This is a genomic window from Nocardia arthritidis (assembly GCF_011801145.1).
In the GTDB taxonomy this organism is placed as follows: Bacteria; Actinomycetota; Actinomycetes; order Mycobacteriales; family Mycobacteriaceae; genus Nocardia; species Nocardia arthritidis_A.
Genome location: NZ_CP046172.1, coordinates 1,152,238 through 1,209,908 on the forward strand (window position 1 = coordinate 1,152,238; position 57,671 = coordinate 1,209,908).

Here is a 57,671-nt window from a genome sequence, read left to right on the forward strand (position 1 = left end):
CGACTTCGGTGGCCTTTACTCGGGAACGCGGCTGGCGGATAAATTCAACTCCCAGAACTCGGATCTGAACGATAAGCTGGACGGCCACATCCGGACGCTGACCGATCTCAGTGAGATGTTCCAGATCGCGGGCAAGGCATATGACACGACCGATACGGGCTCCGGGTCGACCTTCGACAAACTCAGTAAATTGGAGCCGACCAATGTCGGCGCCGCCGATATCACGTTCAACCCCGGCAAATTCGATGATAGCGACGACGATATGCCGTCGTATCCGGGCAGTTTGAGCAGCGTCGGTGGGAAGGGTGGCATCCCGCTCGAGAGTGCGGACGATCTGAATTTCTCGGACTTCAATCATCTCGGCAACAAGCTCCAATCGAAAACGGCGGGAAACGCCGGAAAAATCTGGGAACTCATGGCCTCCCAGCTCTCCCAGGCCGGCACCGATCTCGGCGGAAAGATGAAGAGCTTGACCGTCGACAAGTGGGAGGGTGACGGCGCCGACCAGGCCATCGGGGCGATCCAGAAATACGGTGACAATGTCAACCAGTTGACCGACCAAATGATGGTGGTCGCGCAGAATTACCACTACACGGCCAGGTGGCAGAACACGGTCGCGAACGAGATGCCGACCAACGACAGCAACGACTGGACCGATCACTGGAAGACATTGTGCGATTACCGGGATCGCTTCAACAACGACTATGTGAAGGGGTTTCAGAACTCCGACAAGTCCTTCCCGGTATTGCCGGACCCGCCGACCCCGGCCAAGCCCACCGCCCCGACCGACGGCAAAGACAACGGCAACGACGGTAAGAACAACGACGGCAAGAACAATAACGACGGCAAGAACAACAACGACGGCAAGACGACCACGGCGGGCCCGGGTCCGGGCGGTCCGGGACCGGGCGGACCCGGCCCCGGTGGTCCCGGACCCGGCGCAATCCCCAAGGGCGGTCCCGGCCCCGGCGCGGTACCGAATCTCGATACCTCGGCCCTCACCGCCACCAGGCGCGACAGCGCGGGCAACCCGATCGGAAAGGCCGGTATACCGAACGGCGGCCTGCCAGGTACCAACCCCGACTCCGGAACGCCGAATACCGGCGTACCCAACTCCGGGACGCCGAACACCGGAATTCCGAATACGGCGCCGGCTTCGGCGAATCAGGACATGATCAGCCCGCTGGTCAATGCGCTCTCACAAGGCGCCCAGTCGATTCCCGGTCTGGTACAGGCGCTTTCGCAGTTCGCCGCGCAGCATCCACCGACCGGACCCATTGATTTCGACAGCTTCTTCCAGCAGTTCCCGCAGGTCAAGGATCTGATCGCGAGCAATCCGCAGCTGAAACCGCTGGCCGATCTGCTGCATATTCCGGTGCACGACAACCCATCCGGCCAGCCGGTACCCGGTCAGCCCAGGCCGGTGACCGCGCAGGATCCGATACAGCAGGCGGCGGCGCGGTTGTTCCCGCGCGCATCCATACCCGGTGGCATTCAAAACATTCCGGATATCCGTACGCTCACCGACGGCCCGGCGATACCGACGCTGGATCAGTTGGTGCGTGCGGCGGTCAACGGGACGCCGGCCGATGTCGACTTCCGGATTCCCGGAATCGATTCGGGGGCAGGTATTTCCGATGCGGCCCCGGACTTGGCGCTGAATCTGCCTGGTATCCAGGCGGCGGCGTCCGATTCGGCCGCGCGGACGCAGCGTGATCTGCAGTCCGCGTTCAACGACGCGGTCGCGCACGCGGAACCGGTGGGCGACGCGTGAATCGGCAGTGGGATTTCACCGACCTGGAGTTGCGGGTGCTCTGGGAGCGGTACGTCGGCGGGCAGCTGCCGGAGCCGCTTTCGTTCACCAGCCGGATCAGATTTCTCGACGAGTACGAGCGGGTGAAGTTCCAGACCTGGGAGCGGCTGCGCGACACCGTGGACGGTTCGATCCGCGAGGTGCTCGAAGCGCTCGCGCGGCCGGAGGTGTTGCTGAAGGTAATGGGTTGGTACGACAAGGATCTCATGGATTCGCAGAGCTGGATCCGGGCCCGCATCGTCCGCTCCGGCCCACGCGGCTATGTCCTGACGCAGACTCCCGGTGAAACCGTGCTGCACAGCGGGGGCTACACGATCACCGAATGCGGCCCACACGGTATCTCGGAGGCGGCGGTCGGGCTGCTGCCGCCGGTCGAGGCGGGCCACGGTGGGAGCATTCCGATCACCCTCGATCACGAGGATGTGCTGGAGCAGCTGCACGGCGGGGGATCCCTGGTGCTGGAGGAACGTTCGGAATCCGCGATGAGCCGCGGCGAACGCTTCCTCAATACCCCGGCCGAGCGGACCGGCGCGCTCATCCTGCATCAGGGCAATTCGAAATTCGGTCCCCGCGGCATACTCGAGCGGGTCCTGGTGTGGCGCGATCTCCCCGGTGACGGCCGATACGTCATCGAGGCGGGCAGCGGCGCGCCGGTCGCGGTCGGCGTCGGTGCCGCGGAGCTCGCCGGGTGGCTCGACCGCATCATCGACGACATCATGGAGCGGCTCGAAAACCACTGGGAAATAAGGGATTAGCTCCTGTGGGCCGCGCGGTGCGCGGGGGTCGGCCGGTCCGTATCGAACTCGATCGGACCGATGCCCGGAAAAATGGGGTGGTTGCTGAACTTTACGCACATCCGACCTGCGGATACGTGGCATGACCAGGGCGGTTTCCGTTGTCCGTTGACGTCGTCATGATCGAAATATGATCTAAAGCAGAGACTTCCGCGCCGCGTACCTAAACTTGCGTTCGGGTATGCCTTGGCGAAGGCAGCCGGGTTTGTGGGCGCTGGAGGAGAATCAACGTGGGTAGTGACAGCGGGCCGTGGTCCGGGCTGGTGCGGGCGGCGAAGGACAAGCGCTTCAGCATCAAATTGAGTGTGGCTTACGACTGCGCGCAGGCCTGTCGGGACGCTATAGCCGATATCAAGCAATTCCAGAGTCACACGGACCATGAGCTGACAATCGCCACAGCGGATGATTTCGGTGGTTGGCGCTCCGGGAACGAGCTGGCATCGAAATTCAAGGGAAAGGCGAGTCAGCTCCACGACAAGTTCGCCGACCACATCCAAGCCCTGACCGATCTGGGGGAGATGTTCAAGGCTGCGGGGAAGGCATACGACGGTACCGATTCGGATTCCGCGGATAAATTGCACCAGCTGGATATCACCGGCGGCAAGAGCGGCCTGGACTTCAAACCCCCGAAGTATGTGTCGGACGTAAGCGACGGCCACGGTACGCCGAATAGGACTGGGAGGACCGACAAGAACAGCAGGAGTTGGCACCGACCGAGCCTGCCGGACCAGCCGGACTCGCTGAAATCGGCGTCGGGGAGCATGGATAAGGCGGACATCGGCGTCGAGAACCCGGACCATAAGAGCTGGAAGGAATTTTTCGACTTCGGTCAGCGAATCAAACCGGATACCGCTGGGCAGGCGGGGGAGGCATGGAATCTGCTTGCCGATCAGGCGAGTAAGACCGGGCTGGCGCTCAAGGATAAATTTTCGAGCCTGACCACCGACGCCTGGGACGGCGACGGCGCGACGCAAGCGACGACCGCCATCAAGAACTACAGCGACAATTTGCGTCAGCTGAGTGAAAGCATGAGGGTCGTCGGCGAGAACCTGAAGTACACCGCGGACTGGTTGAAGGTAACGAAGGCCAACATGCCGCAGACCGAGACGGAAGGCTGTGGTTATGACAATCAATGGGATATCAGTGATGTCCGGAACGCTTTCAAAAAAGACTATGTCGTAGGTTTGCACAACACCGACAAGGATTTTCCGGTGTTGCCGGAGGCGCCGGTGCCCGCGAAGGCGAATCCTCCGTCTACTCCTGGTACTCCTGGTACTCCGGGTACTCCTGGTACTCCGGGTACCCCTGGTGTTCCGGGGACTCCCGGTGTTCCGGGCACTCCTGGCACTCCTGGTGTTCCGGGCGCCCCCGGCCCCGGTGTTCCTGGCACTCCGGGCGCCCCTCGTGTTCCGAGTACCCCTGGTGTTCCTGGCACTCCCGGTGTTCCGAGTATCCCTGGCGGGGTTCCGAACAGCGGGTTGCCGAATAGCGGGTTGCCGAGCGGTGGTTTGCCGAGTGCCGGCCTGCCCGGCACTCCGCCCGGAACCGCGACGCCGGTATCGCAGGGCCAGGACATGATGAGTCCACTGGTGAACGCGTTGTCGCAGGGAATTCAGGCGGTTCCCGGTTTGATGCAAGGACTTTCGCAGTTCGTGGCCCAACATCCGCTCGGCGCGCCGATCGATTTCGACGCGTTCTTCAACCAGTTCCCACAGATCAAGGACCTGGTCGCCAGCACACCGGAGCTGAAGCCGCTGGCCGATCTGCTGCATATTCCGGTCAAGGCGCAAGCGCCGGAGCTGTCCATTCCGGGCACCGATCCGGCGCGTGCCGCCGATCCGATTCAGGAGGCCGCGGCGCGGCTTTTCCCGCGTGCATCGATTCCGGGCGGTATCCAGAATATTCCGGATATACGCACCGCGTCGGCGCAGTCTCCGATTCCCAGCCTCGAGCAGTTGGTACGGTCCGTGGTTGGCGACGCGTCGGCCGATCTGAAGATTCCGGGCGTCGAAGCGGGGGCGGGTGTTGCGGACGCGAGTGCCGGCTGGGGCCTGGATATACCGGGTATCGAGGCTGCGGCGCGCTCTGATATCGCCGGTGCGCAGACGAAAATACAGCGGGATCTGCAGGACGCGTTCGCGGATCAGATCGGGCAGGCACCGGTGGCGGACGCATGAATCGGACCTGGGAGTTCACCGACCTGGAATTCGTGGTGCTCTGGGAGCGGTACATCGACGACCACATTCCCAAGCCGCTCACCTTCACCAGCCGCACCCCGCTGCTCGACGATTACGAGCGGGAGAAATTCGAGGCCTGGGAGCGGCTACAGGCAACCGCGCCGACGTGGCTGCGCACGGCGTTGGAGGTCCTGGCCCGCCCTCAGATCTTGGTGAAGGTGCTCGGCTGGTATGACCGGAATACCGAGGATCCGCAGCGTTGGATCCGGGCGCGGGTGGCCTGCTCCGGCAACCACGGCTATATCCTGACCCAGCGTCCGGGCGAAACCATAAGGCACAGTGGCGGTTACAAGATCACCGAATGCGGGCCGCGCAGTCTCGGCGAAGCGATCGTCAAGACGCTGCCCAAGGTCGAGGCGGGCAGATTCGGCGACATCCCGATCGTCACCAGCGCCGCGGACGTGCTGGAGCAGATCCACAGCAGCGGTTCGATGGTATTGGAGAGCGGCGGGGAATCCGCGGTCCACCGCAGTAACCGGTTCTTCGACACCGCGGCTACCAGGACCGGTGTGATCATCCTGCATCAGGGCCAGTCGAAGTTCGGTCCACGCGGCATCCTCGAACAGATCCTGATCTGGCGGGATCTACCCGACGACGGCCGGTATGTGATCGAGCTGGGCAGCGCGCCGACGGCGATCGGCATCGGTACCCGCCGACTCGCCGCCAAGCTCGACATGATGATCGAAGATATGCTCGAGCGGGTCGAAAACCATTGGGAGAGCTCCGCCTAGGGTCCTCGGCTAAGGCGCGGTCTTGCCGAGGAACAGTACGTGGTGTCCGTGGTCGAGGCCGTTGGCCCCGGCCTGCCGCAGGCCGCTGTCGGGCAGCCCGCTGAGCTTGGTGAACATCTGCGTATTGCCGAAGGCCGCACGGAGTTTGGGTTCGGTCGCATGATCCGCGCCGTACTCGGCCAGCCGCGCGAAGTCCAGCGGGCGCAGCGGAGTATCGAGCGGCGCTTGGCCGCTCGGCCTGCCGAGGCCGGCGTACTGTACGGGCGCGCCCCGCTCGTACAGGCACAGCTCGTAGGCGACGTCGGCGGTCTGGGTGACCGTGATAACCGGCCAATCCGCGGAAAGGCGCAGTGCCAGTGGGTGCTTGCCGAGCGGGGTGAGCTCCCAGTTCATGCTCATCACGGTGACCCAGCCGCCGGCCATCGGATCGATCAGCACCACGTCGTCACCGAGCGTTTCGGCCGTGTTCAACTCGGGATCCGGTATCCGCCAAAGGCTTTCATCCATACCGAGGTAGGCCGTGCGGGAGACCGGGTATACGTCGTCGACGGCGTATGCCGCGATGATCGCGGCGCGAATCTGCAGTACCGCGTCGCGATCCTTGCAGCGAACGCTCAACGCGCCGAAGGTCGTCGCGACATCGACCGGATGGGTCGGCGGATCCTCGTCGGCGCCGGCCACCAGCGGGCGCAGGCCGACCAGGTTCAGCCGCCAGTTGATCTCCTCGACGGTGGACAGATCGCCCGAGGTCTTGTAGAGGATCTGCTGCTGGGTGAGCTGTCCGGCCTGCTCCAGCGTGCGGCAATTCAGCTCGGTGAGTGCGGCATACGCCTTCGGGGTGAGGTCGAGATCGCGAATGCCGCAGGCGCGCAAGCGAATCGCCATGCCTGTCGAGGTCATCGCCTGGTAGCGCTCGCGATACATGGTGATGGCCTGCTTGCGGGAGCGGCCGATCATCAGCGTGCGCAGCAGGGTGCTGAGGCTCTGCAGGTATTTGCCGGACAGCTCCGGATTTTCCGCGGCCAGCGCACTGCGGATGCGCGCGGCGTCCTCGGTGGCGGCGACGGCGGCGGACTGATCGAGGCGGCCGAGCCAGACACCGCACTTGGACAGGCCGTCCGCGCACAGCCCCGCGGCTTGCGAATATGTATGTGCCACTTGACGATACGTGTCACAAGTGCGCCGGATGACGCCCACGGCCTGCTCGCGCCTGCCCGCCTGCCTGGTGGCCTGTTCGAACAGGCGCAGCGCCTCGTTGAGCTCACCGGCGTAGCGCGCCTCCACCATTCCGGCCGCCAGCCAGCGCAACCGGATCAGCACCGCCTCCTCGGCGGGCGCCACCGCGTCGCGCGTGCGATCCCGGCCGCCGCCGCGGGCGGTGGCCAGCATGGCCTTGGCGAGTTCGACGAGCGTGGTCGCCAGCCGCAGCTCGTGCTCGGCCGAACGGTCCGCCGCCGCGAACCGCTCGGTGGCGATCCGGCGCTCGATCGCGTTCAGGTCCATCGCGATCCTCGATTCCCGCATGATCCTCCGCGTCCCGGGGCGGCATCACGTCACCGCAACCGTTGAGCATCGAGTCTGTCACGGTTGGCGGCGCGGCGCAGCCGGATCGGCGCGGCTACCGACGGGATCCGAGTGACCGCTTGTTGTCGTCCTCCGCGGCCTCGAACGCGGCCGCGGAATTGCGTAACTCCTTGGCCTGCGACTGGATCCGCTCGACGTTGTTCTTCAGCGAGGCGTACAGGTTGTCCCTGCCTTTGAGATAGCCCTTCTCACCGTTGGCGAATTCGTCACCGGTCTTGTCGTGCCCCCAGCATGCGCCTCGGCCGTCGGCGTGCGACCGCAGCCGCTTCAGGACACCATCGATTATGTTCGCCGCACCTTCGAAATCGTCTGCCGCCGAGCGTAATCCCTTGGGCTCGAGGCGTACTTGTCCAGCCATGATGTCTCCTTGGATCAATGGTGTCGGGTCCGCTGACCGGACGTCAGCGCGGGTCGAGCTCTGCTAGGGAGGCGAGGTTCGGGGAAGTACGTAGTTCGGCGCGTCGGTCGACCATCCCGGCAAACGAATCCTCTTGGTACGTACGGCAATGTCGTATCGCGTCGGTCGCGGACAAACCGGCGGTATGGGCGTCGCCGAGTCGCATTCGCCATAATCCGGCGGCGAGCTTGCCGGCGTCACCAGCTGCGGACCGGGGAAGATAGTCCGCCGCATCGCCCGTGACCGATGCCCACAGGTAGCCGAGCACGGAACCGTTCTTGACGACCGGAAGAAAGCGCACGGCGGCGCTCGTCACCGTTGCGTACGTCGGCGGTGGCGACGCGCTGACCAGCGGACCCCAGCCCTGTGCGCGATCGACCGGAGTGCTGTCCGGGAGCAGACCATCCTGGACGAGTGGACCCGGCCCCAGCGGTGGGCCATCCGGGTTGAGCTCGTTCCACATCGTTTCCTGATCAGCCGCCTCGACGAGCTCGGTCCCCGCGGCGATACCGCCTGCTTCTGGGCTCTCAGGCGCACCGATCCAGCGTTGAACGGCCGCGATCGGGGGCAGGCCTTGGGCGGCGGCCTCGCTCAGTCGGCGCTCCCAGGTGAACAGGTGAGTCAGGTCGCCACCGTCGGCGTCGAGTCGGCGTTCGAAGCCGGCGGCGTTTCCGGTCTTCGCCGCCCAGAGGTATCCGATCAGCGTGCCGGACAGGGTGACCGGAAGGTAGACGACCGGTTGCCTTGTCCATTTGTGATAGTTGCCGGATACGGGCCTGTTGTTCATCGGGCTCGATTCTTTCATCTGGACACGACCCGTGCCCTGAGCAGATATTCCACTCCGGCGTAGCGTGGGCCGTTGGGATTTTCGATGACCTCGGTAATGAGATAGCGGGTGCCGCGGGGCAGGATCAGCTCGCGCTGATCCGGGTAGGCGCTACGGATGCCCATCCAGAGTCCGGTGGATCCGGCGGGGACCACGATCTCCATTCGTATTCTGCCGTTGAAGTGGCCGGGCGGGGCCGAGCCCAGACTTGTCGACATATAACCTGCTTCGATCTGGACGGTACCTCGTAGCGTACGGGGGTCGCCGGTTGTTCCCAGTGCCTCCGAGCCGACGCGCAAGAAGGAGACGCTGTGCATGCCGCGAATTACTTCGACGGAGTGCGGCAGAGTACGGCCGACTGCGTTGTCCAGCAAACTTATGTGGGTCAACAGATTTGCGGCGGTGGGTGGCTGGCCACCGAGCCACTGTGTCATGTTGCTGTAGGTCGCGTAGTTGGTCGCAACCTCCTCCAGCCGGCGGTGCGGCGAGCCGCTGGCCATGATGGCGCCGATGGCCAGTTGTTGGTCAGGGGTCAGATAGATCCGCCCGGAAAAGGCAGCGTTCCACAGGTTGTACAGGTGCTCCGCTGAAGGATTGCCATTGGTCAGCGCATACAACGTGTTGTAGTAATACGCGTCGGTAGTCAGGTTGTTCACCCAATGTTGGAGATTACCTTCGCGCAGGGGGTAATTGATCCAAGAATTCACCGTATAGCGGTGAGCTTCGATGAACTCCGCGGGCAACAGGCCGTCGCGGATCGGACCGAGGAAGGTCTCTCCATAGACCGACCCCAAGTCATCGGTATCGAAGCGAAGGGTCCCGTCGTCGTGCGCCGAAGTCGTGTCTGCGGAGGCGACAGAGTGCGACGGTGTGTTGCCGCCGCCGGCGAGTTCGTCGTGGGAACTGGTTGCCGATGTGTGGATCGGGTGGTCACGGTTGACGGTTGCCGGTGTGTCGTCAGGGTGGATAGCGACGTGATAGTGGCCGCCGTTGGTGTTTTCGCGGTAGAGAACCCCGACGGGCTGGTCCGGGAATCCATGATGCAGCTTGGTTACCGTGCCATCAGGATGCAGGATCGAGAGGTTGAGCTCGAGAACGCGGGCGGCAACCGGCAGCAGAAAATTCGCGGCGTGATCCCGGTATGTGCCTGTCAGCAATAGGTTTTCGATCTGGCGGTCGTATTCCTGCTGGACTTCTTCCTCGGTTCGCCGGCCCGAGCCGTCGGCCTCGAGCCGGCGCCGGAAATCCTCGAGGTAATGCTCGCGGTTGAGGTTCAGCTCGATGGCGAGGCGGCCGCGGAGATCGGTGTGTCCGTCATCGCCCAGGCCCATGACTTCGGAGAGGGCGTGGAAGAGGCAGTCGCCCTCGCCCGGCATGGACTTCCAATGACCCTCGGGTGGATGAATCCCGTTGAGCTGCTCGGAAATCGAGGGCCGATGCGGCGCTGAGCCACCACCGGGGTCGTGGACGGAGTCGAAGCCGCGCGAATCGCCGGTTACCGGTTCGGCGTGCGGTACCAGTTCGGGGTCGAAGGTTCGGATACGGAGCTTGCCGCTGCTCCAGTCGGCCGTGTCGGTGCCGAGCAGTTCGGTCGTGCGATCTGCGAAATGCGGTGTGGTCTGCGGTATTTCGTGTCCGCTGAGCCAGTGTCCGCCGGGTTCGAGCAGACCCGATATCGCGTCCGCCACCTCGCGGGGTGTGGATTTCCAATCGTTGAACCGGGAATCCTTGTCCATGACGAAATCGAATTTCTGGTGGTTGTCGTTGATGAATTCGTCATAGGTCTTGGCTACGAAGGTAATGACTTGGACGTCGGTTCCGTTGTGCTGGACAGTGAATCGGACGCTGTGGTTGTCGTTGTCGATCTCTCTGGTGACGGTGTGTTGTGGGTCGCGGTACTTGTCGATCTTCCGTCGCAAGTCCGCGTCGACCGCGCTCAGGTGCGCCTGGCGTTCCGAGTACGGGTCGAACGAGACAAGGGTCACCTCTTTGGCTTTCGTGCTGAACAGCGGATGCTCGATATCCGAGTCGCCGCCGAGGTAGAGCAGTCGATCCCCAGACCAGTTCTCGGAGTTGAGCTTTTCGAGCGCTGGGATCCGGGTGGCGGCGTCCTGGCTGTCGGCCGTCGGATTCCGCAGCCACGTCCGCAATTTTTCGGGATCGGTCCAGGACGGCGTTTCCGTCGGCGGGTGGCCCGGTGCGAATGTGTCGGCCGACGGGTTCCGATGGTCGGCGTCGTGCCCGGTGTGGCTGGATTCCGTTGTGCCACTGTGCATATCGGGTAGGCCGGGGTGAGGTGCATTGACCGGCGTCGTGTTGCCATGTGTGCCTGTATTGTGCGACCACGCGGGTCCGTAGAGACCTTGTGTTCCGGCACCGCTCATCCCCAGGCCATCGAACTTGGGTAGGTGCGCGAGGTCGATCGCGACAATGCCACCGCGGTGCGGGGGGATGGTCGGATCCGCGATGTCCACGATGGGGCCGGGGTCCGAAATGGGCTGCGGATCGTTCGACTTCTGGGCATCGGGGTGTATCCAGTGGTCGGTGCCGTCCGCGGTTCGCCGGAGGACATAACCGTTCGGGTATGTCCAATGCTCGGTCCCGTCGAGCTCCTTTCGGAGTCTCCTTCCGTCCGGGAAGGTGAAGTCCGTTGTGCGGTCCGGATTTTGACGGTACCAAGTACCGTCCGGATAGGTTCCGTAGGCGGTGCCGTCCGGGTGGTTGCGGTACCAGGTGCCGTCGGGGCGGGCGCCGCGGACCATGCCGTCCGGATCGGTGCGGACCCAGGTGCCGTTCGAATGGGATTCGTAGACGGTGCCGTCCGGATCATTGCGATACCGGGTGCCGTCCGGGCGGGTTCCGTATACGGTGCCGTCCGGCTCGGTGCGGACCCACGTGCCGTCGGGTTCGACGTGGATACGGCCGCCGGGTTCGGGATGACGGTATTCGATCCCGGAATTCGGTCGCGGATACGTTCCGTTGGTGTCCCACGGATTCTCGAGGAGGATCCGCACCGGACGGTCCCCTACCTTCTCGACGCCGACGACCGAATAGGCGTGACCGCCGACGAGCCCCGGTACCGCGAACGGATCCTCTCGATTCGAACCGAAAGGATGTGTCCACAGCGATACGACGGTGCCGCGTTGCAGCGCGTAGTCGATCCGATGGCCGACAGCCTCCAGCAGTACCGAATTGTCGAGGCTACGGTTCTCGGCGCCGCCGCCGTAGATGGCGTCCATATAGTCGACGAGTGCGGTCTTGGACCTGGCGATCTCCGTTTCGACCTCCGTCCGCTTGGCCGCGTACGCGGCGTCGTCGGGGAAGTCGTCGCGGGTGAAATGCCGCTCGAAGTGGTCGGAGATCCAGTTGCCGTCGAACCGCCTGTCCAGGAACTCGCGCATGCCCTGCGCGGTGGCCTCCACCTGCCTGTCCTGAAAATACAGGAAATTCTGATCGCGTCCGCCGAGTAACTCATCACGCGCTGCGATGAGCTCCTTGGTGAATTCGATACTGCCGCCGATCTGTTCGTGCAACGTATCCGGATCGAAGCGCAGCGGATGCAGGAAGGTCACGTCGTCGAGGGCACGCACCGGCTGTTTCGGACGGTTATCCGCATTGATCCAGTCGTGGTGGATGTAGGAGTCGTCGGTGAGTGTCCGCACATCCTCGAAGAATGTCTTGCCCAGTGCCTTGGCGGCGATCCCCGGGAAATTGCCGTCGATGCCATGGAATCCATTCGCGCCACCGAAGTGCTGTGCGTATGCCTTCTCGATGAGCGCCGCCCACAATGGTTCTCCGGGTTTGTGCCGGATGAAGTGGCCGGTATCGGTGCCTGGACTGAGATGGATCTGCTTATCCACTCGAACCCATTCGGGCCGGTTGTCGGCGAGGAAGCGGATACTGACCGTGCCGTCGCCGTGGTCGCGCACGATCTCGGTGATGGCGGACGGATTGTGTTCGGCGAGGTTCTTGAGATCGGCCAGGAGATAGCAGTCGCCGATATTGCCCTGGCGGACGTCCTCGGGTTTCGGGCCGTGATCGCCGAATACCGGGCTCTGGCTGCGGTCGGCGAGTCGCGGAATCGGCAGGGCGCTGTCGTTGGCATCCATCAGATGCCACCAGGTATCGGCCGGCTGTTTGATCCAGGTCTGAGATCCTTTGTGCGGCAGGACAACCATCTGCGAGCCGTTCGCCAGGTGTACCAGGGTCCCTTGATTGGCGTCCTTGAATCGGATCGCGCCACCGGGAACATCCCAGCTGACCCTGCCGCCCGCCTCCGAGAAACCATTGATCAGCACTTCGGGCACACGGATCCAGTGACCCTGCGGGGTGCCGTCCGGGACGTGTAGGAGCACATGCCCCGGGTCCTTCGGGTCGCGGTGGGTGTAGGTCGACGAATTGCTCGGCAGGTGGTGCGGTTGGCCATTCGTATCGATAAGGGTGAGCCGATCGCCCGAGGGCAGTCGGACGGGCACGGGAATGTCGCGGAACAGCTGTGCCCGGTCCTGCTGCGAAAGATTGTGCAGGAGTTGCTGTTCCGTGAGGACGGGTGGTTCGAAGCCCGTTTCGTCGAACCGGTGGCGCTCCGGATTCGTTGTGCCATCGTGTTCGAACCCGAGCTTGTCCAACAGGTCCGCGCCGAAATAGGTTTCGCCGTGCTCCGGCTCGAAAGGGGACGTCTTGCTCCGCGGCTCGGCGAAAAGCCTGGAAAGCTCGTGGTTTTCGAGATGGTCGAGTGGGCCGCCCTGGTGGGGTTGGGCGAACAGGTGGCGGAGTTGGGCGTCGGTGTTGGTGTCGAGTAGGCCGTCTTTGGGTTGGCTGAAGAGGTGGCGGAGTTGGGCGTCGGCGTTGGTGTTGAGCAGGCTGTCTTTGGGTTGGGCGAAGAGGTGGCGGAGTTGGGCGTCGGTGTTGGTGTCGAGTAGTGGGGTGTTGGGTTTTTTGTGTTCGTTGAAGAGCCGGTCGAGGATGTGGTTTTCCGGTCCGTCGAGTAGTGGGGTGTTGGGTTTTTCGTGTTCGTCGAGGAGCCGGTCGAGGATGTGGTTTTCCGGTCCGTCGAGTAGTGGGGTGTTGGGTTTTTCGTGTTCGTTGAAGAGCCGGTCGAGGATGTGGTTTTCCGGTCCGTCGAGTAGTGGGGTGTTGGGTTTTTCGTGCTCGTCGAACAGTCGGTCGAGGATGTGATCTTCCGGTCCATCGAGCGGGTTGAGCGGGCGTTCTCGGTCCGGACTCGATTGTTCCTGTGTGGAATGTGTTGATTCAGAGGTAGTTTCGTGGTTCGGGACATCCGGTGGCGGCAATGGAGTGCTTTGCGCTGTGGAGTCCTGGTGGTCGGCCGGGATCGGGCGGGGCCGGGTTCCGTCGTTCGAACCGAGTCGCGTCGAACGGCGGCGCGGTGCGGTGGATGGCGTGCTGGATTCCGGGGTGTGCTGCGGCGCGACGGGCATTGCGCCGCCGGTCGACGTCCCGGCGGTCTTGGTGTTGTCCGTCTGCTGTTTCGAGCCAATGGATTCCACCGCGGTGCCGGTCGATTCGGCCTTGATGTGGTTGGGCGCGCGGGTGATGTTCGGACCGCGTTCGTCACCGATGCCGGCTCGCGTTGACGTGCCGACGGGTTTGGTGGATTCCGTTGGAGCCGAGGACGTTACGGTTTGCGACGGGTTCGTGGCTTTGTTTTCGGCGACGGTGGACGGTTTGATATCCGGCGTGGTGCGTTGGGTCTCGGTGCCGCCGATGGACTGGCTGCTGCCGTGATTGGTGGTGTTCGACGGGTTCTGCGCGGTCTCGCTTGCCGGGCTCGTCACCGCTCCGTTCGTCGCCGGGCCCTGGTTACTTCGGTCGACGGTGGTATCCGCCGAATGCGGCCCGCCAGCGGTGGTGTTGTGTTCTGTGGAACCGCTGTTGCCGATATGAGACTGGGGCTCGGTGTGCTGCGTGGCTTCGGTCGGGTGCGACGGGTCGACGCTGTGCTGCTGGTTGCTCTCGGTATGTGTCGGCGATTCGGTGACGGTGTGGTGGACCTGGTTGCCTTCGGAGTTCGACGTCGCTGTGGTGTGCGGTGTTTCACCGGTCGAGCTCGCGTTGATCGGTGTGGTGTTGTTGGCGGAGTGTTCCGTCGAGCCGAAGCTGTTCGGCGAGCTTCTGATCTCGGGGTTGGTCTGATGCTCGACAGGCGTTGTCTGCGAGCCATGTTCGGCTCCGACGCCGGTATTCGATGAAACCGGGTTGTCCGCGGGTTTGGGGGTGATCGACGAAGATGACTGCGCCGTAGTGGTTTCGGTGTTCGTGTGGTCGCCGATCCCCCTGGGACTACTCGGCCTCTCGCCGAGTGACAACGGGCGCGGTGCGCTGCCGCTGTGCACGCCGGCCGTGCGCGAGGCTTTGATGTGCTGGGTCGCGCCGGATACACCGCCGGAGATCGCGCCACCGAGTGCGCCGCCGAGCATCCGCGGATCGAATTCCCAGCTGCCGGTGAGGATTCCGTTCATAAGCCAGCCGCCGCCGACACCAGCGATACCGGCCGGGACGGCGCCGCCGATGGCGTGCAGCACCGACTTGCCCACCGTATTGGCCGGACCGAATTTCTTGGTGAGCAGCGAGCCCACGCCGTGGCCGACGGGGAATGCGACCGCGGCACCCGCGCCCGCCACCGCCCCGCTGATGCCGACCTGCTTCCAGTCGATATCGTCGCGATGTCCGACGACGACCTGATATGCCTGGATGCCGAGATCCGTCGCGGCGCCGATGGCGGCCTGCTTGATCACCTCGACGCCGAGCTTCTTGGCGAACTGCTTGAGGGTCATCTTGGTGGCGTTGGACGCGATGGCCCGCAGCAGCCGCTGCGCGATGGTGCGCGTGACGACTTGGGCTGTCGCTTCGATCACGGGCACCTCGGCCGCGCCGAACAGCGTGGCCAGTGCCTGGGCGATCTCCGCCGCGGTGATCGCCAGGGTGATGATGATCTGTAGCTTCGCGTATTCGATTTGCGCGCCGGTGTTCTTGACGGAGCTGCCGAGTTCGGTGAGGTTCTTCGCGAGCTCCTCGATGGAACCGTCACCCTCGAAAAGGGTTCTGAAATCCTTCTCGATGACCTCGACGCCGTCACCGCTGTACGAGTCGAGGGTCATTCGGGTGCCGCTGTGCAGTTCGGGCAGGGCGGCGAGCAGTTCGTGCCCGGCGCTCTTCCAGTCCTCGGCGAGTCCGAACATCTGGTCCTCGTCGCCCTGCGGCCATTCCGAGCCCGCCAGGTAGCTCAGCCATTGCAGCCACGAGGGCATGGTGATGGTCATCGGTCAGCCTCGTCGTCCGGCGGTCACCAGTTGTCGTCCTCGGCGATCATTGATCCGCTACTGTCGGGCCGGTATTCGACATTTTCGAATGTCATTGCGGTCGTGGCCGATTCGGAGCTCTGCGCGGGCGGCGGGGTAAGCGCCGCCGGTTGCGCCTTGGGCAGTTCCTTGCGCAGATCCGGCATGCCCTCCACCATCTCGGACAGGCTGGGCAGCCGAGCGTGCGCCTTTTGCAACGGCTCGTAAAGCTTTTCGGCCTTCGTCCGCACTTCGGTGGCCGCCGCCTGCGCGGCCTCCACTGTCGCGGCGGCGATTTCATCGTATTCGAGGTCGGAGACGTCCTCGGCGAAGGTGATCTGGACGGGTATTCCGTCCGCGTTGACCGTCACCCGGATCCGTCGGTCACCGGCGGTCGCCGTCGCGGTGAGCAGGGTGCGCTGCCGGTGCGCGCCGGCCAGCGAGCGGATGTGCCGTTGGACGGTTTCCAACAGGTCCGCGACCTCAGCCTTTGCCGCCGCGTTCGTCATTCGATGAGTCCTTTCCACGACGAGGGGGTGCCACGGATACGGTGGAACCCCATTGATATCGCGAAAGCGTCGGCCAGGAGGCGCGCCGAAGCGCCGGCTGATCGAATCATGATGTCTTGGTGACAGCGGATCGCTGCGCCGATGATGTGGATAAGTCCGGTGGTACCGAAGCCGCGCACGTCGCGATGACAACGTGATGACCCGATGATGATCTGCCTGGCACTCGTATTCCCTTGGGAGACACCGGATATTCACCGGACGCTGGTGTCCTGGCTCGATCGGCGGAGCGAGTGAGCGGACGGTGCGCATGCGTGGCGGTGGGGCGCGATGAGCCTGTATCTGCCCGAGGGGCTGCGCTGGCTGGGGTGGGTGGCCGGTGCGGCGTGGCCGGATGGCGACGAGGACAAGATGTTCGAGCTCGCCGCGGCCTGGGAGGCGGCGGCCGAAGAGCTCGACGGTGTGCCCGATGATATTCGCGCAGCGCGGAATTCGATCGGCGTCGCATATCACGGGGGCAAGGCGGGTGAGGCCATGCAGGCGAAGTTCGATCCGCTGCTCAGCGGCCCGCAATCGGTGCAGGAGCTGGCGACCAGCTACCGAGCACTGTCCGAGACCGCGTTCAACGCGGGCACCGATATGGAGGCGGCCAAGCTGACGGTCATCGTCTCGCTGGCCATGCTTGCCGCGGAAATCCTGTGGGCCTGGGTATTTCCGGTGACCGCCGCGGCCGCGGAGACAGCGGCGATCAATGCGACCAGATCCTGGATGCGGCAGGTCGAGGACAAGCTGACCAAGCTGATCGAGAAGGGCGCCGAGTGGCTCTTCCGAAACGCCAAGGTGGCCAAATTCGTTGGTACCTACTCGGTGAAAATCCTGGAGAGCGTGGCGATTTCCGGACTGCTCGATATCACCGTTCAGCAGATCCAGGTTTGGAAAGGACATCGGCACGGAATCAACTGGGGCCAGGTCGGCCTCTCGATGGCGGCGTCGGCCGCGGGCACGATTCCGGGCCGCGAGGTGGCCGGATTCGTCGGCACCAAATTCGACAAGTTCTTCGCGAAGTCGTTCCAGCTGAACGGCCGTGAAGGCCGGTGGATGTCGATGATCAAGCCCAGCGTGGGCGACTCGTTGAAGGGGATCGCGACGGGCGCGACATCCGGCGCGGTCGGAACGTTCGCCGGGAACCTGGTGATGATCGGCGCCATGGGCGGTTTCGGTCCCGCGATGTCCTCGGCGGAAGGCTGGGTCGGTGGTATCTCGCGCAGCGCCATCGTCGGCGGGGCGCGCGGGATGCTCGGGGTGAAGATGCCCTCGTCCACGGGGCGGATGGGGCTGAAGATGAATACGTTCGATCCGACGCTGCGGCCGAGCCTCGGCCCGCGCGGGGATGGGACCATGCCGTTGCCGCCGCGCGCGGGAGCAACGGGCAGCGGTGTGAATGCCGCTGTGCGCGAGATAGTTCCGGCTCAGGCCGGACATGATCAGCCGGTTGTTCAGCAGCGTGTGGTGGAGCCTTCCGGGACGGGGTCGTCTGCTTCGGTGGGCGAGCATCAGCCTGCCGTGCATGAGCGGCCGGTTGCGGCAGTGGATACGCATCCGCAGCAGGCAAGTGGCAGCGTGCACTCGAATGTTGTTGAGCAGGTCGGTAATTCGTCGGGCAGCTCGACATCCGCGTCGACAGATCAGCAGCACCATGGTGGCCAGGTCGGTGCGGGTGCGCAGGCGAGTACCGTTGCGCCGCAGCCGAAGGCCTCGGTCGAGACGCAAACCGCTGCCGCCCAACCCGGCTCCAGTGGACAAACATCCGCTGCTGGCGGATCGTCGACCGGTCAGGTGTCCTCTACGAATACGGAGACGTCGCTCGGCCAGCGGGGCCAAACGCCCGTCACCCCTGCGCAGCCTGGCGCTGGTGCGCCGCAATCGCATACGAGCGGATCGGCACAGAGCGGGAACGCATCGGGTCCGGCACCGGCACGGGGTGGCGCCTCGGCGTCCGCCGCCACTCCCGGCGGCTCTGATGGGACACGCAGCCCTGTGGTCGCACAGGCAAATACCAATGAGTTGCCGAGCAATCCGGCGCGTACGACGTCACAACGGTCGGTCGATGTGACGCAATCGGCTGAGCCGCACCAGGTATCGCAACCGATGCGGGATCAGGCCGCAGGGGCGGCGCAACGCCAGCAGAGCGGGCGTGATGTGCCGGATCGGTCCGGTGCCGGAACGCCATCGGACGAGTCGCGTCTGCGGGCGAATGATGGTGCGGCGCACAATCAGCGAGCTCGATCGGGCAGTCCGCGCGATGACGACTTCCTACCACCGCGCGAGGACGATGATGCGCATCGGCCACCGGTGCCGGACGAGCCGCCGCACGTCGGTCCCACACCCGAACCACAGGGCAATCGCGATCCGCTGGTTCGGGACCAGACGACGCGGTCGAACAGCGCTGCGGCCCAGGATCTCCGAGGTGAACCGCGCTCGCGGGTCGCCGAGCAACAGTCGGCCAGGAGCGGACCGCAATCGGATGCGGTGACCGAAACTCCTCGCGATTCGACTGTTTCGACGCCGATCGAGCACCAGCAAGTGCCGCCAGTTGGTCAGCGTGGGGCCGAAACGTCGACGCCACAGGTAGATTCCGCCGGGCAGCAGTCCCGAGGACAGGCGGTGGTTTCGTCAGGCGATCAGGGTGCGGGCACGTCGACGCACTCGGCGGGGCCGACCGCAACCGAGCCGACTTCCCGTCCTGCCACGGGTCCGTCCCCGGCAGCATCGTCCGAAGCACCGGAGCGCACCGGCTCGCAGAATCCCGAAATGACCGAGCCACAGCCTAATTCGGAGCATCCGCTGACCACGACGTCGGGTGCGAACGAGCAGGCTCCGGCTGTCCGACCGCAAGAAGCGGCCCGAGCGGCTGCCGAAAGCCCGCGGCCCGGCATTCGAGATAGTCAGGGGACGCCGACAGCCGATTCCGGTGCACTGCGGCACGAGGGTGGTCAGCCGCGTTCGTCACCTGGTCAGGAGGTGGAGCCGACTGCTGCGACACCCGGAGCTTCTGGGACCGAGGGGGTTTCGCGCGTGCGATCCTCGGAGGAGGTTCAATCGTCGACTTCTACGTCGGGAGCAGTTGGGACTGCGGAGGTTTCGGGCGCGCGATCACCGGGAGGAGCTGAACCGACAGCTGTTATGTCGGGATCGGGTGGCGCTGAGGAGGTTTCGGGCGTACGGCAGTCGGAGGCAGGTGCACCGCATGCCGATACATCGGCGCGGCGTGAGACCACCGAGAATGCGGGTTCGACGCGGCAGCACGCTGAAGCGCCTGCGGTGCAGGGTGATAACGGTGCCCGGCGCGGCGGGCCGGATATGCACGAAGGGACGGCGCGACAACGAGTCGAGCAGGGGCGGCGCGGGGTGGGGCAGCCGAACGAGGTCGATCCGGATCGAATCGACGTGCTCGATGACGGCACCGCAGCTCATCCGGAACACGCTGCGGCACACGGCGACGCCGCGACCGCGCCGAGCGGGCGGGAGGTGGTCCGGCCGCCGGATGATCCGCGTTGGTCCAGGGCCGACGATGCGGTCTCGGTAACTCATGCGGATGGCCGCATCGGGCGGATCGACGCGGACCGGAATTCGAGTGTGCGGTTGGGCAATGGTGATGAGCTGCGGGTGAATTCGGATGGAACCCACGTCATCAAGCCGGACGGTGCCACGGCCCGCACTCCTGCGGAGCGGGCCGTGCCGAATGCCGAGTCCGGTGACAGAGCGCCGACCGATGCGAATCGAGAACAGGGTCCGACGCAGCAGACCGTGATCACCCATCCGGAAGGTACGACGCAAACCGTCCGCACCGACAAGACAATCGAGGTGCGGACGCCGAGCGATACGACCGTGCATATCGATGCGAAACGCAATGTCACAGTCCATGTTTCGAATGAAACGACGATCGCGGTCGAGCGCAAGCCGGTGACCGTGCGGTCACTGAACGGTGACAGCTACGTCGTCGAGCGCAAGACCGTGACCGTACACACGCCCGATGGCACCAGTTACGTCGTCGAACCGCGACGCAACACGATCACCCGTACGGTGGCGGATCCCTCGGCTGGTAGCCCCAATTCCGGTGCGGCACAAGGCCACGGGCATCCGGATGCCACCCACACAACGGGCCCGGACGGCACCGTCCGGGTGCGGTTGGGCGATGGCAGCACCATTTCCATCGGCCGGGACGGTTCGGTGCGGGTGGGTCTGGAGAACGGCGGCGCGACATCGGTGCGCGCGGATGGTGTTGTCCGGGTGACCGCTCCGGATCGCAATTCGACGGTGGTGCGGTCGGACGGCATGGTCTGGCAGGTGGATCCGGATGGAATCACCGTGCGCCGCACCAGCCCCGACGGTTCGACATGGACCGTCGACGTGGACGGCACCATCCACCAGAACAAGCCGGATGGCACCGAGAAGGTGCACGGCACCGAGCTTTCGGGCACGGATCTCAAGAGCAAGACCCGGCCGAAGCGGGTGCCTGGCGCGAGACCGAAACCGTCCTGGGTCGGCATTCCCGACGTGCCGACCGCCGCCGACTGGATCGCGGGCGCATCGCTGCCGGGCTCGGATGGTTCCAGCAAGCCGCCGGAATGACTTGGCGATGATTCGCGAATGACGCATCCCGTCCGCGAATTCGATTGTGGGTCACCGCGGATTCACTCATGGCTGGTGATCTGTGTGGACCACGGACACGAGCGGACGGGGAGATTTCGATGGCGAACGAGCGGTTGAAAGCCGATGCGGTGATGGCGCTGGAGGCGCTGGAGGACCAGCTATCCGGCATCGCCGAACTGCAGCGGCGGCGAATGGCGTTGACCGGCACCGCATTCGCCTGCGACAAGCGCATCCGGGTGACGGTGAACGCGGCCGGCGTGCTCGTCGACACCCAATTCGCCGACGATATCGACGAATTGAGCTACGAGGAGATCGCCGCGGCGATGACTTCGGCGGTGCAGTCCGCGGCCGCGGATGTGGAGCGGCAAGCCGATGAATTGATGCGCCCGCTGCTGGAGACGCGGGCGAAGCTGCCCAAACTGTCCGACATCTTCGACGGGGCACCCGATTTCGGCGCTCCGGCCCCATTGGCACCGCACGACGGTTCGAAGCCGCCGTCCCCGGTGCCGTTCGCGGATCCGCGGTGGTCGGGTTCGCTTGTGACGGAATCGGATTGACAGACAACCCAGCAGGAAGGAGCTCGTCGTGGCGGACAGGATGCATGTCGATACCGACGCGATGAAGCGGGATGTCGCGCCGGAGATCGAAAAGGCGGGCACCAGGCTGAAATCGGTAGTCGAGCGGTTGGAGACGAAATTGCAGTCCCTTGGTTCGCCATGGGGTAACGACAAATTCGGGAAGCAATTCGCCGACGGCGCAACCGGCTATCTCGCGTACAGCAACAATATGCGGGACGGCGCGCGGAAGATGCATGACGCGTTGCACGGCTACGCCGAGGGTATCCGCCAAGCGGCCGAGTCGATGCGGCGGCAGGACGCCGCGCAAGCCGCCAGTACTCCGGGCGTCGACTGAGTGGTCAACTCCTGTACAGTTTTTCAACAGGGGTGCGGCTCTTCTCAACGCGATCCATATGCCGGAGCGGTAATCATTTGCCGATGATCGGTCGATGACCTTCCGGTGATCCGCCGATGATCGATGGTGCGGTTGAATTCTTTTGCGCGACATCCGACTCGAGCCGATGGGCGTGCCGGATCCGGGATCGATAGCGATATATGAGGAGCAGCGGTGGGTTCGGAGACGCCGTCATGGTCGACATGGAAGAACGGTTCGCTCAAGCTGGATGCCAGTATTGCGGTCGACTGCGCCAACGCCTGTAAGGAACTGATCCAAACGTTCGACACCCTGAGCAGGTACCTGAAGTCGGCCGAGAAGCTGAAAGGGCACGATCTCGGGGGGCTGGATTCGAGCGAGCGGCTGGCCACCAGGTTCAACGACAAGATGCAGAGTCTGCTCGATACGGTGGATCAGCACATCAAGCTGGTCACCGATATGGGCGATACGTTCATCAACGCGGGCAAGAGGTATGCCGACACGGATTCGGGCTCGGCGGAGTGGTTCAAGCAGTTGAGCGACTTTTCGTTGAAACCGGACTCGTCGAAGAACACCACACTCTATCCGTCCTCGGGTACCCCGGCGAACCCGGGTGATGTGAAGGTTCCCGACAACTTGGTGCCGAAAAATCAGGTCGGCATGGACAAAGTGGATCTGGGTGTCGAGAATTACCAGAGCATGTTGTGGGATCAGCTGATCAAGATGCGCGATTCGATAAATGTGAATCCACTGCGAACCGTGGCCTTCGTTTGGAAATGTATCGACGATACGGCCGTGCCGAGCGCGACGAAAATTCGCGACTTGATGGATAGAACCAAGAAAGAAGATACCTGGCGCGGTGTCGGTGCGGACGCGGCTCGCGGTGCCGTTACCCGGTACTTCGGCGAATTACAGGACCTGGCCAAGCAGTCGATGATGGTCAGCCGAAACGCCTCGTACACCGCCGATTATCTCGCCGCACTGTATTATGCGCTGGCTCCGATGCCGACCCAGGAGGTCGAGGGAGATCTCGCAAAATACCAGGGTTATTTCAATAGCATCTACGTCACGGGTATTCACAATACGGAGAAATTGTTTCCGAAGCTGCCGCAGCCGTCCGGAATCCCGGGACCGAACGCGCAGGGCAGTAATGACGACAATCCGGGGAAGAACAACAAGGGGAACGGTTCCGATACGGACAAGGGCGGAAAGTCCGGTGGGAACGGCAAGGATGACACCGACGACGGCGGCAAGAACGACGCCAAGGGTGGCGGTGACGATAAAAAGCACGGCGGCGGTGGCGGCGGTTCCGAAGGGGGCGGCTCCGATGCCGAGAAGAAGGGCAAGGGTACCGGCCACGACGGTAAGAACGGTGCGGGCGGGCCGGGGCCGGGATCGGGCATCCATCCACCCGAGAAGTCGAAACCCGGTGCGCCCAAGACCGATCCCGCGAAATCGGACCCCGCGAAATCCGATCCGGCCATAACGGATCCGGCGAAGGGCGACCCGAACGCACCCGGCCCGATCGGCACGCAACCGCGCATTGCGGCGAGCGATCCCTCGTCGGGCATGAATATGCTGACCCCGTTGATCTCCGCGGTCACACAGGGCATACAGGCGGTCGGCCAGACGGTGCAGGGCGTCATTCAGGCCGAGTCCGCCAGGATCGCGGCGGGCCTGCCGGGTGACCATCAGCTCGACGGAAAGCCGGACACCGATGAGATCAGGAAGGCGGGCGGTCCCGGCGGGCCGGGTAAGGCGGGCGCGCCGAACATTCCGCCGCCGCCCCGGCCGGTCGGCCCGGAAGCATCGAAACTCTTTCCGCGAGCGGCGCTTCCGAGTATCGACGGAAAGCTGCTCACCCCTCCCGGCAACTGGGGACCCGGATTGCCCGGCGGCATACCGGGTGTGCCCGTCACCGGCTCCGCGGCGAACCATTCCACCACGCACCAGGATGACACGAAGCTCAAGATTCCGGGCGAGGAGTTCCTGGAGGACTTCGGTATCGAACCCAGCGCGGTGAGGCCGGTGTTGGACGCATGAACGTCACCCGGACGTTCACCGATCTGGAGTTCGCGACGCTGTGGCGGCGCTACGCCGATGCGCCGCTGCCGTATCCGCTCATCTACGTGTCCAGGATTGCGGTGCTGTCGGACTACGAGGCGGCCCTCGCGCAGACCTGGGAACGGCTGTGCGGCACCGTCGAGGGCGAAACCGTCGGAGCCATCGAAACTTTGGGTAACCCAGACGTTTTCGTCTCGGTGCGCGGCTGGTGCGACCACGATATGGACAATCCGGCGAAACGCATCCGGATCTGTGCCGTACGCAGCGGTGTGCGGGGCTATCTGATTACCCAGCTGCCCGGCGAAAGCATCTGGTACAGCGGCGGTTACACGATCGCCGAATGCGATCCGAACGGGTTGGCCGCCGCGGTGGTCGCGGCGCTGCCCGCCGCCGAGGCGGGCAGGCGCGGGAACATACCGGTGTATACGGCCACGTCGGGTGATGAGTACCGAGCGTTGATCTACGACAACGAAATTGTCGAAGGTATGCGGCAGAGCCGCGAATTCCTCGGCGCGCCCGCGACCATGATGGGCGAGATCATTATCCGGCAGGGCCGGTCCATGTACGGGCCCCGCGGCATCATCGAGCGGATGTTGCGATGGCGCGATCTGCCCGGCGACGGGCGGTACGTGATCGGAGCGGATGATCCGCCGGTCGCCATCGGCACCGGTGCGCGCCGGTTGACCGGACTCATCGGTGATGCGGTCGACATGATGATGTGCCGGGTCGAATCACATTGGGAGTCCGAAGAACCGAGTGGTGGCTGGACGAATCGAATGCGAGGTTCGACATGGTGAATCAGCACACCGAGTTGATGCGCGAGCCGGGCGGTCCGTCGCCCGATGTCGCGTTCACGCTCGGTTTCGGCGAATCGCCGATGAGCGTTGCCGAACCGCGAACAGATCCGGTCGCCGCGGCTGATGTTCCGGTACCGGTCGAGGCTCGCGTGGCAGGCGACCATCCTGCGACCGATGCCGCCGCCCAACCGCTCGAGTCGGACCTTCGCACGGAGCCCGAACAGCCTGCGGTGGAAGAACTTTCCGAACCGAACTCGCCCGCCGCGTCCGACTCGGAAACCGAGCGACGGGCAGCCGAGCTGCTGCACGGCATCGTCACCGCCTTCGCGGCCGAGGCTCCACCCGGCTGGCGACGGCTCGATATCGTGCTTGCCCTTACCGTCGCGGGCGGCACCGGGCTCGCCTATTTCACCGACGCCGACGGTGATTCGGCTCCGATCCAGCCACCCGCCGCGGTGATCGAACTCGCACACGAGCACCGCGAGGTGACGGCGCGGCTTGCCGGTCGTCCGTGGCTACGAATGATGGTGCGCCGCACTGACTCCGGCGAGCAAGAGATCGAATACGACTACGGCGACGATCCCATCCCGGATGCGGACCGGCTGCCGCCGGACGCGTATCAGGCCGACCTGACGGCCTTTCCGCGCGCCCGGCTGCCGATCTGGTTGGCCGCGTACGTCAGTGAGTCGCACCGCCGGCTGCGCTCGCCGCAGCGGGCCATCAACTCATCCGACAGCGGAAAGTCCTCGCGGGCAGTCGAATTGCCGCCGCTCGCGGATATGTGGGCGCGCTGGGCGACGATTTCGGCCGCCTTCGTGGCGGTCGGTTCGCCGTGGGGGCCGCGAATGCTGGTGTCCGGCGGCTGGTTCGAGGGCAGTAAGTACGGCGGCAGCACCCTGTTCGTGCTGCCCGGTGGACGGGCGATACTGTCCGGCGGCACCGCGGACTCGGCGGCCTTGGACGCGGCATACAACGACGGCGCCGAGTTCCCGGAATTCTTTGTGGGGGCACCTGATTGGGTCGCCGACCCGGTGTTGAACGTGCGGGCCGAGCAGGGACTGCTCTCGTTCTGCTACTGGTGGGACGGCGACGGCTGGTATCACGGCGAGTCGCCGGACGCTGCGCGAATCAGCGATGCCGTTCCCGGCATGTGGACCGAGGAGACCACGATAGATGTGGTGTCCGTTGTGCTTTCGGCGCAGCGATCGACCGTTGCCGCGCTGGTGCGCGCGGCCGCATCGGATGGCGTCACCCGCGAAATGCTGCGCGAACTGCTCGACGGCAGCACCGCGCCGGAGGAAGGCGTCGAACTCGACTTCGCCGAAGCCTGGTACCAGCTTTCGCTGGCGGGCGTGATCCGGGACAAGGCAACAGATCCCGCGGCGGCAATGGAATGATCCGGCTACCCCTCGAGCATCAGTGTGACCGGCCCGTCGTTCACGAGTTCGACATGCATATGCGCACCGAACCGGCCGGTGGCCACCGTCGCGCCCAGTTCGCGCAGCGCCTGTGCGAAGGCGTCCACGAGCGGTTCGGCGACCGGACCCGGCGCCGCCGCGGACCAGGATGGCCTGCGGCCCTTGCGGGTATCGGCGTAGAGGGTGAACTGGCTGACCACCAGGATCGGTGCGTCGAGATCGGCGGCGGACCGTTCTTCGTCCAGGATGCGCAGCCGCCAGAGCTTGTCCGCCAACGTCTTCGCGGTGGTTTCGGTATCGGTGTGGGTGACGCCGACGAGGGCGACGAGGCCCTGCGTCGCCGGGTTGATCCGGCCGACGGTCTCGCCGTCGACGGTCACCCGCGCCGCCGTCACCCGCTGCACCAGTACTCGCATGCCGCGAGTTTTTCATCCGGGGTGTCGTATCGGTCGCGCGGGGGCCGGGGCGCGCGATTTTCGAAGGAGTGTCGACGTGGTTGATAATCCGCCCAAGGGCCAGAATCCGCCGGACAAGCAGCCTCCGCCGGCAACGGATCCGCAGCCGAGCGATCTCGCGAAGGCGATCAAGGACAGATTGCTGAGCATTGATCCGTCCGTGGCGCTCGATTGTGCGAACGCGTGCGATGTGGCGATCGGCAAATTGTTGTTCGTCAAACAGAAATTCGCGGATTCGGCGCCCCTGCCCGTGCTCGGCGCACCGGGATCGGGTAAGGATCTGCGGGACGAGGTGAACAAGCGGACCGCCGCGATCATCGAGGTACTCGATGGATACGTAAAAGGGACAACCACGCTCGGCGAGAATTTCCTGGCTGCCGGAAAGGCGTTCACCACCACCGACAACTCCAACGCGGATGTCCTGAAGCAACTCGACGTCAAGAAGATGACTACGGTTCCCAAGGATTTCGGATACGATCCGATCGCGTACAACAAGCCGGACACGAAGGTTCCGGACGACAAACCCAGCGGCGGCAGCGACCCATCGGTGCGCATCGCGCTGGAGGCAGCCAGCCATATGGACTGGAATCAGCTCTTCGAGGTGCGGCAGATACTCGGCGGGTCGCCCAGCGCTTCGCAGAAGGTTTGGGATACGTATGCGCTGTGGGAATGGGGCAAGAGAAGTGTCGATACCATGCGCCGAGATCTGAGCCAAACTCTGGCGACCGCGATAGCCAGCAAATGGAAGGGTGATGCGGCGGATGCCGCCGCAAAATTCTCCAAAAAGTATGCGGATAACTTCGGTGGAGTCGCCGAGAGTATGGAGAACTACTCGAAGACGCTGAAATACGTATCGGAGTACCTGTACACCACCCATGAGGCGATGCCGCCGGTGGATGAGGCAACGGCGCGGACCGGGACCGGTTCTACTTACAGTTATACTGCCGCGTCGGCGGCGGGCGGCCCAGGCGTCACCACTTATACCAATAGATACAACGTCGAATGTGACTTGCCCAAGTTTCAAAAGAATTTCCAGGAACACTACCTCGACGGTCTGACGAATACGAAACCAGGGCTTGTCCAATTCACTCCTCCGTCGAACACCGGTCCCGGTCCCGGTCCCGGAAACACCACCGATGCCCCGCCACCGAACGACGGCACCCAGACGGGTCCCGGCCCTGGCACGAGCGATCTCGACAAGTACAAGGACGATCTGCAGAAATTGCTCAGCGGGCCCGGGCCGGGACTCGGCGAGCTCGGTGGGCCCGGCGGCCCCGGCGGTCTTTCGGCGCCGAATGTCGATGTGCCGCCACCGCCGTCATTCGGATCGTCCGATGCGGCCGGTCCGGGCGGGTCCTCGGTGCCGGATATCGGAGTCCCGGATGGGCCCGGAATCGGTGGGGATCGTCGGTGCCGGATGTGTCGGTCCCCAATATGCCTGGCCTGGACGGAAATTCGCCGGACGCGACATTGCCCGGCGGTCCGGGCCCCGGTCCCGATGGCCGGGGAGCGCCCGGTGGATCGGATATGGCGAGCCGCGCGGCGCAGGCGGCGGCACAGGGAGCGCAGGCGTTCGGTGCGCTGTCGCAGGCGGACAAGATGCGCGCCGCGGAGCTGGCCGCGCGGAACAATATGGCGAAAGCCCTTGGGGGACTACCTGGTAAGTCGCTGAGCGGTGGCCCCGGCGGTCGGCCGGGCGGGCTCGGGGGAGTGCCGGGTAGCCCGTTGAGCGCGTCGCAGAACGCGAAACTCTTTCCGCGAGTGGCACTTCCGGGCGTCGGCCTGCCCGGCGGTGCGGCATCCAGTGGTGCGGGCTTGGCGGGGTCCGGTATGGGCGCGCCGGGCGCGCCCGGTGGCGCCAACGCCGGACAGAAGGATTCGAAACAGCACAAGCGGGCGAAATACCTTGATTCCAAGGCGCATTTGGATGAGGCGTTCGGCCCGACGCCTACCGGTATGAAGCCGGTGATCGAGCCGGGCCCGGCGCAATGACCGAGACGGTGAAACTGACCGACCACGAATTCGTCGCGCTGTGGGACCGCTATACCGGTCGGTACCTGCCCGAGCCGTTGACTTTTCTCGGCCGGATTCCGCTCCAGGAGGATTACGAGCGGCACGCGCGGGATATATGGGAGCGACTCGGCGGGGACAGCTTCCTGGCCAAGGTGATTCGGACCATCGAGGTGCCGGACGTATATCTGGTCGTGCAGGGCTGGTATGACAAGGAAATGGACAATCCGGACAAGCGGATCCGGATACACGCGGTGCGCGCCGGCGCGAGCGCATTCCTGATCACCCAGCTGCCCGGCGAAACCATTTTTCACAGCGGCGGTTTCGTGATCACCGAATGTCAGCCGCGCGGGCTGGCCGCCGAGGTGGTCGCCGCGCTGCCCGAGGTGGGCGCCGGTCAGCGCGGCCCCATTCCGATCGTCGTCGAAACGACCAGGGCCGCGGACAGCTACTGGCAATCGAGGTCGTTGGTGGAGGATGACGCCGATGCCACCGAGGAGCGCAGTAAGGAATTCCTCGACGCGCCCGCCGCCCGCACCGGTTCGATCACTATCCATCAGGGCAAGTCGAAGTTCGGACGGCGCGGTATTCTCGAACGAGTGTTGATTTGGCGGGATATGCCGGATGACGGTCGTTACGTGATTCCGGTCGGGGATAATCCGGTCGCCGTCGGCGTGAGCGCGAAACGTTTCGTGCTGATGATCGACGAGGTGATCGACGAGATCGTCAAACGGCTCGAAACTCATTGGGAAACCGGGGATTCCGAGCCGCTCATGTATCGGCACCGGACCTTCGGGTGACAGCCGTGGGCCGGGCGGCTTTCCCGCTCACCACCGCGCAGCGGAGCGTGTGGGATTCCGAGGCGCTTTCCGACGGTGCGCGCAACTATGTGGCGCAGTATGTGGAGATCGTCGGAGAGCTGGACGCGGATGCGCTCGCACAGGCCTGCCAGATCGTTATCGCCGAGACCGAGGTTGGGCTGCTCCGGATCGGATTGCGCGATGGCGAGCCGGTGCAATGGGTGGACGATGCGACGCGGTGCGCGGTCGCGCGGATCGACCTGACGGATCCGGCGGAGGCCCTGGAATGGATGGCCGCCGAGTATTACCGCGATACGGATATCATCGATCGCCCGCTGACCTCCAGCGTGCTGATCCGGTTGAGCGATACGCATCATTTCTGGTATTCGCGCATACATCATCTCGCGGTCGACGGATTCGGCGGATATTTCATCACCGCTCGTATCGCCGAAGTTTATTCGGCATTGGTCGACGGAGCGATTCCGGAGAAATTCCGCGGCGCATCGATGCGGCGCCTGCAAGAGCTAGACGTAGAATACCGGAATTCGACCCGGTGCGACGTCGACCGGAAATATTGGCAGGACCGGCCCGGCCGGACGGTTCGCCCGCTGACCGGCCGCCGGGATGCGCATAACGATCCCGATACCGTCAACGTGCCCGGTGAACTGGCCGGATGGTCCGATCAGGCGCTCGCCTCGGCAGCCGGGCGGTATGCGGCCAGCCCGGCTCAGTTACTGCTCGCCGGTGCCTGCGCGTTCGTCGCGAGCCTGTTCGATTCGGAGATTTCGATACCGGTCTCCGCGCGGACGACGGCGGAATTGAAGAATTCGGCCGGAATGGTGGCGAACAAAGTTCCGCTCGGGCTGGAAATCACCGCACACACGACCTGCGCCGAATTGGTGGAGCAGGCGTCGCGGGCGGTGGTCGGCGCGCTGCGACATCAGCGGTACTGCTATACCGACATTCGCCGGGACCACGGAATTCACCCCGATGTCCGGCAGCCGTTCGGTCCGGTGGTGAACGTCATGCTCTTCGACACCGGTCTCCGGTTCGGCGCCGCGGACGGCGGATATCGGATTCTGTCGTCCGGGTCGGTGGAGGGGCTGCATTTCAACATCTACCGGACCGGCTCGGACGCGCCGCTTTCGGTCGATCTGATCGGGAATTCCGACTACTACGACCGCGACCGCCTGCGGGATATCCACCGCAGATTCCTGGCCTACCTCGGCAGATTCGTCGCCGCCGAGCCGAAGGCTCCGGTCCTCGGCATCGACCTTCTCGACTCCGCCGAACACGCACTGCTGGGGGCATGGAGTGGCGCCCGGCGCGAACCCGATTCCGCGACAACGCTCGTCTCGCTGTTCGACGCGCAGGTGCGCCGGACACCGGACGCGGTTGCGGTGGAGTTCGCCGGAAACCTCCTGTCCTACGCCGAATTCGCCAGACGGGTAAGGCAATTGGCGCGTTGGCTGATCGATGCGGGAGTCGGGCCCGATGCGCTGGTCGGCATCGGGCTGCGCAGATCCATCGATCTGCTCGTCGCCGTGCACGCCGTGACCGTTGCCGGTGGCGGGTATGTGCCGGTGGATCCGGACCAGCCCGCGGAGCGAATTCGGCAACTCGTGGATATCGCGCGGCCGCTGTGCGTACTGACCGGTGCCGAACTCGACCTGGGCGATTCGGTGCGGCAGATCCGGCTCGACACGTTGGATCTCGGCGGGTATTCCGGCCTGCCGGTCACCGACGGCGAGCGGTTGCGGCCGCTGCGCCCACAGCACATCGCCTATGTCATCTTCACCTCGGGTTCCACCGGCACACCCAAGAGCGTCGCCGTATCGCATGCGGCGATCGTGAACCAATTGCGTTGGATGCAAGCCGAATTCGGGCTGGAGCCGATCGACCGGGTGCTGCACAAGACGCCGATCACCTTCGACGACTCGGTCTGTGAGCTGTTCTGGCCCCTGCACACCGGCGCGCGGCTGGTAATCGCCCGGCCCGGTGGACATCTCGATCCCGGATACCTGCTGGACACCATCCGTGCCCAGCGAATCACCATCGTGCACTTCGTGCCGTCGATGCTGGCCGCATTCCTCGAATATCTCGGTACGCCCGCGCGGCCGGTCTGCCCGTCGCTGCGCCGGGTGCTCGTCGCGGGCGAGGCGCTGTCGCCGAAACTGGTCGCATGGGCCGGTGCGTTGCTCGCGCCGCTGTATAACCTCTATGGTCCGGCCGAAGCGGCGGTGCATGTTTCGGGTCGGCCGGTGGTGGACGCCGCTGAGATTCCGATCGGGCGTCCGGTATTCGATACCCGGCTGCGGGTGCTCGATCGGTGGCTGCGTCCGGTGCCGGTGGGGGTGACCGGCGAGTTGTACGCGGCCGGTGTGCAATTGGCGCGCGGCTATCTGCATCGACCCGGTTCGACCGCCGAGCGGTTCGTCGCCGACCCGTTCGGTACCGGCGAACGCTTGTACCGGACCGGAGATCTGGTGCGGTGGAACGACTCCGGTGAGCTGGAGTACATCGGCCGCTCCGACTTCCAGGTGAAGATCGGCGGGGTGCGGATCGAACTCGGCGAGGTCGAGGCGGTATTGCGCGCGTATCCGGGTGTGGCGCAGGCGGTTACGGTGGTGCGCGAATCCCGGCTGATCGGTTACGTCGGTGCGGACGGGTCCGCCGCGCCGGATGGCGCCGCGGTGCGCCGGTTCGTCGCCGATCGGCTGCCCGCCGTACTGGTGCCCGCGACGGTGGTCGTGCTCGACGAATTCCCGTTGACACCGAGCGGAAAGCTCGATCGGGGCGCGTTGCCCGCACCGGTCCTCGCCGCGCATCGGGCCGCTCGATCGCCCGCCGAGCAGGCGCTGTGCGATCTGTTCGCCGAGGTGCTCGGGGTGGAGCGGGTCGGCATCGACGACGATTTCTTCGAACTCGGCGGCCAGTCGCTGCTCGCGACGCGGTTGGCGAGCCGGATCAGGACCGTGCTCGGCGTCGAGGTCGAGATGCGGGAGATCTTCGACGCGCCAACGGTTGCCGGGTTGGTGGAGCGGTTGCCGTCGCGGGCGCCGTCGCGGCCGCCGCTGGTGCGGGTGCGCGAGCCGGGGCCGGTGCCGCTCTCGCTCGCACAGCGGCGGCTCTGGCTGCTGCACCGGCTGGAGGGTGCGTCCGCGACCTACAACATGCCGATCGCGCTGGTACTGCACGGTCCGCTCGACGTCGCGGCGCTCGCGGGGGCGATCCAGGATGTGGTTGCCAGACATGAACCACTGAGAACCGTTCTCGCCGAGACGGATTCGGAGGTCCCGGAGCAGCGGGTGCTCGATATCGAGATCGAGGTGCCGATCGTCCCTGCCGCCGACGCGACCGAGGTGCGCGCCGTCGTCGACCAGTTGGCGCGATACCCGTTCGACCTGGGGGCCGAGCTGCCGTTCGGGGCCGCGGTGGTGCGGCGCTCCGAATCCGAGCATGTGCTCGTCTTCGTGGTGCACCACATCGCCTGTGATGGTTGGTCTCTGGCGCCGCTGGGGCGTGATCTCGGCACCGCGTACGCGGCCCGCGCACAGGGGCTGGCCCCCGACTGGGCGCCGCTGCCGGTGCGATACGCGGACTACGCGCTGTGGCAGCAGCGGACGCTCGGCACGGAAACCGACCTGGACGGGGTGATTTCCCGTGAGCTCGACTATTGGCGCCGCGAATTGGCCGCGCTCCCGGCCGAACTGCCGCTGCCCACCGACCGTCCGCGGCCTGCCGCGCCGAGTGGTCGGGGTGAGATCGTCTCGTTCACGATTCCGCCCCGGACCCGTGACGGGTTGCGGCGGTTGGCCCGTGGCCGCGCCGCGACCGAATCCATGGTTCTACAGGCCGGTTTGGCGACGCTGCTGAGCAAAATGGGTGCCGGTTCGGATATTCCGCTGGGATCGCCGGTCGCCGGACGAAACGACGAGGCGCTGCACGACCTGGTCGGATTCTTCGTCAACACCCTGGTGCTGCGCACGACGATTCCGGTGGACGCCACCTTCGGCGAAGTGCTCGGACAGGTGCGGGCCAAGGCGCTGGCCGCGTACGAGAACCAGGATGTGCCGTTCGATCGGGTGGTCGAGGCGCTGGACCCGCCGCGCTCGGCCGCGCGGCATCCGCTGTTCCAAATCCTGCTGGTATTCCAGAACAATGAGGTCGCGACGCTGAACCTGCCCGGAATCCGGGTATACGGCTATCCGGCGGCGACGGGTGCGTCGCGATTCGACCTGACCTTCGATATCACCGATCAGGGCGCCGGCGGTTACGACGGCACCATCGAATTCGCCACCGATCTGTTCGACCGGGAAACCGTGGTCGCGCTGGCACGCCGGTATGTGCGACTGCTCCAAACCGTCGCCGCGACACCGGACATCGCGATATCCGATATCGAAATCGGCGAAGCCGCAGGGAGATTCGCTGAGTCGGAGACCGCACCGGTGCCGCAGGAGTATTCGCGGCCGGTGTTCCGTGCGCCGAGCGGTCTGGCCGAACAGATCGTTGCCAAGATCTTCGCCGATCTGCTCGGGGTGGCGCAGGTCGGGGCCGATGACGACTTCTTCGCCCTCGGTGGCAGCAGCTTCGTTGTGCTACAGCTGGTTTCGCGTGCCAGGGCGCAGGGCGTCGAGTTCAGCTCGCCGGATGTGTTCGACGAGCGGACCGTCGCGCGATTGGCCGCGGTCGGTACCCGCCGGGCGCGTGCGTTGCAGCGCCCGTGACCAGCGGATTGCGGCCGCACCCGGCTGATCGCCGTCGGCGTCAGATACTTTCGAAAATCGTTACTCGGTAGCCGGTTTCGTCGACGGCCTGCTCGGCCGCCGTCCGCGCCGCATTCGCGCGGACGAAGGTCGACATCTCCTGCATCCGCGTATCGGACCGCACCTCGCGGGTGGCCTCGTCGACCTGCGGTTGTTTATCTTGTAGCGCAGCGTGATACGCGGCCAAGACGATCTCTTCCTCGGGTATGCCGACCGACAGCAAACGACCGTCGGCATCGACGACGACCCGCACACCCGCGACCGTTCCGACGCCGCGAATCCGTTCCAGCGCGGACTGCATCCGCTGAACCTTACGGCCGATCTCCTCGAATTCATCGGTCATACCGACTCCTCACGACATACCGGTGCCGGTCGAACAGCGGTGCACGAAGGAGTTCACCCACAACGATCCCGTCGATTCGGAGCAATGGTTAACGGCAGGAACCCATTGTGGCAGTCGTTGTTTCCAAGAGTCGCTAGCAATCATCAGCCATGCGGTCCGGCTGTGCCGTGGCGGTATGGAAGTCATGTCTCGGTCGATCCGGCCCGCCGAAGTATCCTTGGCGCCGCCAGGAATCAGTGAGAGATCCGAGAGTATGACTGACCTATCTGCTTTTCCGCTGCCCTTTCTCGCCTCCCGTAGAATGCCGGTCGCGCCGCCCAGGACGCTGCGGGAACTCGAGATGATGCGGCTCAGCGCCGAGATCCGGGCGAAGCCGCAGTGGTTCGTCAAGATGAACGACCCCGAGATCGTCGCCAGGTGGACGCGGGAAGCGGCCGAGCAAGGTCTGACCGGGGCCCAGATTCGGTATGTGCTCGCGGAATTGGCGTACTACGCCGAGCTCCGAGACCCGCGAACCGGCATCGAGGTTTCCGCTGTCGACGGGGTGTGGCAGTCGGACACATTGATCGATGACGAGCTGAAAACCCGTCTGCGCGACGCGGTTCGGGTCCTGGAGGAGGTCCCCGATGAGGAGCGCGACTGGCATCCCGGGTCGAACGAACAGGTGCTGGACCTGGTTCATCCCTCACTGTTCTGCCTCGTGCGTGGGGTGAGCCGCTCGGACGATTCGGCGTGGCCGAAATCCGGAAACTACGGTGCGCGCTTCGCGTACTCGGAGAAATTCCAGTGGCTGCCAACCGATGTCGAGGTCGGCGCCGATGGCGATGTCGTATTCGGCTCATATGTCAACAATGTCCACCCCATGGCCCATCGCGAGCTCGGGTCCGTGCTGCCGGATATTTTCGCGCGCCTGCGTCCGCTGTTCGAGAATGTGCTCACGGATCTGCGTGAGCCGCGGCCGCGGCGCATCGTGCCCGATGCCGAGACCTGGTACGACGATGCCCCGGACAAGCCGGTCGAACCCGACGATGACGACGAGGACGCCCTGCTGGCGTTCGAAGATGCCATGGACGAATGGTGGGATACGCGCCGTCCGGTCGTCCCGGACGCGCCCTTGTTCAGCCCGCCCGCCTTGCCCGACGACTCCGTTCGAATCGACCTGCGCGGCCGCGGATTACAGGTCATCGTCAAACTCGCCAATATTCATCTCACTCCCGACAAACCCGAATACCCCGGCGGTGCATGGCATGTCGAGGGAATGATGAACGAGCGCATCGTTTCGACCGGCATCTACTACTGGGACAGCGAGAACACCACCGAAAGCCGGCTGAGTTTCCGTGCGGCGATCGAGGATCCGTATTACGAACAGAACGATGCCCCAGGTGTGCGCGACGTCTACGGCCTCGATGACGAGGATCCGATGAATCAGGTTCTGGGATCGGTGCGGACCAGTACGGGCCGCTGCCTGGCCTTCCCGAATATTCTCCAGCATCGGGTCGCACCCTTCCGGCTCGCGGATCCGACCCGGCCCGGGCATCGCAAAATTCTGGCGTTCTTCCTGGTCGACCCCTCGGAGCGGATCGTCTCGACATCTGATGTGCCGCCGCAACAGCCCTGGTCTTCGACATCGACCATGACGCTGGAACAGGCCAAGGAGTATCGCGAGCAATTGATGCATGAACGGAAGTACCTCGTCGGGCAGCACGACCAGGAGCTGTACGAGCGCGAGTTCTCCCTCTGCGAGCATTGAGTGCCCAGCCGTAAATATCGGCCTGCCGAACGCGCAAGGAGTCGTTAACGCGCGGTCGAAAGCCGCACGGCCCGTATTGGATTCGTCCGTGTCGATCTATATGCCGAGCCGGCTGCAGCCATTGGGGTGGGTGGCCGGTCGGCGTGGCCGCAGGGCGACGAGGACAAGATGTGGGCCATTCGGGACGACTGGTACGCCGCGAGCAAGGCTTTGGACGGTCTGGTATCGGAGATCCTCGGAAAACTCGTCGGGCCGCGGGCGGCGCGGTTCGTCGTGCGGACATTTCTGCCGCGGAGTATCGATGGGTGCGCTCACCGGTGGTAGCAAGGGATTTCGGGATTCGCTCGGCCGGGTCGTCACGGTGGGGCGGTTCGATGCGCCGGGTGGGCATTTCGAAATCCCGCCACACGACGGGACTTTCCCGCCGCCGCGGGATGGAGTGGCAGGCCATGTAGCAGGGGATGGGAATACCGTTGGTGCACAACAGAATGCGAGCCACAGTGCCGGAAGTGGTCATACGGCCCCGTCCGGGCCGACGCGCGGTGGTGCGTCGAGCGTTCGATCCGGTAACGAGGTCGGCACGAACTCGGGCGGTGCGTCGGCCGTCGAGGACACGCATGCGCAATCGGTGCTCCAGGCCGGGACGACCGGCGCAGCGGTGGAACCGGCCCGTGCTGAGCACAACGTCGAAAACGCTTCGGAGTCAGCGCATGTTGAGCCGGAGCGGACTACCCGTGAGCCGGATGGCGAATCGGTGGAGTCGGAATACTTCGATGCACGCAGCTCTCTCGAGTCGGAGTACTTCGACGCGCGGTCGTCTCTGTCCGAGGAGAGCAGTGCCGAAGAACCGTGGCGGAAGGATCGAGTGCGTGATCCCGGATCGAATCTGCCCTATACGCCGAGGTATCTGAACTACCCGGCGAACACGCCGTACACGGCTCCCGACGCGCCTGCGGCAGGTATCTGGCCGCCGGTTCCGCCGGAACCGGATCCGTCCGACCCCTGTCCGCCGGAATCGGATCCCGATTCGGACTCGCGAGGCGCGGTGCCGAAGGCGGATCGGCAACGGCCGCAAACGGCTTCGGTGGCCACGAAGGACGGGCGTTAAGGAGCCGTCAGTGTGCCGCGTGCGTGACCGGACCCGAATCGGCTGAAGTGCCAGCGTATTTGGCGAAACCAATTGGGCCGCAGGTCATATCAGAGGTCCGTAAATTCGATCTCGCGGTACTTTCCGCCGTTCGCGGCGCATGCCATCTTCGGAATCCGGTGGATCTTGGTGAAAGGGTTGGGGTATGGCAGGCAAGGTCGCGGTAACCCCGTCCCAGCTGCGCGGTGCGGCGGGACAGATGGCCGCGGTGCGGGACAAGGTGGACACCATCCTGTCGGATCTGGAGTCATCGTTGAACTCGCGCGGCGCCGCATGGGGTGACGACAGCTACGGGGCGACCTTCGCGGCAGGTGACAACGGTTATCTCGTTGCGCACAAGAACCTGGCCAAGGGCATGGGTGACGTGGCGAAGACCCTGGGGTCATACGCCGACGGACAGTACAAGGCCGCGGGCCTACTCGAGGAACAGGACAAGCACCACCGCTTCGGATAGCGGAAACACCTTGTCTATCGATATTCCTGGCTTTCTGCAGCCGTTGGGGTGGGTGGCGGGTTCGGCCTGGCCGCAGGGTGATGAGGACGAAATGTGGGGCGTCGCCAGCGATTGGCGAACGGCCGCAAGCGAATTGCGCAAGCTGCTGCCCGACCTGCGGGCGGCGGCGGACGCGACCACCGAGGCGTATCCGTGGGGTGAGGGGATCACCACTATCCGGAAACGGCTGCACGAGCTGGAAAGCGGCGACAAATCCATCGCGCATCTCGCCGAAATCCTGGACCAGGTAGCCGATTCAGCGGACGGTCAAGGCACCGAGATCGAATACACCAAGGTCATGATCATCACCTCGTTGGCGATGCTGGCCGGTGAGATCGCGGCATGCTGGTTGTTCCCGCCGACGGCGCCTCTGGAGGAGGCCGCCGCCACGGCCGCCACCCAGGTGGGTCTTCGATTCCTGCGGCAGCGTGCGATGGCGGCGATCGAGCGGTACGCGGCGAAACTCGGTATGGCCGCGGTTGTTCGGTTCGCCGCCCGGCATATCGTGCTGAGCACGGTGCTCGGCACGGGACAGGACGTCGCCATCCAGCTCGGCCAGATGGCCGTCGGGCATCGCAAGAACTTCGACCTGACCCGGGTCGGCGTCACCGCGCTGACCTCCGCGGTGGCCGGTGGTCTCGGCGGGCCCGCCGATGAGTTCCTCAGCAAGTTGGCCGCGAAAGTGCCGCTGCCCAAGGGGCCTTGGTCGAATGCGCTCAGCGGCGCGGCGGTCGGCACGGGGGCGGGCATGGTCGGTGCGGTCGGCTCGTGGGTCGCGGGCAATCTCGTTTCCGTCGGATTGGACGGCTGGACCTGGGATCCTCGCGTATTGACCAGCGCGGCCTCGTTCGGCGTATTGGTCGGCGGCAGTAAGGGTTTCCACCTCGGGAAGTCGGGGCCGGGCGTCGGCCGATTCACCGGACCCGATGCGGGCGGTTACGGCGACGGGAGTGTTTCCCGCGCTTCGGAAAGCCAACGCGGACAGGGTGATCCGGCTGTTTTTTCGCGCTCAGGTGGCGATTCGGCCGGTCGGGGTAACGATCCGGCCGGATCGACCATGCCCGCATCGCACTCTCCGGCTCATGATCTGAACGCGGCCGGTGTCGCCCATGACGCCGACTCCGCCGTCCGTGGGCAAGCTGGTAGTGCGGCGAATCACCATGGGCCGCACGGTAATTCAGCACCGAACGGAGCTGCGAGGGGAGCGGCCGACCCGGCTCGCGGCGAAACGGGCCGGTCCGGCATCGAGAATCGGGCTCTGGACACTCGGCCCCCCGCTTCTGGTCATCCTTCCGTTCCGCACGAACCGCGTCCGGTATCCGGAGATGGGTCGCGACCGCGTGCCGCCGAACCGGGACATCAGGGTGGATCGCGCACCGAGGGCCGGTCGGGCCTACCCGAGCGGTCGGCGCCCGGTCATGCCGCGGCCGAAAGTCCGCTGCAAGCACGGCCGGGAGCGGGCGAGGCTCCCCGCCTCGGGAGGGAAGCGGAGATCCCCGGCGAGCGGGCGCAAACGGCGCGGATTCCGTCGGACGAGACGGCGGCACTGGCTCAGGAGCATGCGGCGAAGCTGACCGAGCTGAGGCGATTACAGGCCGCGCGAGACGCATGGGCGGATCGCTTCCCGGTGGACAAGGAACATGGCTTGGAGCCGGGTGAGCCGTTGCGTAAAACGTTGGAGGACTTGCGGACTCGCACGATGCGGGTCGATGAGATGCCGGAGCGGTTGGCGCGGATCGCCGAATTGGAGGAGGCCGCAGACAGATACAACGCGGCGGAGGCGCAGACCCGTCGGCTCGGTGACGAGTTGGCGGCACGACAGGCCATCGATCACGATGCCGCGGTTGCGGAGTCGCCGCATCCGGTGGAACGTGCGGTGCCGCACGAGATGTCGCCGGCGGCGCGGGCCGGAGTGGAGCAGTTGGCAGGTGAGCGCGCTGCGCTGGCGTCGCGATTGCGGGAACTCCGGGATGCGCGCGATGCATTGGCCGACCGCCTGCCGGTGGACAAGGAACACGGCTTGGAACCCGGTGAGCCGCTGCGTAAAACGTTGGAGGACTTGCGGACTCGCACGATGCGGGTCGATGAGATGCCGGAGCGGTTGGCGCGGATCGCCGAACTGGAAGAGGCGGCTGACCGATACAACACGGCAAAGGCCGAGGTGATGCGCCTCGCGGATCAGTTGACGATCAAGGCGGGCAACGATTACCTGACCGCTGCGGGCGCGCGGGTGCTCACCGACCGCGTCGGCCTGATCGACGGTCAGCCGCCGCGGGTACTCGTTACGGGCCGCCTCTTCGAGAACGCCGGCCACCGGCGTGTGCTGGCCAACGCCATCGACCGCATCCCCGAACTGTCCGAGGCACTGTCCCAACCCGGTGCCGAAATACGTTATGTACGAGTAACTGTCGACTCCTCGGGCACACCACACATCACCCCGCTCGAATCGCCCACCGCCCGCCACTTCGTCCCGGAACGATCGACCACGGTCGGCGAACCCGCCACCCCCATCCCTTCTCCCGACTCCTCACAACCCTCGCCCGTCGGCGAACCCCCGCACACCGCCGCCAACCCGCACACCGAATCCGATCCGGAAAGCACATCCTCGGTAATCCCATACACCCCAAGGTTTTTGACCTTCCCACCCACCCCGGAATACGACGCCCCCGACGCCCCACCCGCCAGCATCTGGACCCCGACCCCCCAACACCCCCACCCCGAACCCCAGCCACATCCACACCCAACTCCGCCCCCAGACCCAGCCTCGCCTCCGGGAGCAGGGCCACACCCAGCACCACACCCACACCCGCGACCCGAGCCCGGCCCGCATCCACACCCACATCCACGGCCGGAGCCGCATCCACGGCCGGAACCGCATCCACGGCCGGAACCGCATCCACGGCCGGAACCGCATCCACGGCCGGAGCCGCGTCCGACGCCCGAGCCGCACCCATCGCCGGAGCCACAGCCGCATCCACACCCGACTCCACATCCGCGCCCTGAGCCGCATCCGCGCCCTGAGCCGTATCCGCGCCCTGAGCCGCATCCGCAGCCGGAACCGCACCCACAGCCGGAGCCGCATCGGCGACCCGAGCCGCACTCAAGCCCGGAGCCAGACCCGCGCCTTGAGCCGCGCCCACGACCCGAGCCGCATTTGACGCCTGAGTCGCATCCGGAGTCTGAGCCGCATCCGCGACTCGAGCCGCGCCCGACGCCTGAGCCGCATCCGGACTGGCACCCACGGCCGGAGTCGCACTCGTGCCCGGAGCCAGACCCGCGCCCTCAGCTCCACCCGCGACCCGAACCGCGCCCGCTCCCAGAGCCGGACCAGCGCGCCGAGCCGCACCAGCGGCTGCACTCGCACTCAAGCCTTGAGTCACGCCCTCATCCACGTCCTAAGCCTGACCCCCATCCGGACTCGCGACTCGAGCCGCGTCGTCGTCCTGAGCCGCACCCAATTCCGGACCCGCACCCACGCCCTTCCCCTGAGCCGGAACCGGTTCCGCACCTGACGCAAGACCTGGGCTCATGCCCATCGCCGACAGCGGATTCACTCCCGCATCCGGATTCTGCGACGGACCGACACGAGTACTCGGATTCGTCGGGTGAAACGCACCCGGCCGCGGACCAACACGCGACCCGGGACCAGCCTCAAAACGCGAGTTCATCGGGGATGCAGGTCGATTCGCGTCCAGATCCACGCTCCACTCCGCATCTGCGGCCGGAGCCAGACCCGCGCCCTGAGCAGCACCCGCACACACGCCTCGAGCGACACCCGCATCCGCGCCCCGCGTCGGATCCGCGCTCTGAGCCGGACTCGGATCGGCGACCCGAGCCGCACCCACGTCCTGAGCCGCGCCCAACGCCGGATCCGCATCCGCGCCTCGAGCCGGACCTGGTTCCACGCTTGGCGCAGGACCCGAGCTCACGCCCATATCCGACGCCGGATTCACTCCAGCCCCCAGATGCTGCGGCGGACCCGGAAAAGCATTTGGATTCGTCGGGTGAAACGCATCCGGCGTCGGATCAACATGCGGCCCGGGATCAGCCTCGAAATGCGAGTTCATCTGGAACGCAGGTTGTTTCGTGCCCAACAGAACCGACGGATCGGCGCATCGAACAGAGCGTCGTCGATCAACCGGAGCGGGACGGCAATCCATGCGGCCAGGCGCCTGTTGGGCAGCTTCCGGAACCGGCACGTGCGCAACGGTTCCCGCGTCTGGCGCCCGACTTCAATCCCTACCAGCGCACCTGATCGGTGAGGACGGCGATGACGAACGAGTACCCGAAGTCCGAGATGGCGGCGGTGATCGAGGATTTCGAGGCCGAGATGGTGGAGATCGCGCGTATCGGTGCGGAGCGTGCGCGGATTATCGGTCGGGCGTCGGTGCGGGGTAGGCGGATCGGCGTGGCGGTGAACGCTGACGGCACCATCATCGAGATCGAATTCGCTTCGGGTATCGAGGATTTGAGCTATGGCGAGATCGCGAAGGGTGTGACGGAAGCGGCTCAGCGCGCGCAGGAGGATGCGGCGCGGCAGGCGGGGGAGTTGATGGCGCCGTTGCTGGCCAGGCGGTCTCGGCTGCCGAAGTTGTCGGATCTGGTCGATGGCATGCCGGATCTCACGAACCGGATCCCGCGGCCGCCGCTGGCGTCGACGGCGCCGCCCGGCGCACCGGAACGCGAAGAGTCCACCACCGCAGGCGATTTCCCGCAAACAGACCGGGGCGTCACCGAAACGGGCTGGTGACGCAGGTAACTGCGGCTGCACCTGCCGTTCATGTCCGAGCCACGGAAGCGTCGCTCTCGGCTGTCACCCTCGGCGGTCGGACATGTTGGAGGCGGCGAGATGACGAGCGATTTCGGCAGGTTGGATACGGCCGCGGTGCTGGAGCAGGTGCAGGAGCAGATGCGCCAGATCGCGCGGGTGCAGCGGGAGCGGGTCCAGCTCACCGCGAGTGCGACGGTGCGTAAGCGGGTCACGGTTACGGTGAATGCGGACGGCATGATCATCGAAACCAAATTCGCCCCCGGTATCGAGGATTTGAGCTTCGGTGAGATCGCCAAGGCGGTGACGGCGGCGGCGCAGCAGGCGACGGCCGAGGTCGCGCGGAAGGGGCAGGAGCTGATGGCCCCGCTGCAGGAGCGGCGGTCCCGGCTGCCGAAGCTGTCGGATCTGCTCGAGGATATGCCTGATCTGGATGCGCTGCGGCCGGAGGCGCCGCCGGTGCCGACGACGCCGCCGCACGCGGAGGTCGAGGAGCCCGAGGGTGCGCCAATGGAATTCGACGATGTCGATACCACCTTCCGTACCCGGGCGGATGACCGCGGAGTCACCGATTCCGGCTGGTAGTTGCGTATTGTTCAGCGGTCGGTTCGGCTCGACTGTGCAAATATGAGCCTGTAACACGGCTCGGCACCGGATCTGGCCGGCGTGCTGCGAATGGTGTGGCACGTGCGGATTCCGGCGCCCGGATGAGGAGATTGCTGCGACGTGACCAGACCAGGCGACGAGGCCGACGATCGGGCCCGCAACGAGGAGCCTGCGCCGGATAACGGAGGGGCTGCCGAGCAGGAGTTCCTGCGGCAATTCTTGGAGTCGGCGGCGAGCGGTGAACCCGACGTGCCACTCGGCATCGGTGATCCGGCGGCCGAGCAGCCCGATGTACCGCTGGGCATAGGAGATCCGGCGCCCGAGCAACCCGATGTGCCACTGGGCATAGGAGATCCGGCCGCCGAACAGCCCGATATGCCGCTGGGTATCGGCGATCAAGACGAACCGGATATCGGTTTCACCCTCCTCGATCAGCCCGAAACGGTGGACGTCGCCGAGCGCGCCAGACAGCTCGGCCACCAATTGGCCAGGGAATTGGCCGCTTTGGGCCCGGAGGGCTGGCGTCAGGTGGAGGCGGTGTTCGCGCTGACCACCGCCGCCGAGCTGGCGATGGTGGTCTACTCGGATGACGATGAGCGGTCGGTCCGGGTGCAGCCGACGCCGGAGGTGCTCGACCTGGTCCGCGAACACCGCGATGTCTCGGCGCAGCTCAGCGACGGGCCGTGGTGGCGGCTGCTGCTGTCGCTGAGCAGCGGCGGTGAGATCGAGATCGATTACGACTACGGCGACGAGCCGTTCCCGGACGATCAACTGTTCCCGGCCGATATCTACCGTGCCGACCTGGCCGCGTATCCGCGTCAGGTGTTGCCGGTATGGCTGGCCGCCTATATCGGACACGACGACCGGCAGTCCCGTTCACCGGGCCTGGCGGCCGTGCAGGCGCGAGCGGATCGGGAGCAGGGTGTGCGAGGCCTGTTGTCGGACTTGGAGTTTCCGCCGTTCCCGCTGATGTCGGCGCGCTGGGCGGTGATCGCCGCCGCCTTCGTCGCGGCCGGATCGCAGTGGGGGCCGCGGATTCTGCCCGCGCTCGGCTGGTTCGAGGGTTCCAAGCGCAGCGGTTCGACGCTGTACGCGCTGCCGGGTGGTCGCGCCGTGCTCTCCGGCGGGGTGTGGAACGCGCCGGAGCTGAACGAGGTCTACAACAATGACGAGCCGATGCCGCTGCATTACGCGGGCGCGCCGGAGTGGGTGGCCAATCCGGTGCTGAATCCCCGTGCGGCGAGCGGACTTCTGTCGTTCTGCTACTGGTGGGAGGGCGGGCACTGGTATCGCGGCGAGTCCCCGACCTCCGATCTGCTCGCCGAGGCGGTGCCCGGCGTGTGGACCACCGAAACCGTGGTGGACGTGGTGGCCGCCCTGCTCGCCGATGAGCCGACCGAGCAGCAGCGCACGGCCGTCACGAATCTGGTTTCGGCGGCCGAGGTCGGCCTCGTCACCAGGGAAACCGTGGTCGGCGTATTCGGTAACGACGGTGAATTCGATGTGGACAGCGCCCTCTACCAGCTGACTTTGGCCGGTGTGACGCTCGATCTGCCCGAGCCGATGCCGCGTGAGGATGCGATCGAGCGGGTGCGTCAGTACATTCTTGATCAGGGTATGGACACCACCGGCTACCCGTTGGACGAGTTGCGCGCCGATCGGATCAGCGTCGGCTGGATGGTGTTCGTGCCGACCAGGCCGGGGGAGATATCGATCGGCCGCGCGATCTTCTACATCGCCGATGACGGTGTGCTGGAACGGTCTTCGTCGTCGGTGGCGCCATCGGTGTACATCGCGGATTTCGAACAGCGGTTCCAGCAACGCCACGGCGCGGTGGACGCCTGAGGTACGGATTGTTAAGCAACAGCTAAGCTTTCGCGATCTGCCGGGACGGAGTGCGCAGTCGGCGCGATTATCTTGCTGTATCCATCGGCGGTGTAAGAGGTTTCGGTATGGCGGAGGACGAGCGGACGGCGGTCGGGTTCGCGCTCGGCGCCCGCGTCCGGGTGACGGTCGACGCGGACGGCGTGGTGATCGATACGCGCATCGATCTGGAACCGGATGAGGTGAGCTACGAGCAATTGGCGCTCGCGCTCACCGTCGCCGCTCAGCAGGCCCGCGACCTGCTGGTCGTCGCGGAATCGACAAGCCTTGCGGCGCAACCCGATTCCGGCGAGCAGAGTCAGGTCTCCCACCGGTAGCCGAAGCCGCGGATGGTGATGATCAGGCCGGGCCGATCGAGTTTGGCGCGCAGCCCGGCCATGTGCACATCGAGTGCGCGGGATACCGCCGGTGAGGAGTCGCCCCAGATGCGGTCCATCAACGCCTGACGGCTCACCGCGGTGCCCGGCCGCTCCACCAGGATGCGCACCAGCTGGAATTCCTTGTGCGTCAAGGTGATCACCCGGTCGGCCACCAGCACCTGGCGGGCGACCAGATCCACCCGCACGTCACCGGTGACCACGTCCATCGGCGTCCTGCCGGGTGGGACGGCGCGGCGGGTGACCGTCTCCAGTCGCGCGACCAGTTCGGCGATGCGCGGCGGTTTGATCAGGTAATCGTCGGCCCCGCTGCGCAGCCCGTTCACCACCGAACTCTCGCCGCTGCGTGCGGTGAGGATGACGACGGGCACGGAGCTTACTTCCCGCAAACGCCGGAGCACCTCCAGCCCGTCGATATCCGGCAGCCCGAGATCGAGGATCACCGCATCGAACCGGCGGTGCGAGGCGAGCAGGTCGGCGCCGCGACGGTGGCGTTCGACCTGGTAGCCGCGGGCAGTGAGCGCGGCTACCAGCGCTTCGCCCATACCCTCATCATCTTCGACAACCGCAAGCCGCACGCGCCGATCCTCGCAAATCGAGGCCTCCGGCGCGCGCTTTCGGCAATCATCGGGTCACGGCGCGGCGGCAGTGTTGGATCAGCGGTGCTCGCCGGCCCTGCGTGGTTACGCTTCGCTGCCGCCTCCGGGCCTGACGCTCACGCCGCGACCCGCTCCTCGGTCTCCAGGTCGAGCGGGGACTCGTGCGAGGTTTCGCGCATGAATACGTAGATGATCAGCGAGATCACGATGCAGCCCGCGACGTACCAGTAGAACAGCGATTCGTGATGGTGCTGTTTGAGCCACAGCGCGACCGTCTCCACCGTGCCGCCGAAGATCGCGACGACCAGCGCGTAGGGCAGGCCGACGCCGAGCGCGCGGATCTTGGTGGGGAACAGTTCGGCCTTCACGATCGCGTTGATCGAGGTGTAGCCGGTGACGACGACCAGGAGCACCATCATCAGTGCCCATGCCGCCACCGGATTCTTGGTGTGCGCGAGCACGGACATGATCGGCACCGTGAGCAACGTTCCGGCAACGCCGAAGAAGATGAGCAGCCTGCGCCGCCCGATCCGGTCGGACAGCATGCCCGCCAACGGCTGGAACACCACGAACACCGCGAGCGCGATGAAGTTGATCCAGGCAGCGGTCGGCTTGGAGATATGCGCGGTATTGATCATGAACTTCTGCATGTACGTCGTGTACGTGTAGAAGGCGACGGTGCCGCCGAGCGTCAGGCCCGCGACGATCAGGCATTCGCGCGGATATTGGGCGAGCAGCCGCAGCGAACCGCGAGCCGCCCGCTTGCGCGCGACCTCCTTGGCGATCACGTCGATCGCCTCGGGGCCGGACAGTCCGGCCAGCTTCTCCTCGACCCGGTACTGCTCGGATTCGTCCATGCCGCGCCGCAACCACATGATCAGCAGGGCGCCGCCCGCGCCGATCACGAACGGAATCCGCCAGCCCCAGTTGTTCATCTGCGGATCGGTGAAGATGTGCTGCAATATGATTTGCACACCGAGCGCGACAAGCTGACCCGCGACCAACGTCACGTACTGGAAGCTGGAGTAGAACCCGCGCTTACCCGGCGACGCCACCTCGGACAAATACGTTGCGCTGGTTGCGTATTCGCCGCCGAGCGAGAGGCCCTGCAGCAGCCGCGCCAGCACCAGCAGCGCGGGTGCGGCGAGCCCGATCGTCTGATATCCCGGTGTCAGGGCGATCAGCAGCGAGCCCGCCGCCATCACCGTCACCGACAGCGTGAGCGCGGAGCGGCGGCCGAACCGGTCGGCGTAGCGCCCGAGCGCCCAGCCGCCGATCGGCCGCATCAGGAAGCCCACCGCGAAAACCGCGGCGGAATTCAGTAGCTGAGCGGTGGAATCGCCTTTGGGGAAAAAGGTTTGGGAAAAATAAACCGCGAACGCGGTGTAGACATACCAGTCGTACCACTCGGCGAGGTTGCCGAGTGAGCCTCGCAGGACGTTGCCGACTACTCGGCGCTCGCCTACGACCTGTGTCGTAGTCATTCTGAATCTCCTTCTGCCGCCGCACGACCCCGGTCGGCTGGACACCACGGTGGCGAAGGAGCGTCGCGCACGCGGTGATACGCGGATGTTCTAACGATCCCTTAGGAAAATGCCGCGCGGGGGCCGGATCCGAGATGAATGGCCTGATCAGAAACTTTACAGTCCCTTGAGCTTCTGACCACCGGGAATGGGCGCGAGACGGGCTTACAACATGTCAGTATCGAGAACAGCAGGGTGTGTTGATGAACGGGAACGGCAACGAATCATGAACGTCGACTATCGCGAGGGCGCCACGGGCGCGGGCGAACTCGTCGTTGCCGAACCGCTGGATCGTCTCGTCGAGGAACTCGCCGAACTCGGCAGGCCGGGCTGGCGGCGGGTGGAAGCGGTTTTCGCGCTGACCGTTTCGACCGAGACCACCCGCGTCACCGTCGAGTACGACCATCGCGTCGGCCGGGTGGACGCGCCGGAATCGCTGGTGGCCCTTGCCCGTTCGCATCGAGAGCAGGCGGCGTGGACGGTGGCGGGCCCGTGGTGGGTGCTCACCGTGCGGGTCGACGAATCCGGCAGGGCCGAAATCGATTACGACTACGGCGATGAACCGTTCCCCGGCGATCAGTTGCTGCGGCCGGAGGCGTACCGCGCCGATATCGATGCCTATCCCAGGGTGCGGCTGCCGCTTTGGCTCGCGGCCTATATCAACCACGGCGATCGGCAGTCGCGCGGTGCGCGCCGGGCGGCGGTCGCCAGTCGTGCCGACCGCGTGCGCGGCATCGCGCCGACGCCGGTGGAGGAGGATTTTCCGGAGCTGCCGCTGCTGTGGTCCCGGTGGGCCGTGCTCGCGGCGGCGCATATCGCGGTCGGTTCCGAGTCGGGGCCGCGGGTCGTGCCGGACACCGGCTGGTACGAGAGCGCCCGCAATGGCAGCAGCGGTTCGTCGCTGTATCTGCTCGCGGGCGGTCGGGCCGTGCTCTCGGGCGGGGTGTGGAACGCGCCCGCGCTGAACGCGGCGTACAACGGCGGTATCGATCTGCCGAATCTTTATGCGGGAGCGCCTGATTGGGTGACCAACGCGGTGCTCAACCCGCGGGCGGCGGTCGGTTTGCTCTCATTCTGTTTCTGGTGGGACGGGGACGGCTGGTACGGCGGGGAGTCGCCGTCGATCCAGCAGTGTGGTGCCGCGCTGCCGCCGATCTGGTCGGCGGGCACGGTGCGCGAGACGGTGGCCAGAATGCTGGTGCCGCAGCCGGATTCGCGGGTGCGGGCGGCGGTCTCGCGATTGCTCGCCGCCGCCGATTGCGGGGTGTTGACTCGAGCGCTGGTGCAGCAGGTATTCGGCGCGGAGCGGGATATCGACGGGGCGATGCGACAGCTGCGGACGGCCGGTGTGCTCGCACCGCGTGGGGCGGTACCGCGACCGGATGGTCCACCATCCATTTCCATACTGGGTGGTCGGTATTTATGCGATGATCGAATCGCGTTGTAGCTGAAGGGTTCGGAGGTAGAGATTGAGTACCGGGGATTCGCAAACGCCCGCCAGCATGCAACAGCTGTCCGACGACACCAAGGCGATATCGGATGACGTCCAGCAGCTCAACAACGATTCGCAGAACCACGCCAACCTGCAGACCTGGCGCGATGACGCGGCGAAGCTGGCAAGCGACGCCAAGCGGTTGAAGGTCGACGTGGATAGCCTCGGACCGGCGGCGGACCGGGTGGACGAGGTCGCGGCGAACTTCAAGAACTGGTGGGACGGGCTCAAATCGGCCGCCGCAGGTCACGAGGCCACCCTGTCCCAGTGCACGACCGACGTGGGTAAATCCTTCTTCGACGGCCAGCACGGAAATGACGGATATAACGCGAACAAACAGGGCCTCGAGGATTTCGTCGCGCAGGTACAGCAGTTCCTGACCGATTGCTCCAGCAGTTTGCGTGAGGCGCAGAAGGGGCTTCAGCAGACCGAGGACGTCGTGACCCAGGACCTCAACACCATCAACGGGGAGCTGAATGCGTGAGTGCTGAGCCGAAACCCTTTACCGGCGAGGCGAACAGCGACGCGCAGCACCCCGAGACGCCGATCGATCCCGTAGCGGAGACCGAGACGGTCGACGAGCCGGAAACCGATGCCGCCACGGAGTTGGCGCAGCGAATCGTCGGCGCACTCGCCGAGATAGGCCCGCCGGGATGGCAGGAGCTGGAGGCGACCATCGCCGTGACCGTCGCGGCCGAGGCGGGCTTCGTCACCTACTCCGACGGCGACCGATCGATGCGCGCCGAAACCCCGCAGCCGGTATTGCGGTTGGCGCGCGAACAGCGTGCCGCCGTTGTGCGCGCGGGTGACGAGCCGTGGTTGCGGCTGCTGATCCGGGCGGTCGCGCCGGCGACGGCCGGGGCGGCGGTGCGCGCCGTCGAAATCGAATTCGACAACGGCGACGAGCCGTTTCCGGCCGAGCAACTGTTCGCTCCCGAGGTCTATCTCGCGGACCTGCAGGAGCATCCGCGGCGACGGTTGCCGATGTGGCTGGCCGCTTATGTTTCGCACGGCGACCGGCAGGTGCGCACACCGCAGCAGGCCGCGGCGCGGGCAAGGGCCGACAAGGCGGCCGGTGTGTGGGCGGTGTTGGCGGACAACGAGTTTCCGCCCTTCCCCGTGCTGTGGGCGCGCTGGGCGACCCTCGCGGCGGCGTTCGTCGCGGTCGGATCGGAGTGGGGTCCGCGGGTGTTGCCCGCGGGAGGTGTGTTCGAGAGTTCGAAGCGCGGCGGCTCGACCCTGTACGTATTGCCGGGACAGCGGGCGGTGTTGTCCGGTGGCGTCTGGGACGCGCCCGCGCTCGCCGCGGCATACGACGCGGGTGCGGATCTGCCGAATCTATATGCGGGAGCTCCGGATTGGGTGACCAATGAAGTGCTGAACCCGCGCGCGTCCGCGGGGCTGCTCTCGTTCTGCTACTGGTGGGAGCATGATCGGTGGTACCGCGGCGAATCGCCGACGGCGGCCGACTGTGCCTCCGCGGTGCCGGGGGTGTGGAGCGCGAAGGCCGTCGCGGGGATCATCGTGAGCCTGCTCGGGCCGCGCGCGGACGCTCAGTCGCAGACGGCCGCCGACACGCTGGTCGCGGCGGCGGAGGTCGGCGTGGCCACGCGGGAAACCGTGGTGAACGTCTTCGGTGACGATGTCGATATCGACGGTGCGCTGCACCAGCTTTCGCTGGCCGGTCTGGTCGCCGAGACCGTGACGCCGATCGATGCGGCCGAGGCCGTCGACCGGGTCCGGCACTACGTCAGCAGCCGCGACCTGGACACCACCGGATATCCGCTGTCGGAGTTGGTGGCCGACCGGTTCAGCTGCGGGTGGACGGTGTATGTGCCGGTGCCCGAGGGAGAGGTCGCGATCGGGCGCGCGATTTTCTACGTCGGCGACGACGGCGTGCTGGAACAGTCGTCGTCCTCGATCGAATCCGATCGCTATATCGCTGGGTTCGAGCAGCGATTCCGGCAACGTCAGGGTCTGTAGGAGGTGCGCAATGGCTGAAGAGGTCACCGAGGCGATGGTGGCGGACCTGCTCGAAAACGTCGCCGAGAACATTGTCGCGGTGCGGCGCTTCCACGATCAGCGGACCCAGCTCATCGCTGAAGGCACGGCGGCGCGCAATCGGGTGACGGTGGTGGTCAACGCGGACGGCCACATCATCGAGACCAGGTTCGGCCCGAACTACACCGATCTGAGCCGTTCCGAACTGGGCAAGGCCGTCACCGAGGCCGCGCATCGGGCCATCGAGGAAGTCCGCAGGAAGACAATGGAATTGATGGAACCGATCCAGCAGCGGCACGATCGGTTGCCGAAGATCGGCGAGCTGTTCCCCGGTATGCCGGATCTTTCCGAGGTGCTGAGCAGGCCCGCGGCCTCGCTCGCCCCGCCGAGCGAGCGGCAGCCGCTCGACGCCGAAGCGCGACCGGATGCGGCCCGTCCCGCGGCCGAACGTCCCTCCGCCGACGGAACTTCCGACATCTTCGATCGCGGCTGGTAGCGGTCGACCGGTTCGATGGGATTACCTGTACCCGGTTGGCTACAGCCGACCGTCGACATCCTCGGCATGACGACGCCCGATCAGTCGCCATGGGAATTCGACACCGATGCGGCAGCTGCGCTCGCCGACGCGTTCTCGAGTCATGGCGACGCCCTGAACGAGCACATCAGCGATATCCAGTCCGTGATCCGCATGCTCGGTGCGATCTACGAGGGTGATGGCGGTAGCAAGGCCCAGCAGGCGCTGGACAAGCTGAATCAGGCGCTGCCGTCCTTCCAGGACGCGGTCGGCAAGACATCCCAGTACGCGGGTGAGCACTCGAAAACCGTCACCCGCGACGAGTTGATGGAGTTGATGTTCGCGGGCCAGACGGCCGCGGAGATCATCATGCTGATCGCTCAGGCGATCGCTACCGCGCCATGGGGCGGCCTGCTGGCGTTGCCCGAAGAGCAGGCCATCGTCTATGCCATCGGACGGGGATTGTTCCAGGCCGAACGCTGGGGCATGATGCGGATCCTCACCGAGCTCGCCGAGAAGTGGACCGAGGGCCTGGTCAAGAAGCTCGCGCTGCAGGGATTCAAGGCGGGTGCGCTGAAGTTCGGTACTCGCGCACTGGCCGGCGCCGCGCAGGCCGCGTGGCAGGGTGCGCTGTTCAGCGTGATCGCCAATAACCTCGCCGGTATACACGACTGGAAATACGTTGGGGAACAAGCGCTTGCGTGGAGCGCGGGCGGGACGCTCAGCCATCCGGTTGGCCAGCTCTTCAACGACCTCACCAAGGGTAAGAACGTTCCGTTCAAGCGCATCCTCGCCGGGATAATCGGCGGCGAGGCCGGTGCGGTCGCGATGACCGGGTACAACCTGGCGACCGGCGGGGCGTTCGATTGGAAGACCTTCGGGTACATGGCGGCGCTCGGCGGTGCGGGCGGCGCTCGGCAGCACCTGAAGGAGGTGGCGCAGAACCGCAGGAACGGTGGTTCCGCGAATACGAACAGTTCCCGAGGCGGGCCGCAAGGTGGAGCCAACTTCAAGTCGCCCGGCGAGTTGAAGACCGAAAAGCCGACCCAACCCTCGTCGGCGACCGGTACCGTATCCCCGCCGCAGACCGGGCAGGGCGCCGCGGAGGCAGGCGGCAATGCGAAGTCCGGTTCGAACACCAATGGTTCGAGCAGTACGCCGGGCGGCACTTCGGGGCGGCAGGGGTCCGAAGGTGGGCAGTCCGGGTCTTCGCAAGGGACGCAGGGTAATTCTGCTGGACAAGGTACTGGCGGCCAGCCGAGTGTGAACGGCGGGCAGTCGGGTGCCAATGCCGGGCACCACGGTTCCGAGGGCGGTCAGTCCGGGGCTTCGCAAGGAGCGCAGGGTAATTCGGCTGGACAAGGTACTGGCGGCCAGCCGGGTGTGAACGGCGGTCAGCCGGGTGCCAATGCCGGGCACCACGGTTCCGAGGGTGGGGTGCAGGCCGGTAACGGCCAGTCCGGTGTGGGTTCCGGTGCCGCGACACAGGCCGGAACCGGTTCCGGTGCAGGGCAATCCGGTGGATCAGCGCCGCGGGCCGGGGTGCCGGGCGGTGCCACCGGAGATAACGCCGGGACGCGCGGCGGGCAATCGGGCAATGGCGTGACGTACGGCCAGAGCGGCCAAGGCGATGTTGTATCCGGACACACCGAATCGCCTGTCGGGGAAGGCAGGTCGACCGACGGTGCGCCGCAGCAGTCGACCGGCGTCGCCGGAGCGGATTCGTCCGGCGGTCCGGCGTCCCGCGCCTCCGCCCCGGCCGGAGCCGCCGACGCGACGGCGAAATCCGGTGGGACACTTGGTGATAACGCCGCACCCCGAGCCGGTGACGCGACCGCACCGCGAGCGGGCGACGCGGCGGCGTCGCAGACCGGCGGAACCGCCGTCATCGACGGGACCGGCGCGCCGTCGCCGGTCGCCGGGAACAACGCGGGAGGCGATGCGCCGCTGGCGGGCCGCGCCAATGCCGCACCCACCGGAACCGGTTCGGAACTACGTCCGGGCGTCGACGCACGACCGACCAATTCCCCTGCGCCACAGGCGAATGCGACGGCGCGGCCGGAGGAGGCCGGTGCGGCGGCGCGCGGCGGAACCGAATCAACCGCCGGTGCGCGGCCCGATGCGGGGCGTGCCAATGTGCCGGCCGGCGAGGGTGGCGCCCGGCCGGACGCGGCCCGCCCCGGCGAAACCGGTGGCCGCTCCGCCGCGCCGACGGGTGAGGGCAGCGGGCGCTCCGAAACCGGTCGTGCGGCGGCGTCCGGCGACAGCGGCGGCCGATCCGAGGCGAACGGCCGTGGGGTGCAGGCGGGTTCGCGTCCCGAAGCGGTTGGTCGTCCCAACGCCGCCGGGGGCGAGAACGGTGGACGTTCGGAGGCGAGCGGCCGTGGCGGCGCGGCAGCGGGTGAGGCCGGTGGGCGGCCTGACGCGAACGGTCGTGGCGCGGTGCAAGCGGGTGCGCGTCCCGAACCGGTTGGTCGCCAGGAGGAGGGCGCGGGACGTCCAGAGCAGAGTGGCCGTGGTGGAACATCTTCCGGTGAGGCCGGTGGGCGCTCCGACGCGAACGGCCGCACCGCGGGTTCGCGTTCCGAATCATCTGGTCGTCCCGGTGCGGGACTTCCGGAAACAGGCGATCGGTCAGGTGCCGCAGCGGGCGAGGGCGGCGGATATCCCGAGGCGGACGGCAATACCGGAGCACCGGCGGGCGACGCCGAAAACCGTACTGTTTCCGCGACGAAAACTGATGCCGACATCCAGCGTGCGCTCGGCGAGAGCCGTGCACTCGGAGGACTCGGCGGCCGTGCGGGAATCCGCCCCGACCCCGAGGGCCACACTCCACCCGATGCCAGCCATCCGACCGAAACCCCGGAGCGCCCAACCGATCCCAGTGCGGACATCGGCGACGCTCCGACCGCGAACGACAACCCGGTCGGCGAAAGCACCCGCCTCGGCGACGAATCCGCACCGGAGCCCGTGCGCGCCGACGACTCCGCCCCGACACCGGGCGACCAGGCGTCGGTCGGTGAAAACGCGCGCCTCGGCGGCGAATCCGAATCGGAGCCAACGCCTACCGGGGATGCATCCGAATCGACACCGTCCGAACAGGGCTTGGAGGTCGGAAGCACCCGCCCTGACGGATCCGCACCGGAGCCCGTGCGTGCCGAAGATTCTGCGTCGCCTCCGGAGCGCAATGCTGTGGGTGGTGAACCCGAACCGGAGCATCGGCGCGTCGATGATTCCGCGCCGGAGCCGGTGCGGGGTGGGCACGACTCGAACGGCGAGAACGCCGACTCCACGAATGGACCCGGGCATCGGCGGGCCGAAGATTCCGGGCCGGTGGTCGACCAGACCGGGCGCGACTCGGGTGATGAGGTCCGTCCTGGTGCGGAATCCGGGCATGCGCTGGGCGATGAATCCGTCCCGGTGCCGGGAGAGGTCGGCCCTGCGGTCGACGAAAGTGCGCGTCCTGCAAGTGAATCCGAGCACGGGCGGGTCGAGGATGCCGCGCGAGGGGACGAACCGGGACGGCAGCATCCGGATGCGCAGCAGGAGGAGGGCCGGGAGCATGCGGCCGATGGTGATCCGACGGGCGAGGCGCGGGAGCATCCGGACGCCGAGCCAGGTGCGGATGCACCCGACCCGCAGGCGCGGGCCGAGGCCGAAGCGCGTTGTGCTGCGGTAGAAGCGGAGGCTGAGCGACAGCGGGGGGAGGCGCAGGCCCGAGCCGCCGCGGTGCAGGAAGAGGTCAAGGACGCGCGGGCCGAGGTCGAAGAGGCACGCAAGGCCGCGGAGAAAGCGGAGGACGTGCGGAAGGCGGCGGAGGAGGTCGCCGTGGTCGCCGAGGCCGAGCACGCGGTGGCCGAGGGCGAGTACCTGAGCGCGGAAGAGCGCCGGGTCGACGCGGCACAGGATCATGCCGACGCGGCGGCGGAGTACGCGGACGCGGTGGAACGGCGGACCGCCGCGAACGAGGCCGGACTCGCCGCGATGGATGAGCGGTTGGATGCCGAGGCCGAACACGCCGCCGCACAGCGCGAACGCGCGGAGGCCAAGAGCGACGCCGAAATCGCTGCGGCGGACCGGCGGCTCGTCGATGCGGCGGCCCGGATCGACGCGGCGGATCGGCGGCTGGCCGAGACGGCGCGGGACGGGAACACCGCAGAGGGGGATGTGGCCGCGGCGGAGGCCAAGATGGCCAGAGCCAGAGCGGATCTGGCCAGGACCGAAAACGATGCCGCGGCCGCGGCGGCGCATCTCACCGCCGCCGAAGCATTCTTGGCGGTCGCGGAGGCTCGATCGGCCATGGTGGAAGCACACGTCGCGCTCGCGCACGCCGAGCTGGCGGGACTCCGGGACGCCTTCGCCGAGGTCGCGCGCAAGCGGGCGGAGGTGCTGCACGAGGTGAGCAACGACCTGATCGCCGCATTGGAAGAGGCGGGTAAGGCGCGCGACGCGGCGGCGGACGCCGGACTGCTCGACAAGGAGCAGGCGGGGTTGGACGCGGCCAAGGAGCGTCAGAAGGCCGCGGAGATCGCGGGCAGGATAACCCACGATTACTACACATCGCGGTCGGAACCGGACGTTCCGGACGATATCCGAATTACCGACGAGGACCGCGTGACCACGGCGGACCTCGCCGCACTGATGCGGGGTGGGTCCGAGGCCGACGCCATGGCGGCCATCATCGAGGCCATTCGCCGCGGCGACAAGAACCACAACGTCATGTGGTGGACGCAGGTGATGGGCACACTGGCGATGCGCGAAGGCCCGATCGATATGGCCGCGGGCGAGGGAAAATCGTTGGTGTTCGTGGCCAGTTCCGCGTTGGACGCGGCGAGAAATGGTTCGGTGCACAATTACACGACCCGTGAGACCTTGGCGGACCGTGAATTCAAAAAGTTCAGCAAAATTTTGGAGAAGTACGGATTCGATATCGTTCGGATGCGGTCGGAGGGAAAGTATCCGGAACCGGTGGAGGGTAGGGCGACGATTTATGTCGGAACCCAGAACGATGCCGGTTTCGGACATCTCAACGACAATGACGTGCCGGACTCCGGCCAGCAGGGCAGCAGGAAGGGGCGCGCCAAATTCGACGAAATCGACGAGTTGCTTCGTTGGGCGCAATCCATCTTCATCAAGTCCGAAGGGGTGAGCGAACCGGCGCCTCCGCATATCGAAAGCCAGGTGCTCGGGGCAAAAGAATTTCTGGAAAAAGAGCTGGCTGCGGGCCGGTTGACCTCCGCAGATTTCAATCACAAGCCGGGGCAGATCGGCGGCGACGCGCGATTGACCCGGCAGGGCAGGGCTGCGATCGAGGAAATCCTGGGTCGCAAATTGACCAAGGAGGAATTGAAACGATTGAATATGGAGGCCGTGGCCAGGTGGGTGTACCGCGAAAACGACCACTACCAGATCGGGTGGCGTGATCCAAAGGTCAGGGCGGTCCAGAGCGCACTCAGAGATGCGGTGGACGAGCACCGTATGGGCAGGCAGGATTTCGAAAGCAATGCCGATCAGAACGGTCGGCTCGCGCTGACGGACGAGGGCCGCCGCAAAGTGGAGGAGGGCCTCGGACGGGAATTGACGCCCGAGGAGCTGGAACGGTGGGGCACCGCCGCCGGAACAAAGTGGGGCAAGCTGAAAGGCGATATGGTCTTCATTATCGACCAGACCTCCCACAAGGTGATGTTCGATTCGAAGACCTCCAGTGAAAGCCGCTGGAACGGTGGACTTGCGCAGGCCATCGAGGCCAAACACGGCCTCCAGATCCGCGACGATCCGAGCAGTAACAGGAGTATCACCTCACAGAAACTGTTCTCGTCGGATCGCTACGAGAGCCTTACCGGCGCCTCCGGTACCGCGAAGGGGTCGGAACAGTTCATGCGCGACAACTACGGCATGAAACCGGTCGTTCAGATCCCTCGGTACAACGATTTGAATCTGAAGGTGGAGGATCGGTTCGCGGAGAACCAAGAGGCGAAGCTGCGGCAGATGGCCGACTATATCGCCGAACACCAACGGGCCGGTGAGGCCCAGATGGCGGTCATGAACCGCAACAGTGAGGTCGCGGAGCTGTCGGCGCTGCTGGACGAACT

At 65.7% G+C, this 57,671-nt stretch carries 36 protein-coding genes (2 of these 36 only partly in view); 27 read left to right on the forward strand and 9 right to left on the reverse strand.

The features are described from left to right. From F5544_RS05240 to F5544_RS05255, 4 genes are all read left to right on the forward strand, one after another. On the forward strand, positions 1–1,774 hold the 3' portion of the coding sequence (locus F5544_RS05240) for a hypothetical protein (protein WP_167472121.1). Its footprint begins 167 nt before the window's first position; the window shows 1,774 of its 1,941 coding nt (coding positions 168–1,941); the start codon falls outside the window, past its left edge; it ends in the stop codon at positions 1,772–1,774. Then, positions 1,771–2,568, forward strand: a complete 798-nt coding sequence (locus tag F5544_RS05245; RefSeq protein WP_167472122.1) for an ESX secretion-associated protein EspG — start codon at positions 1,771–1,773, stop codon at positions 2,566–2,568. The genes F5544_RS05240 and F5544_RS05245 overlap by 4 nt, the downstream gene beginning before the upstream one ends. A gap of 269 nt (positions 2,569–2,837) precedes the next feature. Further along, positions 2,838–4,784 carry a PPE domain-containing protein gene (locus F5544_RS05250; RefSeq protein WP_167472123.1) on the forward strand — a complete coding sequence of 649 codons (1,947 nt, stop codon included), beginning with the start codon at positions 2,838–2,840 and terminating at the stop codon, positions 4,782–4,784. Then, positions 4,781–5,575: an ESX secretion-associated protein EspG gene (locus F5544_RS05255; protein ID WP_167472124.1), complete on the forward strand. Its 795-nt coding sequence runs from the start codon at positions 4,781–4,783 to the stop codon at positions 5,573–5,575. Before F5544_RS05250 ends, F5544_RS05255 begins: the two co-directional genes overlap by 4 nt. Before the next feature lie 9 nt (positions 5,576–5,584). Here the strand turns inward: F5544_RS05255 and F5544_RS05260 are convergent, their stop codons facing one another. From F5544_RS05260 to F5544_RS05280, 5 genes are all read right to left on the reverse strand, one after another. After that, on the reverse strand, positions 5,585–7,099 hold the full coding sequence (locus tag F5544_RS05260; protein ID WP_238847097.1) for a hypothetical protein: 1,515 nt from the start codon (positions 7,097–7,099) through the stop codon (positions 5,585–5,587). Positions 7,100–7,193: 94 nt separating this feature from the next. Beyond that, a complete protein-coding gene (locus F5544_RS05265) occupies positions 7,194–7,517 on the reverse strand; it encodes a WXG100 family type VII secretion target (RefSeq protein ID WP_167472125.1) in 324 nt (107 codons plus the stop codon). Between the two features lie 43 nt (positions 7,518–7,560). Then, positions 7,561–8,343 (reverse strand): hypothetical protein, encoded by a 783-nt coding sequence (locus F5544_RS05270; protein WP_167472126.1) that lies wholly within the window; start codon positions 8,341–8,343, stop codon positions 7,561–7,563. Between the two features lie 14 nt (positions 8,344–8,357). Further along, positions 8,358–15,665 (reverse strand): C2 family cysteine protease, encoded by a 7,308-nt coding sequence (locus tag F5544_RS05275; protein WP_167472127.1) that lies wholly within the window; start codon positions 15,663–15,665, stop codon positions 8,358–8,360. Between the two features lie 23 nt (positions 15,666–15,688). After that, positions 15,689–16,192 carry a YbaB/EbfC family nucleoid-associated protein gene (locus F5544_RS05280; protein WP_167472128.1) on the reverse strand — a complete coding sequence of 168 codons (504 nt, stop codon included), beginning with the start codon at positions 16,190–16,192 and terminating at the stop codon, positions 15,689–15,691. Positions 16,193–16,519: 327 nt separating this feature from the next. Between F5544_RS05280 and F5544_RS05285 the strand changes: the two genes are divergently transcribed. The 6 genes from F5544_RS05285 to F5544_RS05310 all read left to right on the forward strand — a co-directional run bounded on the left by F5544_RS05285 (position 16,520) and on the right by F5544_RS05310 (position 26,030). Then, the gene (locus F5544_RS05285; RefSeq protein ID WP_167472129.1) at positions 16,520–20,821 is read left to right on the forward strand and encodes a hypothetical protein; all 4,302 of its coding nucleotides are present in this window, start codon (positions 16,520–16,522) and stop codon (positions 20,819–20,821) included. A 119-nt stretch (positions 20,822–20,940) separates the two neighbouring features. Further along, positions 20,941–21,399 carry a YbaB/EbfC family nucleoid-associated protein gene (locus F5544_RS05290; RefSeq protein WP_167472130.1) on the forward strand — a complete coding sequence of 153 codons (459 nt, stop codon included), beginning with the start codon at positions 20,941–20,943 and terminating at the stop codon, positions 21,397–21,399. A gap of 28 nt (positions 21,400–21,427) precedes the next feature. Continuing rightward, positions 21,428–21,754, forward strand: coding sequence for a WXG100 family type VII secretion target (locus F5544_RS05295; protein ID WP_167472131.1), 327 nt, complete (start codon positions 21,428–21,430; stop codon positions 21,752–21,754). Between the two features lie 213 nt (positions 21,755–21,967). Further along, positions 21,968–23,815, forward strand: a complete 1,848-nt coding sequence (locus F5544_RS05300; protein ID WP_167472132.1) for a hypothetical protein — start codon at positions 21,968–21,970, stop codon at positions 23,813–23,815. Beyond that, complete coding sequence (locus F5544_RS05305; RefSeq protein WP_167472133.1) at positions 23,812–24,633, forward strand: ESX secretion-associated protein EspG; 822 nt, start codon at positions 23,812–23,814, stop codon at positions 24,631–24,633. Before F5544_RS05300 ends, F5544_RS05305 begins: the two co-directional genes overlap by 4 nt. Further along, entirely contained in the window at positions 24,627–26,030 is a 1,404-nt protein-coding gene (locus tag F5544_RS05310) for a hypothetical protein (protein ID WP_167472134.1), read from the forward strand. The genes F5544_RS05305 and F5544_RS05310 overlap by 7 nt, the downstream gene beginning before the upstream one ends. A gap of 5 nt (positions 26,031–26,035) precedes the next feature. On the opposite strand, the gene dtd is transcribed toward F5544_RS05310, so the two are convergent. Next, positions 26,036–26,467: a D-aminoacyl-tRNA deacylase gene (dtd, locus tag F5544_RS05315; protein WP_167472135.1), complete on the reverse strand. Its 432-nt coding sequence runs from the start codon at positions 26,465–26,467 to the stop codon at positions 26,036–26,038. 76 nt (positions 26,468–26,543) lie between these two features. Here dtd and F5544_RS05320 point away from each other — a divergent pair, with 76 nt between their 5' ends. The 4 genes from F5544_RS05320 to F5544_RS05335 are packed head-to-tail and all read left to right on the forward strand — an operon-like array spanning position 26,544 to position 34,043. Further along, the gene (locus F5544_RS05320; protein ID WP_167472136.1) at positions 26,544–28,178 is read left to right on the forward strand and encodes a hypothetical protein; all 1,635 of its coding nucleotides are present in this window, start codon (positions 26,544–26,546) and stop codon (positions 28,176–28,178) included. 53 nt (positions 28,179–28,231) lie between these two features. Further along, complete coding sequence (locus F5544_RS05325) at positions 28,232–28,498, forward strand: hypothetical protein (protein ID WP_238847098.1); 267 nt, start codon at positions 28,232–28,234, stop codon at positions 28,496–28,498. 8 nt (positions 28,499–28,506) lie between these two features. Further along, the gene (locus F5544_RS05330; RefSeq protein ID WP_167472138.1) at positions 28,507–29,316 is read left to right on the forward strand and encodes an ESX secretion-associated protein EspG; all 810 of its coding nucleotides are present in this window, start codon (positions 28,507–28,509) and stop codon (positions 29,314–29,316) included. Further along, a complete protein-coding gene (locus F5544_RS05335) occupies positions 29,313–34,043 on the forward strand; it encodes a non-ribosomal peptide synthetase (protein WP_167472139.1) in 4,731 nt (1,576 codons plus the stop codon). The genes F5544_RS05330 and F5544_RS05335 overlap by 4 nt, the downstream gene beginning before the upstream one ends. Before the next feature lie 40 nt (positions 34,044–34,083). On the opposite strand, the gene F5544_RS05340 is transcribed toward F5544_RS05335, so the two are convergent. Next, the gene (locus F5544_RS05340; RefSeq protein ID WP_167472140.1) at positions 34,084–34,425 is read right to left on the reverse strand and encodes a YbaB/EbfC family nucleoid-associated protein; all 342 of its coding nucleotides are present in this window, start codon (positions 34,423–34,425) and stop codon (positions 34,084–34,086) included. A 253-nt stretch (positions 34,426–34,678) separates the two neighbouring features. Here F5544_RS05340 and F5544_RS05345 point away from each other — a divergent pair, with 253 nt between their 5' ends. The 8 genes from F5544_RS05345 to F5544_RS05380 all read left to right on the forward strand — a co-directional run bounded on the left by F5544_RS05345 (position 34,679) and on the right by F5544_RS05380 (position 45,390). Then, complete coding sequence (locus tag F5544_RS05345; RefSeq protein WP_167472141.1) at positions 34,679–36,175, forward strand: DUF4246 domain-containing protein; 1,497 nt, start codon at positions 34,679–34,681, stop codon at positions 36,173–36,175. 126 nt (positions 36,176–36,301) lie between these two features. Then, a complete protein-coding gene (locus F5544_RS05350; RefSeq protein ID WP_167472142.1) occupies positions 36,302–36,499 on the forward strand; it encodes a hypothetical protein in 198 nt (65 codons plus the stop codon). Between the two features lie 968 nt (positions 36,500–37,467). Then, positions 37,468–37,776, forward strand: a complete 309-nt coding sequence (locus F5544_RS05355) for a WXG100 family type VII secretion target (RefSeq protein ID WP_167472143.1) — start codon at positions 37,468–37,470, stop codon at positions 37,774–37,776. A gap of 10 nt (positions 37,777–37,786) precedes the next feature. Next, positions 37,787–42,070, forward strand: a complete 4,284-nt coding sequence (locus F5544_RS05360; protein WP_167472144.1) for a hypothetical protein — start codon at positions 37,787–37,789, stop codon at positions 42,068–42,070. A gap of 15 nt (positions 42,071–42,085) precedes the next feature. After that, on the forward strand, positions 42,086–42,565 hold the full coding sequence (locus tag F5544_RS05365; protein WP_167472145.1) for a YbaB/EbfC family DNA-binding protein: 480 nt from the start codon (positions 42,086–42,088) through the stop codon (positions 42,563–42,565). 99 nt (positions 42,566–42,664) lie between these two features. Further along, positions 42,665–43,168, forward strand: a complete 504-nt coding sequence (locus F5544_RS05370) for a YbaB/EbfC family nucleoid-associated protein (RefSeq protein WP_167472146.1) — start codon at positions 42,665–42,667, stop codon at positions 43,166–43,168. Between the two features lie 141 nt (positions 43,169–43,309). Further along, a complete protein-coding gene (locus tag F5544_RS05375) occupies positions 43,310–45,034 on the forward strand; it encodes a hypothetical protein (RefSeq protein WP_167472147.1) in 1,725 nt (574 codons plus the stop codon). A gap of 107 nt (positions 45,035–45,141) precedes the next feature. Next, positions 45,142–45,390 carry a hypothetical protein gene (locus tag F5544_RS05380; protein ID WP_167472148.1) on the forward strand — a complete coding sequence of 83 codons (249 nt, stop codon included), beginning with the start codon at positions 45,142–45,144 and terminating at the stop codon, positions 45,388–45,390. On the opposite strand, the gene F5544_RS05385 is transcribed toward F5544_RS05380, so the two are convergent. Further along, complete coding sequence (locus F5544_RS05385) at positions 45,372–46,028, reverse strand: response regulator transcription factor (RefSeq protein WP_167472149.1); 657 nt, start codon at positions 46,026–46,028, stop codon at positions 45,372–45,374. The genes F5544_RS05380 and F5544_RS05385 overlap by 19 nt on opposite strands. A gap of 137 nt (positions 46,029–46,165) precedes the next feature. Then, positions 46,166–47,533 carry an MFS transporter gene (locus tag F5544_RS05390; protein WP_167472150.1) on the reverse strand — a complete coding sequence of 456 codons (1,368 nt, stop codon included), beginning with the start codon at positions 47,531–47,533 and terminating at the stop codon, positions 46,166–46,168. Between the two features lie 265 nt (positions 47,534–47,798). Here F5544_RS05390 and F5544_RS05395 point away from each other — a divergent pair, with 265 nt between their 5' ends. The 5 genes in view from F5544_RS05395 to F5544_RS05415 are tightly spaced (at most 22 nt apart) and all read left to right on the forward strand, a layout consistent with a single transcriptional unit that may run on beyond the window. Continuing rightward, entirely contained in the window at positions 47,799–49,019 is a 1,221-nt protein-coding gene (locus tag F5544_RS05395; RefSeq protein WP_167472151.1) for a hypothetical protein, read from the forward strand. Between the two features lie 22 nt (positions 49,020–49,041). After that, on the forward strand, positions 49,042–49,548 hold the full coding sequence (locus F5544_RS05400; RefSeq protein WP_167472152.1) for a hypothetical protein: 507 nt from the start codon (positions 49,042–49,044) through the stop codon (positions 49,546–49,548). Further along, entirely contained in the window at positions 49,545–51,047 is a 1,503-nt protein-coding gene (locus F5544_RS05405; RefSeq protein ID WP_238847099.1) for a hypothetical protein, read from the forward strand. The genes F5544_RS05400 and F5544_RS05405 overlap by 4 nt, the downstream gene beginning before the upstream one ends. 10 nt (positions 51,048–51,057) lie before the next feature. Then, positions 51,058–51,561, forward strand: coding sequence for a YbaB/EbfC family nucleoid-associated protein (locus F5544_RS05410; RefSeq protein ID WP_167472153.1), 504 nt, complete (start codon positions 51,058–51,060; stop codon positions 51,559–51,561). A 15-nt stretch (positions 51,562–51,576) separates the two neighbouring features. After that, positions 51,577–57,671, forward strand: the 5' portion of a protein-coding gene (locus tag F5544_RS05415) for a GntR family transcriptional regulator (RefSeq protein WP_167472154.1). 23,275 nt of this gene lie beyond the right edge of the window; 6,095 of the gene's 29,370 nt are visible here — the first part of the coding sequence; it begins with the start codon at positions 51,577–51,579; its stop codon lies off the right edge, out of view.

Bases quoted from the DNA above. Each gene is read 5' to 3' on its own strand.
- F5544_RS05255 (WP_167472124.1), top strand. From the start codon at position 4,781: ATGAATCGGACCTGGGAGTTCACCGACCTGGAATTCGTGGTGCTCTGG.
- F5544_RS05260 (WP_238847097.1), bottom strand. From the start codon at position 7,099: ATGCGGGAATCGAGGATCGCGATGGACCTGAACGCGATCGAGCGCCGG.
- F5544_RS05265 (WP_167472125.1), bottom strand. From the start codon at position 7,517: ATGGCTGGACAAGTACGCCTCGAGCCCAAGGGATTACGCTCGGCGGCA.
- F5544_RS05270 (WP_167472126.1), bottom strand. From the start codon at position 8,343: ATGAACAACAGGCCCGTATCCGGCAACTATCACAAATGGACAAGGCAA.
- F5544_RS05275 (WP_167472127.1), bottom strand. From the start codon at position 15,665: ATGACCATCACCATGCCCTCGTGGCTGCAATGGCTGAGCTACCTGGCG.
- F5544_RS05280 (WP_167472128.1), bottom strand. From the start codon at position 16,192: ATGACGAACGCGGCGGCAAAGGCTGAGGTCGCGGACCTGTTGGAAACC.
- F5544_RS05285 (WP_167472129.1), top strand. From the start codon at position 16,520: ATGAGCCTGTATCTGCCCGAGGGGCTGCGCTGGCTGGGGTGGGTGGCC.
- F5544_RS05290 (WP_167472130.1), top strand. From the start codon at position 20,941: ATGGCGAACGAGCGGTTGAAAGCCGATGCGGTGATGGCGCTGGAGGCG.
- F5544_RS05305 (WP_167472133.1), top strand. From the start codon at position 23,812: ATGAACGTCACCCGGACGTTCACCGATCTGGAGTTCGCGACGCTGTGG.
- F5544_RS05310 (WP_167472134.1), top strand. From the start codon at position 24,627: ATGGTGAATCAGCACACCGAGTTGATGCGCGAGCCGGGCGGTCCGTCG.
- dtd (WP_167472135.1), bottom strand. From the start codon at position 26,467: ATGCGAGTACTGGTGCAGCGGGTGACGGCGGCGCGGGTGACCGTCGAC.
- F5544_RS05340 (WP_167472140.1), bottom strand. From the start codon at position 34,425: ATGACCGATGAATTCGAGGAGATCGGCCGTAAGGTTCAGCGGATGCAG.
- F5544_RS05345 (WP_167472141.1), top strand. From the start codon at position 34,679: ATGACTGACCTATCTGCTTTTCCGCTGCCCTTTCTCGCCTCCCGTAGA.
- F5544_RS05355 (WP_167472143.1), top strand. From the start codon at position 37,468: ATGGCAGGCAAGGTCGCGGTAACCCCGTCCCAGCTGCGCGGTGCGGCG.
- F5544_RS05365 (WP_167472145.1), top strand. From the start codon at position 42,086: ATGACGAACGAGTACCCGAAGTCCGAGATGGCGGCGGTGATCGAGGAT.
- F5544_RS05370 (WP_167472146.1), top strand. From the start codon at position 42,665: ATGACGAGCGATTTCGGCAGGTTGGATACGGCCGCGGTGCTGGAGCAG.
- F5544_RS05380 (WP_167472148.1), top strand. From the start codon at position 45,142: ATGGCGGAGGACGAGCGGACGGCGGTCGGGTTCGCGCTCGGCGCCCGC.
- F5544_RS05390 (WP_167472150.1), bottom strand. From the start codon at position 47,533: ATGACTACGACACAGGTCGTAGGCGAGCGCCGAGTAGTCGGCAACGTC.
- F5544_RS05395 (WP_167472151.1), top strand. From the start codon at position 47,799: ATGAACGTCGACTATCGCGAGGGCGCCACGGGCGCGGGCGAACTCGTC.
- F5544_RS05410 (WP_167472153.1), top strand. From the start codon at position 51,058: ATGGCTGAAGAGGTCACCGAGGCGATGGTGGCGGACCTGCTCGAAAAC.